Origin of the sequence: Actinotalea soli, assembly GCF_017565425.1 — a bacterium.
GTDB classification, from domain to species: Bacteria; Actinomycetota; Actinomycetes; order Actinomycetales; family Cellulomonadaceae; genus Actinotalea; species Actinotalea soli.
Genome location: NZ_JAGEMK010000002.1, coordinates 1 through 54,869, shown reverse-complemented (window position 1 = coordinate 54,869; position 54,869 = coordinate 1). Strand labels below are relative to the sequence as shown.

The 54,869-nt window shown below is 73.6% G+C and carries 58 protein-coding genes and 1 pseudogene (1 of these 59 running past the window's edge); 37 read left to right on the top strand and 22 right to left on the bottom strand.

The features are described 5' to 3' along the window. From J4G33_RS04515 to J4G33_RS04465, 11 genes are all read left to right on the top strand, one after another. Positions 1–270, top strand: partial view of a DUF4129 domain-containing protein gene (locus J4G33_RS04515; protein WP_208054753.1) — the 3' end only. Its footprint begins 522 nt before the window's first position; the window shows 270 of its 792 coding nt (coding positions 523–792); the start codon falls outside the window, past its left edge; its stop codon occupies positions 268–270. After that, positions 267–830 (top strand): hypothetical protein, encoded by a 564-nt coding sequence (locus tag J4G33_RS04510; protein WP_208054752.1) that lies wholly within the window; start codon positions 267–269, stop codon positions 828–830. Before J4G33_RS04515 ends, J4G33_RS04510 begins: the two co-directional genes overlap by 4 nt. Then, on the top strand, positions 827–1,831 hold the full coding sequence (locus tag J4G33_RS04505; protein ID WP_208054751.1) for an AAA family ATPase: 1,005 nt from the start codon (positions 827–829) through the stop codon (positions 1,829–1,831). The genes J4G33_RS04510 and J4G33_RS04505 overlap by 4 nt, the downstream gene beginning before the upstream one ends. Position 1,832: 1 nt before the next feature. Beyond that, positions 1,833–3,224: a DUF58 domain-containing protein gene (locus J4G33_RS17720; RefSeq protein WP_208054750.1), complete on the top strand. Its 1,392-nt coding sequence runs from the start codon at positions 1,833–1,835 to the stop codon at positions 3,222–3,224. Further along, positions 3,221–3,868 (top strand): hypothetical protein, encoded by a 648-nt coding sequence (locus J4G33_RS04495; protein ID WP_208054749.1) that lies wholly within the window; start codon positions 3,221–3,223, stop codon positions 3,866–3,868. Before J4G33_RS17720 ends, J4G33_RS04495 begins: the two co-directional genes overlap by 4 nt. Positions 3,869–4,135: 267 nt before the next feature. Further along, positions 4,136–5,062 carry a transporter substrate-binding domain-containing protein gene (locus J4G33_RS04490; RefSeq protein WP_208054748.1) on the top strand — a complete coding sequence of 309 codons (927 nt, stop codon included), beginning with the start codon at positions 4,136–4,138 and terminating at the stop codon, positions 5,060–5,062. Positions 5,063–5,074: 12 nt separating this feature from the next. After that, positions 5,075–5,779, top strand: a complete 705-nt coding sequence (locus J4G33_RS04485) for an amino acid ABC transporter permease (protein ID WP_208054747.1) — start codon at positions 5,075–5,077, stop codon at positions 5,777–5,779. Continuing rightward, positions 5,779–6,429 (top strand): amino acid ABC transporter permease, encoded by a 651-nt coding sequence (locus tag J4G33_RS04480; protein ID WP_208054746.1) that lies wholly within the window; start codon positions 5,779–5,781, stop codon positions 6,427–6,429. The genes J4G33_RS04485 and J4G33_RS04480 overlap by 1 nt, the downstream gene beginning before the upstream one ends. After that, positions 6,419–7,234 carry an ectoine/hydroxyectoine ABC transporter ATP-binding protein EhuA gene (ehuA, locus tag J4G33_RS04475; RefSeq protein ID WP_243758622.1) on the top strand — a complete coding sequence of 272 codons (816 nt, stop codon included), beginning with the start codon at positions 6,419–6,421 and terminating at the stop codon, positions 7,232–7,234. The genes J4G33_RS04480 and ehuA overlap by 11 nt, the downstream gene beginning before the upstream one ends. 173 nt (positions 7,235–7,407) lie before the next feature. Further along, complete coding sequence (locus J4G33_RS04470) at positions 7,408–7,758, top strand: hypothetical protein (protein WP_208054745.1); 351 nt, start codon at positions 7,408–7,410, stop codon at positions 7,756–7,758. Beyond that, complete coding sequence (locus tag J4G33_RS04465) at positions 7,755–9,320, top strand: hypothetical protein (protein WP_208054744.1); 1,566 nt, start codon at positions 7,755–7,757, stop codon at positions 9,318–9,320. The genes J4G33_RS04470 and J4G33_RS04465 overlap by 4 nt, the downstream gene beginning before the upstream one ends. On the opposite strand, the gene J4G33_RS04460 is transcribed toward J4G33_RS04465, so the two are convergent. After that, a complete protein-coding gene (locus J4G33_RS04460; RefSeq protein WP_208054743.1) occupies positions 9,298–9,678 on the bottom strand; it encodes a phage holin family protein in 381 nt (126 codons plus the stop codon). The two genes, J4G33_RS04465 and J4G33_RS04460, sit on opposite strands and share 23 nt — an antisense overlap. A 67-nt stretch (positions 9,679–9,745) precedes the next feature. Here J4G33_RS04460 and hisC point away from each other — a divergent pair, with 67 nt between their 5' ends. The 4 genes from hisC to J4G33_RS04440 all read left to right on the top strand — a co-directional run bounded on the left by hisC (position 9,746) and on the right by J4G33_RS04440 (position 14,741). Next, positions 9,746–10,816, top strand: coding sequence for a histidinol-phosphate transaminase (hisC, locus tag J4G33_RS04455; protein WP_307793747.1), 1,071 nt, complete (start codon positions 9,746–9,748; stop codon positions 10,814–10,816). A 215-nt stretch (positions 10,817–11,031) separates the two neighbouring features. After that, a complete protein-coding gene (pdhA, locus tag J4G33_RS04450; RefSeq protein WP_208054741.1) occupies positions 11,032–12,162 on the top strand; it encodes a pyruvate dehydrogenase (acetyl-transferring) E1 component subunit alpha in 1,131 nt (376 codons plus the stop codon). Then, on the top strand, positions 12,159–13,145 hold the full coding sequence (locus tag J4G33_RS04445; protein WP_208054740.1) for an alpha-ketoacid dehydrogenase subunit beta: 987 nt from the start codon (positions 12,159–12,161) through the stop codon (positions 13,143–13,145). Before pdhA ends, J4G33_RS04445 begins: the two co-directional genes overlap by 4 nt. 87 nt (positions 13,146–13,232) lie before the next feature. After that, entirely contained in the window at positions 13,233–14,741 is a 1,509-nt protein-coding gene (locus J4G33_RS04440) for a dihydrolipoamide acetyltransferase family protein (RefSeq protein WP_208054739.1), read from the top strand. Positions 14,742–14,750: 9 nt separating this feature from the next. Here the strand turns inward: J4G33_RS04440 and J4G33_RS04435 are convergent, their stop codons facing one another. From J4G33_RS04435 to J4G33_RS04425, 3 genes are read right to left on the bottom strand one after another with little or no spacing between them, the layout of a single operon-like run. After that, positions 14,751–15,368, bottom strand: coding sequence for a copper resistance CopC family protein (locus tag J4G33_RS04435; protein WP_208054738.1), 618 nt, complete (start codon positions 15,366–15,368; stop codon positions 14,751–14,753). A 40-nt stretch (positions 15,369–15,408) separates the two neighbouring features. Then, a complete protein-coding gene (locus tag J4G33_RS04430) occupies positions 15,409–16,077 on the bottom strand; it encodes a hypothetical protein (RefSeq protein ID WP_208054737.1) in 669 nt (222 codons plus the stop codon). Then, the gene (locus J4G33_RS04425) at positions 16,074–17,837 is read right to left on the bottom strand and encodes an MDR family MFS transporter (protein ID WP_372435026.1); all 1,764 of its coding nucleotides are present in this window, start codon (positions 17,835–17,837) and stop codon (positions 16,074–16,076) included. Before J4G33_RS04425 ends, J4G33_RS04430 begins: the two co-directional genes overlap by 4 nt. 86 nt (positions 17,838–17,923) lie before the next feature. Here J4G33_RS04425 and J4G33_RS04420 point away from each other — a divergent pair, with 86 nt between their 5' ends. Together J4G33_RS04420 and J4G33_RS04415 are read left to right on the top strand one after the other, a co-directional pair. Continuing rightward, positions 17,924–20,017 carry a bifunctional copper resistance protein CopD/cytochrome c oxidase assembly protein gene (locus J4G33_RS04420; protein WP_307793745.1) on the top strand — a complete coding sequence of 698 codons (2,094 nt, stop codon included), beginning with the start codon at positions 17,924–17,926 and terminating at the stop codon, positions 20,015–20,017. A 184-nt stretch (positions 20,018–20,201) separates the two neighbouring features. Next, entirely contained in the window at positions 20,202–20,429 is a 228-nt protein-coding gene (locus tag J4G33_RS04415) for a DUF6458 family protein (RefSeq protein ID WP_208054736.1), read from the top strand. A gap of 31 nt (positions 20,430–20,460) precedes the next feature. On the opposite strand, the gene J4G33_RS04410 is transcribed toward J4G33_RS04415, so the two are convergent. After that, a complete protein-coding gene (locus J4G33_RS04410; RefSeq protein WP_208054735.1) occupies positions 20,461–22,977 on the bottom strand; it encodes a tetratricopeptide repeat protein in 2,517 nt (838 codons plus the stop codon). 205 nt (positions 22,978–23,182) lie between these two features. Between J4G33_RS04410 and J4G33_RS04405 the strand changes: the two genes are divergently transcribed. The 7 genes from J4G33_RS04405 to J4G33_RS04375 all read left to right on the top strand — a co-directional run bounded on the left by J4G33_RS04405 (position 23,183) and on the right by J4G33_RS04375 (position 31,875). Then, positions 23,183–23,356: a hypothetical protein gene (locus J4G33_RS04405; protein WP_208054734.1), complete on the top strand. Its 174-nt coding sequence runs from the start codon at positions 23,183–23,185 to the stop codon at positions 23,354–23,356. A 297-nt stretch (positions 23,357–23,653) separates the two neighbouring features. Continuing rightward, complete coding sequence (locus tag J4G33_RS04400; RefSeq protein ID WP_208054733.1) at positions 23,654–26,881, top strand: TIGR03773 family transporter-associated surface protein; 3,228 nt, start codon at positions 23,654–23,656, stop codon at positions 26,879–26,881. Further along, positions 26,878–28,506, top strand: coding sequence for an anchored repeat ABC transporter, substrate-binding protein (locus J4G33_RS04395; RefSeq protein WP_208054732.1), 1,629 nt, complete (start codon positions 26,878–26,880; stop codon positions 28,504–28,506). Before J4G33_RS04400 ends, J4G33_RS04395 begins: the two co-directional genes overlap by 4 nt. Before the next feature lie 106 nt (positions 28,507–28,612). After that, a complete protein-coding gene (locus tag J4G33_RS04390; protein ID WP_208054731.1) occupies positions 28,613–29,632 on the top strand; it encodes a choice-of-anchor M domain-containing protein in 1,020 nt (339 codons plus the stop codon). Continuing rightward, complete coding sequence (locus J4G33_RS04385; protein WP_307793744.1) at positions 29,629–30,465, top strand: anchored repeat-type ABC transporter ATP-binding subunit; 837 nt, start codon at positions 29,629–29,631, stop codon at positions 30,463–30,465. Before J4G33_RS04390 ends, J4G33_RS04385 begins: the two co-directional genes overlap by 4 nt. Further along, positions 30,462–31,373: an anchored repeat-type ABC transporter permease subunit gene (locus J4G33_RS04380; RefSeq protein WP_208054730.1), complete on the top strand. Its 912-nt coding sequence runs from the start codon at positions 30,462–30,464 to the stop codon at positions 31,371–31,373. The genes J4G33_RS04385 and J4G33_RS04380 overlap by 4 nt, the downstream gene beginning before the upstream one ends. 61 nt (positions 31,374–31,434) lie before the next feature. Continuing rightward, the gene (locus tag J4G33_RS04375) at positions 31,435–31,875 is read left to right on the top strand and encodes a hypothetical protein (RefSeq protein WP_208054729.1); all 441 of its coding nucleotides are present in this window, start codon (positions 31,435–31,437) and stop codon (positions 31,873–31,875) included. A 9-nt stretch (positions 31,876–31,884) separates the two neighbouring features. Here the strand turns inward: J4G33_RS04375 and J4G33_RS04370 are convergent, their stop codons facing one another. After that, positions 31,885–32,646 carry a DeoR/GlpR family DNA-binding transcription regulator gene (locus tag J4G33_RS04370; RefSeq protein WP_208054728.1) on the bottom strand — a complete coding sequence of 254 codons (762 nt, stop codon included), beginning with the start codon at positions 32,644–32,646 and terminating at the stop codon, positions 31,885–31,887. Between the two features lie 57 nt (positions 32,647–32,703). On the opposite strand from J4G33_RS04370, the gene J4G33_RS04365 reads away from it, so the two are divergent. Then, on the top strand, positions 32,704–33,105 hold the full coding sequence (locus J4G33_RS04365; protein WP_243758620.1) for a DUF4406 domain-containing protein: 402 nt from the start codon (positions 32,704–32,706) through the stop codon (positions 33,103–33,105). Here the strand turns inward: J4G33_RS04365 and J4G33_RS04360 are convergent. Genes J4G33_RS04360 through J4G33_RS04350 form a run of 3 tightly spaced genes read right to left on the bottom strand, consistent with a single transcriptional unit; the run spans position 33,080 to position 35,197 of the window. Then, positions 33,080–34,180, bottom strand: coding sequence for a hypothetical protein (locus J4G33_RS04360; RefSeq protein ID WP_208054727.1), 1,101 nt, complete (start codon positions 34,178–34,180; stop codon positions 33,080–33,082). The genes J4G33_RS04365 and J4G33_RS04360 overlap by 26 nt on opposite strands. Then, positions 34,177–34,686, bottom strand: a complete 510-nt coding sequence (locus tag J4G33_RS04355) for an RNA polymerase sigma factor (RefSeq protein WP_208054726.1) — start codon at positions 34,684–34,686, stop codon at positions 34,177–34,179. The genes J4G33_RS04360 and J4G33_RS04355 overlap by 4 nt, the downstream gene beginning before the upstream one ends. A gap of 31 nt (positions 34,687–34,717) precedes the next feature. Continuing rightward, the gene (locus J4G33_RS04350) at positions 34,718–35,197 is read right to left on the bottom strand and encodes a DoxX family protein (RefSeq protein ID WP_208054725.1); all 480 of its coding nucleotides are present in this window, start codon (positions 35,195–35,197) and stop codon (positions 34,718–34,720) included. A gap of 57 nt (positions 35,198–35,254) precedes the next feature. On the opposite strand from J4G33_RS04350, the gene J4G33_RS04345 reads away from it, so the two are divergent. Next, on the top strand, positions 35,255–35,791 hold the full coding sequence (locus J4G33_RS04345) for a TetR/AcrR family transcriptional regulator (RefSeq protein WP_208054724.1): 537 nt from the start codon (positions 35,255–35,257) through the stop codon (positions 35,789–35,791). Between the two features lie 7 nt (positions 35,792–35,798). Here J4G33_RS04345 and J4G33_RS04340 read toward each other — a convergent pair whose 3' ends face one another. From J4G33_RS04340 to J4G33_RS04315, 6 genes are all read right to left on the bottom strand, one after another. Then, a complete protein-coding gene (locus J4G33_RS04340; protein ID WP_208054723.1) occupies positions 35,799–36,314 on the bottom strand; it encodes a DUF1990 domain-containing protein in 516 nt (171 codons plus the stop codon). Then, positions 36,311–37,129, bottom strand: a complete 819-nt coding sequence (locus J4G33_RS04335; protein ID WP_208054722.1) for an anti-sigma factor — start codon at positions 37,127–37,129, stop codon at positions 36,311–36,313. Before J4G33_RS04335 ends, J4G33_RS04340 begins: the two co-directional genes overlap by 4 nt. Continuing rightward, positions 37,110–37,784 carry an RNA polymerase sigma factor gene (locus tag J4G33_RS04330; protein WP_208054721.1) on the bottom strand — a complete coding sequence of 225 codons (675 nt, stop codon included), beginning with the start codon at positions 37,782–37,784 and terminating at the stop codon, positions 37,110–37,112. Before J4G33_RS04330 ends, J4G33_RS04335 begins: the two co-directional genes overlap by 20 nt. After that, on the bottom strand, positions 37,784–38,458 hold the full coding sequence (locus J4G33_RS04325) for a class F sortase (RefSeq protein ID WP_208054720.1): 675 nt from the start codon (positions 38,456–38,458) through the stop codon (positions 37,784–37,786). Before J4G33_RS04325 ends, J4G33_RS04330 begins: the two co-directional genes overlap by 1 nt. 134 nt (positions 38,459–38,592) lie before the next feature. Beyond that, positions 38,593–39,423, bottom strand: coding sequence for a DUF4397 domain-containing protein (locus J4G33_RS04320; RefSeq protein WP_208054719.1), 831 nt, complete (start codon positions 39,421–39,423; stop codon positions 38,593–38,595). A gap of 148 nt (positions 39,424–39,571) precedes the next feature. Then, entirely contained in the window at positions 39,572–39,844 is a 273-nt protein-coding gene (locus tag J4G33_RS04315; RefSeq protein WP_208054718.1) for a hypothetical protein, read from the bottom strand. Positions 39,845–40,145: 301 nt separating this feature from the next. Between J4G33_RS04315 and J4G33_RS04310 the strand changes: the two genes are divergently transcribed. The 3 genes from J4G33_RS04310 (at position 40,146) to J4G33_RS04300 (ending at position 41,834) form a co-directional block, all read left to right on the top strand. Next, a complete protein-coding gene (locus J4G33_RS04310; RefSeq protein ID WP_208054717.1) occupies positions 40,146–41,162 on the top strand; it encodes a chymotrypsin family serine protease in 1,017 nt (338 codons plus the stop codon). Positions 41,163–41,173: 11 nt separating this feature from the next. Next, entirely contained in the window at positions 41,174–41,401 is a 228-nt protein-coding gene (locus J4G33_RS04305; RefSeq protein WP_208054716.1) for a hypothetical protein, read from the top strand. 100 nt (positions 41,402–41,501) lie between these two features. After that, complete coding sequence (locus J4G33_RS04300; RefSeq protein ID WP_208054715.1) at positions 41,502–41,834, top strand: hypothetical protein; 333 nt, start codon at positions 41,502–41,504, stop codon at positions 41,832–41,834. A 441-nt stretch (positions 41,835–42,275) separates the two neighbouring features. Here the strand turns inward: J4G33_RS04300 and J4G33_RS04295 are convergent, their stop codons facing one another. Then, positions 42,276–42,761 (bottom strand): hypothetical protein, encoded by a 486-nt coding sequence (locus tag J4G33_RS04295; RefSeq protein ID WP_208054714.1) that lies wholly within the window; start codon positions 42,759–42,761, stop codon positions 42,276–42,278. 270 nt (positions 42,762–43,031) lie between these two features. Here J4G33_RS04295 and J4G33_RS04290 point away from each other — a divergent pair, with 270 nt between their 5' ends. Then, positions 43,032–43,373 carry a cupin domain-containing protein gene (locus J4G33_RS04290; RefSeq protein WP_208054713.1) on the top strand — a complete coding sequence of 114 codons (342 nt, stop codon included), beginning with the start codon at positions 43,032–43,034 and terminating at the stop codon, positions 43,371–43,373. 9 nt (positions 43,374–43,382) lie between these two features. Here J4G33_RS04290 and J4G33_RS04285 read toward each other — a convergent pair whose 3' ends face one another. Beyond that, positions 43,383–43,577, bottom strand: a complete 195-nt coding sequence (locus J4G33_RS04285; RefSeq protein ID WP_208054712.1) for a hypothetical protein — start codon at positions 43,575–43,577, stop codon at positions 43,383–43,385. A gap of 395 nt (positions 43,578–43,972) precedes the next feature. Here J4G33_RS04285 and doeB2 point away from each other — a divergent pair, with 395 nt between their 5' ends. The 5 genes from doeB2 (at position 43,973) to J4G33_RS04260 (ending at position 49,559) form a co-directional block, all read left to right on the top strand. Beyond that, positions 43,973–45,352, top strand: a complete 1,380-nt coding sequence (gene doeB2, locus J4G33_RS04280) for a N(2)-acetyl-L-2,4-diaminobutanoate deacetylase DoeB2 (protein WP_307793742.1) — start codon at positions 43,973–43,975, stop codon at positions 45,350–45,352. An 11-nt stretch (positions 45,353–45,363) separates the two neighbouring features. Beyond that, on the top strand, positions 45,364–46,623 hold the full coding sequence (locus J4G33_RS04275) for an aspartate aminotransferase family protein (protein ID WP_208054710.1): 1,260 nt from the start codon (positions 45,364–45,366) through the stop codon (positions 46,621–46,623). After that, positions 46,620–47,831, top strand: a complete 1,212-nt coding sequence (gene doeA, locus J4G33_RS04270) for an ectoine hydrolase (protein ID WP_208054709.1) — start codon at positions 46,620–46,622, stop codon at positions 47,829–47,831. The genes J4G33_RS04275 and doeA overlap by 4 nt, the downstream gene beginning before the upstream one ends. Then, entirely contained in the window at positions 47,828–49,204 is a 1,377-nt protein-coding gene (locus J4G33_RS04265) for an NAD-dependent succinate-semialdehyde dehydrogenase (protein WP_208054708.1), read from the top strand. Before doeA ends, J4G33_RS04265 begins: the two co-directional genes overlap by 4 nt. 85 nt (positions 49,205–49,289) lie before the next feature. Next, positions 49,290–49,559 carry a hypothetical protein gene (locus J4G33_RS04260; protein WP_208054707.1) on the top strand — a complete coding sequence of 90 codons (270 nt, stop codon included), beginning with the start codon at positions 49,290–49,292 and terminating at the stop codon, positions 49,557–49,559. A gap of 75 nt (positions 49,560–49,634) precedes the next feature. On the opposite strand, the gene J4G33_RS04255 is transcribed toward J4G33_RS04260, so the two are convergent. Beyond that, a complete protein-coding gene (locus tag J4G33_RS04255) occupies positions 49,635–50,129 on the bottom strand; it encodes a hypothetical protein (protein WP_208054706.1) in 495 nt (164 codons plus the stop codon). 232 nt (positions 50,130–50,361) lie between these two features. After that, entirely contained in the window at positions 50,362–50,616 is a 255-nt protein-coding gene (locus tag J4G33_RS04250; RefSeq protein WP_208054705.1) for a GlsB/YeaQ/YmgE family stress response membrane protein, read from the bottom strand. Between the two features lie 148 nt (positions 50,617–50,764). On the opposite strand from J4G33_RS04250, the gene J4G33_RS04245 reads away from it, so the two are divergent. Next, positions 50,765–52,741 (top strand): NHL domain-containing thioredoxin family protein, encoded by a 1,977-nt coding sequence (locus tag J4G33_RS04245; RefSeq protein WP_208054704.1) that lies wholly within the window; start codon positions 50,765–50,767, stop codon positions 52,739–52,741. Positions 52,742–52,762: 21 nt separating this feature from the next. Here J4G33_RS04245 and J4G33_RS04240 read toward each other — a convergent pair whose 3' ends face one another. Beyond that, entirely contained in the window at positions 52,763–53,260 is a 498-nt protein-coding gene (locus J4G33_RS04240; RefSeq protein ID WP_208054703.1) for a CinA family protein, read from the bottom strand. 98 nt (positions 53,261–53,358) lie between these two features. After that, on the bottom strand, positions 53,359–53,949 hold the full coding sequence (locus J4G33_RS04235; RefSeq protein ID WP_208054702.1) for a TetR/AcrR family transcriptional regulator: 591 nt from the start codon (positions 53,947–53,949) through the stop codon (positions 53,359–53,361). A 145-nt stretch (positions 53,950–54,094) separates the two neighbouring features. Here J4G33_RS04235 and J4G33_RS04230 point away from each other — a divergent pair, with 145 nt between their 5' ends. Next, on the top strand, positions 54,095–54,619 hold the full coding sequence (locus J4G33_RS04230; RefSeq protein WP_208054701.1) for a DinB family protein: 525 nt from the start codon (positions 54,095–54,097) through the stop codon (positions 54,617–54,619). A 99-nt stretch (positions 54,620–54,718) separates the two neighbouring features. Here the strand turns inward: J4G33_RS04230 and J4G33_RS04225 are convergent. Continuing rightward, a pseudogene (locus J4G33_RS04225) lies at positions 54,719–54,869 on the bottom strand (porphobilinogen synthase); the annotation flags it as partial.

Below are 54,869 nucleotides of genomic sequence, written 5' to 3'. Positions count from 1 at the left end.
CAGAACCCGGGGGACGCCGTGATCGCGGCCTGGGTCGCCCTCGAGGAGGCCGCGGCCCGCTCAGGGGTGCCCCGGGCGCCGTCGTCGACCCCGACCGAGTTCACGGTCACCGTCCTGGACCGGACCGCGGTCGATCCCGGGGCGACCCGCGCCCTGCTGGCCCTGTACCTGCGCGCCAGGTTCGGGGGTCAGCGTCTGGGGCCCGAGGACGTCGCGGCGGCCACCGCCGCGATCACCACCCTGGGCGCCGGGCTCGAGGGTGACGCGTGACGGGGGCAGCCGCCGTGCGTGCCGCGGCGCTGCGCGGGTGGTGGGCCGTGGCGGGCCGGCCCGCAGCCCGCCCGGTGCTCGTGGGCCTCGCGGTGACCCTCGTCGGCGCGATGGTCGGCCTGTACCCGGCGGACGCCCTGCTCGTCGGGGCGGTGACCGCGGTGGTGGTCGCCCTGTCCCTGACCGCCACGGTCGGTGAGGAGTACGTGTGGCCCGAGGACCGCTACGAGGCCGTCGACGGCACGCGGCGCGAGATAGCCACCCTGACCTGGGCCTTCGTCGGGCGTGAGGGCAAGGTCTCCGAGGCCGCGGTCCGCCAGCTGCGCGCCGTGGCCCGGCGCCGGCTCGCACGGCACGGCCTGGCTCTCGACGAGACCCTCCAGGGGGACCCCTCTCACACGGCCCGCGCCCAGGAGCTCGTCGGCCAGCGCGCCTGGCGGGTGCTCAGCGCCCCCGGCGGGTGGATGCCGACCCAGCACGAGGTCACCCACTGCGTGCGCGCCCTCGAGCAGATCCACCCCGACCTCACCCGTACCGCCGACGGAAGGCAGCCGCAGTGACCCAGGACTCCACCGACCAGCCCCGCCGCCAGACCGAGCCCCTCCCGGTGGGGAAGGTCGCGGCGGCCTGCACCGAGGTGCTGGACGAGGTGGGCACCGCGGTCGTCGGCATGCACGGCGCCCTGCGCACGGCCCTGGCCGCGGTGCTCGCGGGGGGCCACGTGCTCTTCGAGGACGTGCCCGGCCTGGGCAAGACCCTCGCGGCCCGCAGCCTCGCCACGGCCCTGGGGCTGGAGTTCCGGCGCATCCAGTGCACCCCGGACCTGCTCCCCTCGGACATCACCGGCTCGGCCGTGTGGGACCCCGAGGCCACGGCCTTCCGCTTCCGCCCCGGTCCCGTCTTCGCCGGGCTGCTGCTCGCCGACGAGATCAACCGCACCGCCCCCAAGACGCAGTCGGCCCTGCTCGAGGCCATGGCCGAGCGCCAGGTCACCGTCGACGGCACCACCTACCCGATGGCCGAGCCCTTCCACGTCATGGCGACCTCCAACCCGGTCGAGTACGAGGGCACCTACCCGCTGCCCGAGGCCCAGCTCGACCGCTTCATGGTGCGGCTCGCGGTCGGCTACCCCTCGCACGCGGCCGAGACCGACGTGCTCGCCCGCCGTCTGGCCCGACGTCGCGAGGAGGCCCCGGTCCGGCGCGTGGTGGACGCCCCGACCCTCCTGGCGATGCAGGCCGGCGTCGAGGACGTGCACGTGGACACCGACGTGCTGGGCTACTGCGTGGACCTCGCGGCGGCGACCCGTGAGCACGACGCCGTCGAGGTGGGGGCCTCCCCCCGCGGCTCGCAGGCCCTGGTCCTGGTGTCCCGGGCGCTCGCGGTGCTCTCGGGCCGGTCCTTCGTCACCCCCGAGGACGTCAAGGAGGTCGCCGTGCCGGCCCTCGCCCACCGGATCACCCTGACCCCGTCGACCTGGGCGGCCGGTGTCGCGGCCGAGGACGTGGTGCGTGAGGTCCTGGGCCGGGTGCCGACCCCCGCGGCGACCCCGGGGGCCTGAGGTGTCCGCCGGGGCGTGGGAGGGGCGCGACGAGCCGTGGGGTCTGCGGCCGCCCTCGGACGGCGCCGCCGAGCGAGCCCGGCTCGAGGAGCGCGCCCGCGCGCCGTGGGCCGTCGGCGGCCTGCTGGCCTGGTCCCTCGCCGCGGGGCTCCTGCTGCTCACCCTGGGCGGTCTGGGCGGTCGCCCGGACCTCGCCCTGCTGGGCGTGCCCGCGGTGCTCGGCTCGCTGTGGGGGCTGTGGACCCGGCCGCGCGGCGAGGTGTGGGTCGACGTCGAGAGGGCTGACGGCGGGACCGGCGGCTCGGGTGGCCTCGAGGCCCGGGTACGGCTGACGGCACCCCCTGGCACGGAGGCCGTGCGGCTGCGGGTCGGACGGCTGAGCCACGGCACCACCGAGGCCCTGGTCGACGTGCCGCTCACCCGGGTGCTCGGGGTGTCCGCCACCTCGGTCCGCACCGGGGCCCAGGAGCTCTTCGCGGTCGAGCACCAGGGCCTGGGGCCCGGCACCTACCTCACCGGACCGGTCGGCCAGATGCCCGCGGGCCGCGTCGTGGTGCTGCCGCGCGGGCGCCGGATGCCCGGGCTGCCCCTGCCGCTGCGCCTGAGGGGACTCACCGGCCAGCACGAGTCCCGGCGCCCGGGGGACGGCGGAGGCCTGCGCGACGTGCACCCCTTCGCCCCGGGGGACAGCCCGCGGCGGGTCGACTGGCGGGTCACCGCTCGCCGCTCGCCGCAGCTCGAGGAGCTCTACGTGCGCCGCACCGTCGCCCTCGCCGAGGCCCCGGTCACCCTCGTGGTCGACTCCCGGGACGACGTCGGGCCCGACGTCTCGACCTGGTCCGGGCTGCGCCCCATCCGGCCCGACGACGCGACCTCCCTCGACCTCGCGCGGCAGGCGGCCGCGACGATCGCCGAGGGCTACCTCGGCGCGGGGGACCGGGTGGGGGTCGAGGACCTCGGCGTCCGGCGACGCGCCCTGCGCCCCGGGGCCGGGCGGCGCCAGCTCGACCGCATCGTCCACCAGCTCGCTCTGCTCCGCCCCGAGGGGCAGCCCGCGCGCCGGCTGCGAGCCCCGCACCTGCCCGCGGGCTCGCTGGTCTACCTGGTCTCGACCTTCCTCGATCCCGAGCCTGCGCAGCTCGCCCAGGTGTGGCGCCGGGCCGGGCACCGCGTGATCGCGGTCGACGTGCTGCCGCGGCTGCGCGAGCAGGGCCTCGAGCGCCGCGAGCTGCTGGCCCTGCGGATCCTGCGGATGGACCGCGAGGACCGGCTCGCCGAGCTGGTCGCCGGGGGCAGCGAGCTGGTGCGCTGGGCCGAGCCCGAGGAGGCGACCCGCGGGCTGCTGCAGCTCGCCCGCGCGCACCGGCGGCCCGGGGCGGGGGTCGGGAGGTGAGCCCGGGCGTCGTCGACCGGCTCCGGGCGCTGCTCCGGATGACGCCCCGCCCGGGCGTCGAACCGGCCGTTCCCCCGGCCCCCGAGGTGCGGCTCGACCTCGCCGTCGCCGTGCCCGGCGCCCTGGTCCGGCTCGTGCCGGCCGCGGCGATGCTGGGCGCGATGCTGCTCGCCGGACCGGGACCGGTCGGCGTGACCTTCGGCCTCGGGGCGGCTGCGGCGGTCACGTGGTGGCCGGGCTCACCCGCGGCCCCGGTCTTCCTGCTGCTCGTGGCCCTGTGGGTGTTCTCAGGCCCCGACCTGCTCGCGGAGCCCGCGGCGGGAGGTGCGGAGACGGTGCGCGCTGCCCTGCTGGTGCTCGCGGTGCACCTGGTGCTGCGCGGGGCGGCCCTGGCGCAGCACGTGGGCTGGCGCAGCCTGGTCGAGGGACGGCTGCTGGCTCGGATCGGCCGGTCGGTGCTCGCCGTGCAGGTCGTGGCCCAGGTGATGCTCCTGGCCGTGGTCTGGGTCCGCAGCGGACTGGGCGGCCCGGGCCCCGGGCAGGGCTGGGTCCGCCTCGTGGCGGTGGCTGCGGCGGTGGCCGTCGTGGTGCTCCTGGTTCCCGGGGGATGGCTGCGCCGGCGCCCCAATGTCTCGGCTGAGTAACGATCCACCGGGTACCTGGGGGGGTGTCACGACGAGATCATGACATGGTCAAGGGTCGGTATCGCCACTGGTCAGTCCGGCTTTCCCGGGGGTGTCGCAGGGGACATTCCGGGTGGTCACAGGACGCATCACGCGCCTTGAACCCTGCGCGAGTGCGTGCCTAGGTTGGTCGTTGCGCCATGACCATTCGGGGCGATTCATCCTGCGTTGCGGGCCTTGGGGCCTTCGGCAGTGGGGCCTTGCCTCGTTCAAACCGAAGGGAATTTCATGACGAGCAACTCTCGTAGGAACCGTGCGTTGACCGCCGGGGTCAGCATCCTGGCCCTGGGCCTGCTGGGTGCCTGCAGCGGCGACGCGGACACCGACGCGAACGGCGAGGAGGCCGCCGGGTCCGGCGGCGGGGCGCTGGCCGCCGCGCAGGAGGCCGGCACGATCACCGTCGGGATCGCCGGCGAGGAGCCCTACAGCTTCCTCGACGAGAACGGCGAGCTCAGCGGAGCGGTCATCGCCCTGCACGAGGAGGTGTTCGCCGAGCTCGGCATCGACAACGTCGAGGGCCAGCTGGTCGAGTGGGACTCCCTCATCCCCGGGCTCAACGCGGGCCGGTTCGACGCGATCAGCGCCGGCATGTCGATCCTGCCGGACCGGTGCGACCAGGCCGCGTTCAGCATCCCCGAGATCATGTACACCACCGCGCTCCTCGTCCCCGAGGGCAACCCGATGGACCTGCACGACATGCAGGACGTCGCCGAGGCCGAGGGCATCACGTTCTCCGCGATGAGCGGTGCGATCGAGGACGGCTACGCGAGCGACCTGGGCGTCGACGTCATGGCGGTCGGCTCCCCGAGCGACGGTCTGGACGCCGTCGTCAGCGGCCGTGCCGACGTGTTCGCCCTCACCGGCATCTCGCTGCGTGCCCTGGCCGAGAACAACCCCGACGCCCCGGTCGAGGTGACCGACGCCTTCGTCGCCGTGGTCGACGGCAAGGAGCAGGTCGGCGCGGGCGCCACCGTCTTCCGCGAGGGCGACGACGACCTGCGCGAGGCCTACAACGAGGCCTCGGCGCAGATCATCGGCGACACGGCCGAGTTCGAGCGGGTGCTCGGGCCCTACGGCTTCAGCGACGCCGAGCGTCCCACCGAGGACATCACGACCGAGATGCTGTGCGCCGGCGAGCTCCCCGACGCCGAGTGATCGAGCGGTTCCTTGGAACTCCTTGAGTCGTTGCTGGATGCCTGGCCACAGCTGTGGTCAGGCATCCAGATCACTCTCGGGCTCTCGCTCGGGGGCGCCGCGCTGGCCTTCGCCGTCGCGGTCGTCCTCGGGCTGGGGGCCATCTCCGAGGTGGCGGTGCTGCGGGGGATCTCCCGCGTCGTCGTGGAGTTCTTCCGCGGCACCTCCCTCGTGGTGCAGCTGTTCTGGCTGTTCTTCGTCCTGCCGCAGTTCGGGCTCCGCATGGACTCGATGCTCACCGGCATCATCGCCCTCGGCCTCAACTACGGCGCCTACGGCGCTGAGGTGGTCCGTGGCTCGCTGAACGCCGTACCCAAGGCGCAGTGGGAGGGGACCACCGCCCTGTCGATGTCCTGGGTGACCAAGATGCGCCGGATCATCTGGCCCCAGGCCTGGGCGCTCATGCTGCCCGGGCTCAACAACCTCATGGTGATGCTGGTCAAGGGCACGGCCCTGGCGCTGCTGATCTTCCTGCACGACCTCACGTTCGTGGTCGACAACCTGCGCCGGACCGAGGGCACGTACTTCGCCTTCGGCGTCGGGTTCGCGCTCTACTACCTCATCTCCCTCGGGTTCTCCTCGATCCTGCGGGCCCTCGAGCTCAGGGCCCAGCGCAAGCTCGGGCTCAAGCCCACCAGGGCGCAGACCACGAAGGCGACAGCAGGGGCGGTGGCGTGATGAACAGCTTCAGCTGGGACTGGGAGGCCGCCGGCGAGGCGTTCCCCGTGCTGCTCCGCTCCTTCGTCGAGATCACCCTGCTGCTGACCGTGGTGGGCACGATCATCGCCGCGGTGCTCGGGCTGATCTGGGCCCTCGCGCTGCGTGAGCTGCCCACGCCGATCGCCAAGGTGCTCGCCTGGGTGCTCGACGTCATCCGGATGACGCCGCTGCCGCTGCAGGCCTTCTTCTTGTACTACGTCTTCGTGCAGCTCGACGTCATGACGATCGCGTACATCGTGCTCGGCGTGCACTACTCGACCTACATGGCCGAGTCCTACCGCGCCGGGATCGAGTCGATCCGCAAGGGGCAGTGGGAGGCGGCCACCGCCCTCTCCCTGCCCAAGGGCCGCACCTGGCGGGCGGTCATCATCCCGCAGGCCCTGCGCGCGACCCTGCCCTCGCTGGGCAACTGGTCGATCGCGATGTTCAAGGACACCCCGTTCCTCATCGTCATCGGCGTCGCGGAGATGGTCACCCAGGCCCGCAGGTTCGGGGCCAACGAGTTCACCTACGTCGAGGCGTTCACCATCGCCGGGCTGATCTTCCTCGCCGCCAGCTACCCCACGGCCGTGCTCATGCGCCGAATGGAGAAGAAACTTGCCTACTGACAGCGGCTCCCAGCCGCAGACGAGCGCTCCGGGCAGCGGGGACACCCCCCGGATCGTGTTCGACGACGTGGTCAAGAAGTTCGGTGACACCGTCGTCCTCAACGGGCTCAACTTCACGGTCGACAAGGGCGAGCGAGTCACCCTGATCGGCCCCAGCGGCTCGGGCAAGACGACGATCCTGCGCCTGCTCATGACCCTCGAGCACCTCACCGACGGGTACATCTACGTCGACGGCGACCCGCTCACCCACGAGCTGCGCAACGGCAAGCGCGTCGAGCGCAAGGCCAAGGACGTGGCGAACGTCCGCCGTCGGATCGGCATGGTGTTCCAGCAGTTCAACCTGTTCCCCAACATGAACGTGCTGGAGAACATCACCGAGGCCCCGGTGCACGTCCTCGGCCGCTCCAAGGCGGAGGCCGAGCGTCGCGGTCGGGAGCTGCTCGAGCAGGTCGGTCTGGGCGACCGGGCCGACGCCCACCCCATGCAGCTCTCAGGGGGGCAGCAGCAGCGCGTGGCCATCGCCCGTGCCCTGGCGATGGACCCCGAGATCCTGCTGCTGGACGAGGTCACCTCGGCGCTGGACCCTGAGCTGGTGGGGGAGGTCCTCGGCGTCCTGCGGGAGGTCGCGAGGAACACCGACATCACCATGCTGATCGTGACCCACGAGATGCAGTTCGCGCGGGACGTCTCCAACCGCGTGCTCATGTTCGACCAGGGCCGCATCATCGAGGAGGCCGCCCCCGACGTGATGTTCAGCGACCCCAAGGAGGAGCGCACCCAGGCCTTCCTCCAGGCGGTGCTCTAGGCACCACGGCCCGTCCACAGGCCGTGGTCCGGTCGGCGGGTCCCCAGCCCGGTCGGGCCTCCGCCGGGTTGCGGCACCGTCGCGCCTAGCGTCCTCCCCGCTGCCGGTCACGGCGGCCCGGGTCGCCCGCCCTCCGCGGCGTGCGGCCCGGCGGCGCGGCGGAGGGGTGTGCGGTGGCGTGGTTCGTGGGGGAGGACGGCGCCTGGGCGCACGAGTGGCGCGCGGTCCTCGCCGAGGTCCGGTCCCAGACCGACCAGGCCACCGGTCTGGCGCGCGCGGCACGGACCGACTCCTGGCAGGCGACGGCCGCGACCCGGTACCGCGATGAGCTCGACCTGCTCGAGCAGGAGCTGCGGCGGCTGACCGAGGCCGTCCTCGGGGCCGACCAGACCCTCGCGCGGCACGCGGAGTCCGCGGTCGCGCAGCGTGCAGCGATGGTCCCCGAGGGCCTCGACCCGACCTCGGCGGGGGCGGGGTGGCTCGTCCTCGGCGTGGGTCTGGCCGACCAGCTGGGCTCGCGATGAGCGCGGCCGCCCCACCGAGCGAGATCGTCCGGCCCCCGTCGGCCGACCTGGTCGGGCTCCCGCCCGGGGTCCGGGTCCGCGGCGGGTACGGCAGCACCCGGGTCCACCTCGACGAGCTCGAGCACGCGGCGGTCCTGCTCTGCCGTCTCGCGGAGCTCCTCGAGCACGCGGGCGCCCGGGCGCTGCGCCTGGGCGCGACCGTCGAGGACGCTGCCCGCTGGTCACCGACCACCGCGCAGGCTGCCCGTGAGGCCCTCGCCGAGGTCGCGACCCGACCCGGTGGCTGCCTCGCGGTGGCGGCCAGCGCCCGCGCCCTGGCCGCGGCCCTGCGCCTGGCGGCCGAGAGCTACCGGCAGGCCGATGCCCTCGTGTCCCGGCTCGGCGCGGCGATCCCGGCGACGGCGGCCGTCGGCGGGCTGGTGCTCGGTGAGGCAGGGCCGGTCGGCTGGGCCGCGGGCGCGGCGCTGACCGGCGTCGGCGCGCTCGCGGTGCTGACCCACGGGCTGGCTCGGTCCGGGGCTGCCACCCTGTCGGGTCAGGGCGCCTCCGCGCAGTGGCTGCCCACCTCCCCGCCGGACGCGAGGGTGGTCGAGCCTGCTGTCGCGGGCATCGCCGGCTTCCTCCTGGGTGCGCTGCCCGGACGCCGTCCTCTCGACCCGACCCCCGTCCCCGAGGCGGCCCGGGTGCTCGACACGGGGGTGCGCATCGCCTCGCCGCTGGCCGGGGTGCCCACCTCCTCGCTGGTGGTCGCGCCCAAGGTCGAGACCCCCAGCCCGTGGGGGCCGGACCGGACCCAGCCCCCGGCCCCGGACGGCGCCGGGGAGGTGCTGCGGCAGGTGGCCGACCACTACGCGCCGGGCGGCGGTGGGGACGGCACGGTGGGTGTCCAGGAGCTCACCCATCCCGACGGCACCCGCAGCTGGGTCGTCACGGTCCCCGGCACGCAGGACTGGTCCCCCCTGCCGGGCAGCAACCCGGCCGACCTCAGCAGCAACCTGCGGCTCATGGCCGAGCGGCCCGACGACGCCACCGAGGTGGTGCTCCGGGCCATGGCCGCCGCGCGGATCGAGCCCGGGGAGCCGGTGCTCCTGGCCGGGCACAGCCAGGGCGGGATCGCGGCGATGGAGGTCGCGGGCGACCCGCGTGCCGAGAGGTACTCGATCGCGGCGGTCGTCACGGCCGGGTCCCCGGTCGGCCACCTGCCCCTGAAGGACGGGGTCCAGGCCCTGCACCTCGAGCACGGGACGGACTACGTGCCGACCCTGGACGGCCGGGCCAACCCGACGGCGGGCAACCGCACCACCGTCGCGGTAGACCTGGCCGAGGCGGCCGACCCTGCGGACCGTGCAGCAGCTCTGTCCCCGGTGGCCGCGCACGACGCGCGTCGCTACGCGGCCACCGCGGACCGGCTCGCGGGCTCCGACCACGCCTCGCTGCGCGCGGTCGACCAGGCGATCCAGGGCGTGCTCGGGGGAGGGCAGGCCGAGGCGAGGATGATGCGGTTCACCGGGGTGCGGGTGCCCGAGGACCCCGCGGCGCTCAGTCCCGGCGGCCGGGGATGATCACGCTCAGCAGGAAGCTCACGATCGAGATGATCAGGCCACCCAGCACGGCCGTGCCGAAGCTCTCGATCCGCAGGCCGTACTCGGTCATCTCCGAGAGCCACCCGGTGAGCATGAGCATCAGGGCGTTCACCACGAGGGTGAACAGGCCGAGGGTGAGGATGTACAGCGGTAGCGAGATCAGCTTGACGATCGGCTTGACGACGGCGTTCACCACACCGAAGAGCAGGGCCACCAGGAGGAAGACGAGCACGGTCGTGCCGGTGTCGTCCCCTCCGACGACCTCGAGGCCGCTGAGGAGCTGGGTCGCGAGCCAGATCGCGACCGCGTTGACGAGGACTCGCAGGACGAAGCTCATGCGGTCATCGTTCCACGGAGGCCGGGAGCGCGCAGGGCGTCGGTGCGGGCGGTGGCATGCTGGTCGCGTGACGAGCCCCCAGGTGCCCCAGCGCCCCGCCGTGCAGAGCCTCCCCGCCTACGTCCCCGGGGCGCGTGCCGACCTCGGGCGGGCCCACAAGCTCTCCTCGAACGAGAACCCCTTCCCGCCGCTGCCCTCGGTGCGCGACGCGGTCGCCCGGGCGGCCGGCGCCCTCAACCGGTACCCCGACATGTTCGCGACCGAGCTGGTCGAGGCCCTCGCGGCCAAGCACCACGTCGAGGCCGGGTCGATCGTCGCGGGCTGCGGCTCGGTCGCCGTCCTCGGGCACGTGCTCCAGGGGTTCTGCGACGCGGGGGACGAGGTGGTCCACGCGTGGCGGTCCTTCGAGGCCTACCCGATCCTCGTCCAGCTGCAGGGCGCCGTCTCCGTCCCGGTGCCGCTCACGGTCGACGGCCGTCACGACCTCCCGGCGATGGCCGCGGCGGTCACCGAGCGCACCCGGGTGATGCTCGTGTGCTCCCCCAACAACCCCACCGGACCGGCGATCGGCCATGCCGAGCTGCTCGAGCTGCTGGCTGCCGTGCCCGAGCGGGTCCTCGTCGTGCTCGACGAGGCCTACGTCGAGTTCGTGCGGTCCGAGGACCCGATCGACAGCGAGCAGGTCCTCGCGGCGCACCCGAACGTCGTCGTCCTGCGGACCTTCTCCAAGGCGTACGGGCTCGCGGCCCTGCGGGTCGGCTACGCCGTGACCCACCCCGACCTCGCCCGCGCGGTGCGCACCGCGTCGACCCCCTTCGGCGTGAACCACCTCGCCCAGGTGGCCGCCATGGCCTCCCTCGAGGCCGAGGGGGAGCTCGCCGAACGCGTCGAGGCCGTGGTCGCCGAGCGCGAGCGGGTCGCCGAGCGGCTGCGGGCGCAGGGGTGGGGGCTGCCCGAGAGCCAGGCGAACTTCGTGTGGCTCCCCACGGCTGACCGGACGGTCGACCTCGCCTCGGCCGCCGCACGGCAGGGGGTCCTGGTGCGTCCCTTCGCGGGCGAGGGCATGCGGATCAGCATCGGCGAGGCCGCAGCGAACGACCGCGTGCTCGAGCTCACCCGGGCCTGGGGCGGGGCCTGAGCCTGCCGCGCCCCCAGCCCGACCGCGCCTCTCGCAGGGGGGCCGGTTGTGAGGGACGTCGGGAGTTGGCCTGGTCATGGGGGCCGTGGCAGGTTGGAGGGTGCTCACAACGGGTCCCTCCGGACCTTGTGGGCCCGAACAACCCCTAACCTACGGTGCCGTAGCCTACGCTGACGTAAGTTACTCGTTCGTCCACTCCGGAAGGACCCCACCGCGTGAACGAGCCCGACCTCGTCCAGCTGCTGAGCCCCACCGGGCACCGGGTGGACCACCCTGACTACACCCCCCGCATCGCCCACCTCGACGCCGAGGCCCTGCGCGGGATGCACCGTGACATGGTGCTCGCCCGCCGGGTCGACTCCGAGGCCACCTCGCTCCAGCGTCAGGGTGAGCTCGCCCTCTACGCCCAGGCCCTCGGCCAGGAGGCCGCGCAGGTCGGCTCGGCCCGGGCCCTGGCCACCCAGGACTACGTCTTCCCCTCCTACCGCGAGCACGCCGTCGCGCAGGTGCGAGGGGTGGACCCGGTCGACATCCTCAAGCTCTTCCGCGGGGTGGACCACGGCGGCTGGGACCCGGCCGAGCACAACGTGCACCTGTACACCCTGGTCATCGGCTCGCACACGCTGCACGCGACCGGCTACGCGATGGGCATCCAGCGCGACGGTCTGGTCGGTACCGGGGACCCGTCGCGCGACACCGCCGTCGTCGCCTACTTCGGGGACGGGGCCACCGCGCAGGGCGACACCAACGAGGCCTTCGTCTTCGCGGCCGTCAACAACGCACCGATCGTGCTGTTCTGCCAGAACAACCAGTGGGCGATCTCCGAGCCCACCGAGAAGCAGTCCCGGGTGCCGATCGTCGAGCGCGGGCGCGGGTTCGGCGTGCCGAGCGTGCGGGTCGACGGCAACGACGTCCTGGCCTGCTACGCGGTGACCGCCGAGGCCCTCGAGCGGGCCCGCAGCGGTGGCGGCCCGACCTTCATCGAGGCGTACACCTACCGGATGGGCGCGCACACCACCTCTGACGACCCGACCCGCTACCGGTCCGCCGCCGAGGAGGAGCACTGGCGTCAGCGCGACCCGATCGACCGGCTCACCGCCCTGCTCGAGGCCGAGGGTGAGCTGACCGCCGAGTACCAGGAGGCCCTGGCTGCCGAGGCCGAGGTCCTGGGAGAGCGGCTGCGCGCCGAGGTCCGGGCCCTCGAGGCCCCCGCGACCTCGTCCATGTTCGACAACGTGTACGCGACCCCGCACGCGGTGGTCGACGGTGAGCGCGCCTGGTTCGCCGAGTACGAGGCCTCCTTCCTCGCCGACGGGGAGAGCGCCACGGAAGGAGCCGGCCGATGAGCCCCACCACCGAGCGGATCACCCTCGCCAAGGCCATCAACCTCGGGATGCGCCGTGCCCTCGAGCAGGACCCCAAGGTCATGCTCATGGGGGAGGACATCGGCAAGCTCGGTGGCGTGTTCCGCGTGACCGACGGGCTGCAGAAGGACTTCGGCCCTGACCGCGTCGTGGACACCCCGCTGGCCGAGTCGGGCATCGTCGGGACCGCGATCGGGCTGGCTCTGCGCGGCTACCGGCCGGTCTGCGAGATCCAGTTCGACGGCTTCATCTTCCCCGCCTTCGACCAGATCACGACCCAGCTGGCCAAGATGCACTACCGGTCCCGGGGGCGGTTGCAGCTGCCCGTGGTGATCCGGGTGCCCTTCGGCGGAGGGATCGGCGCGGTCGAGCACCACAGCGAGTCCCCTGAGGTGCTGTTCGCCCACACCGCGGGTCTGCGCGTCGTCTCCCCGGCGACCCCGGGTGACGCGTTCACGATGATCCAGGAGGCCATCGCCTCGCCCGACCCGGTGCTCTTCTTCGAGCCCAAGGGCCGGTACTGGGACAAGGCCGAGGTCGACCTCGACGCCGTCGGCGGAGGGCTGGACAAGGCTCGCGTCGCGCGGCGTGGCAACGACCTCACCCTCGTCGCCCACGGCCCGACCGTCACCACGGCCCTCAAGGCCGCCGAGGCAGCCGCGGCCGACGGGACCAGCATCGAGGTCATCGACCTGCGCTCGATCTCCCCGCTCGACACCGCGACGGTGGCCGAGTCGGTGCGCCGGACCGGCCGCTGCGTGGTCGTGCACGAGGCTCCCGTGCTCTACGGGACCGGGGGCGAGGTCGCGGCGCGGATCACCGAGGAGTGCTTCTTCCACCTCGAGGCCCCTGTGCTGCGGGTCGGCGGCTTCCACGCCCCGTACCCGGTGGCCCGCCTCGAGCACGAGTACCTGCCGAGCCTGGACCGGGTGCTCGACGCGGTCGACCGCACCCTCGCGGTCTAGCGTCGACCCACGGGCCGCACACGCGAGCCGCACCACCGACCGCACGACGACGAGTCCACCAGGACGACGAGACCGAGGAGCGCGCCAGTGCCCAGGTACGAGCAGTTCCGCCTTCCCGACGCCGGTGAGGGCCTGACCGAGGCCGAGATCGTCGAGTGGAAGGTCGCTGTCGGCGACCGGGTCGTGGTCAACCAGCCGATCCTCGAGGTCGAGACCGCCAAGTCCCTCGTCGAGCTGCCCTGCCCCTACGCCGGCGTGGTCACCGAGCTGCTCTTCGAGCCCGGCACCACCGTCGACGTCGGCACCCCCATCATCACCATCGACACCACCCCCGACCTCGTGTCAGAACCTCAGGGTGCTGGGGGTATCCCAGCGTCTGACACGAGCTCTGGCCAGCCCACCCCCGATCTCGTGTCAGAGCCTGGGGATGCTCTGGGTATCCCTGCTTCTGACACGAGTGGGGGGGAGGGGGAGTCGGCGAGCGGCGCGGTGCTGGTCGGGTACGGCGTCGTCGGGCACAGCGCCTCCCGCCGCGCGCGTCGCAGCGCCCCCGCCAACCCCACGTCCCCCCCCAACGTCCCCCCCGCCCCCGCCGCCACCCCCGATCTCGCGTCAGACGCTCAGGGGCCTGTGGGTATCCCTGCTTCTGACACGAGCGCGGGGGCGTCGCGCGCCACGACGGGCGGGATGGGTCCGGTGCTGGCGAAGCCGCCGGTCCGCAAGCTCGCCAAGGACCTGGGGATCGACCTGGCCACGGTGAACGCGACGGGGCCGGGTGGGATCGTGACCCGCGAGGACGTGCTGGCCCGCAGCAACGAGAACGAGCCGCGCACCCTGGCCACCTACGCGGGGGACGACCAGCCCTGGCTCGCCTCGGGCACCGTGACCGACGACGGCCGGGCGACCCGCGTCCCGGTCAAGTCCGTCCGCAAGCGCACCGCCGAGGCCATGGTCGCCAGCGCCTTCACCGCCCCGCACGTGTCGGTGTTCCACACGGTCGACGTGACCAAGACGATGCGCCTGGTCGCCCGGCTGCGCCAGGACCGTGAGTTCGCCGACGTGCGCGTCACGCCGCTGCTCATCGCCGCGAAGGCCCTCATGCTCGCGGTACGCCGCCACCCCGAGGTCAACGCGAGCTGGCACGACGAGACCCAGGAGATCGAGTACAAGCACTACGTGAACCTGGGCATCGCGGCCCAGACCCCGCGGGGGCTGATCGTCCCGAACATCAAGGACGCCCACCGCATGACCCTGCACGACCTCGCCGTCGCCCTCGCGGACCTCACCGCGACCGCGCGCTCGGGCCGCACCACGCCCCAGGCGATGTCCGACGGGACCATCACCATCACCAACGTCGGGGTCTTCGGCATCGACACCGGCACCCCGATCCTCAACCCCGGGGAGTCCGCGATCCTCGCCTTCGGGGCGATCCGGGACCAGCCCTGGGTGCACAAGGGCAAGATCAAGGTCCGTCAGGTCACCCAGCTCGCGCTGTCCTTCGACCACCGGCTGATCGACGGCGGCCTGGGCTCGCGGTTCCTGGCCGACGTCGCGGCGATCCTCGAGGAGCCGGGCCAGGGCCTGGTCTGGGGCTGAGGCGGGCCGTCAGGGCGTCCGTCGGCGCCGGACCACGAGCCAGGCGACCACGCCACCGACCACGACGACGGCGCCGATGCCCAGCACCCACGGCCAGACGGCGCCGCTCTCCTCCTCGTCCTCGGTGGTCGCGGTCTCCTCGGTCGAGGGGGCAGGCTCCTCCGTCGGTGTGCCCTCGGGGGTGGGCTCGGCGGTCGCGGCCGGAGGCTCGGTCCCCTCGGCGGGCTCCTCCTCGGCGGGCTCGGCGGCGCCCTGCTCGACCGAGAACGGGATCACGCCCTCGATGGGGTGCCCGTCCGAGGACACCACGCGCCAGGTGATCGTGTACTCCCCGGCCGGCATGCCCTCGGTCAGGGGGACGGTCACCTCCTGGCCCTCGACCACGGGGTCGCCCGCGGCCCAGTCCTGCCCCTCGGCCTCGACGGTGACCTCGTTGCCGAGGTCGAGGATCCCCGCCGAGTAGGTGAGGACGATCTCCTCGGGCGGGGTCGCGAGGCTCTCCTCGGCGGCGGGGGTGCTGCCGGTGAGCTCGTCGTGGGCGTAGGCGGTGGTCGGGGCGAGGAGCAGGGCGCTCAGCAGCCCCGCCGTGGCGGCGGTGCGCAGGGTCAGTCGTCGTGCGGTGGTCATGGCAGTCCTTCGTCTGGGGTGCGTCGTGGTCGGTGGCGTCTCAGGCGAGACGCGGGGGACCGCGACGGGCCACCGCGGCGGCGAGGTGGAGCAGGTGCAGGTGCTCCCGACCCTGCCCGACGACGGGGAGGACGGCGCGTCGAGGGTCGGCGGCCGGCCGGTGCGCGAGCAGCTCGCGGGCCGGGGTGACGGCACGGACGACGCGCCGACCCAGCGCGACCAGCCCGACCAGGGCCCGCTCACCGCGGTGCAGGGCTGCGACCGTGACGACCGCCGCGAGGAGGTGTGCGAGCCACATCGTCAGCGGGCCGTGGACGAGCACGGCGCCGCTGGTGAGCGTGCTGCCGTCGGCGACAGCACCCCCGCCCAGCAGCGCGCTCCCGCTCAGGGACGTGCTCCCGTCCGTGAGGAGCCCGTGGTGGCCGTGGCCCGTCGCGCTGCCCGCCGTCGTGCTGCCGGCCGTCGTGCTGCCCAGGACGAAGAGGGTGTGGAACAGCAGCTGGCTCGCGGCGACCGAGAGGGCGAGGCGGGGGAGCGAGAGGCGCCGCCCGGCGAGGACCACGCACACGGCGCTCGCGAAGACCACGGGGACCAGCACCCCCGCGAGCCCAGGGGGCGCCCCGCCCGCGAGGAGGTGCGAGGCCCAGGCGACGAAGGTCGAGAAGCCCGCCGCGGCGAGCCCCCGCGCGGCCCGGGTGCGCCCCCTCATGTGCGCGCCTCGGGCCCGTCTTCGGCCTCGGCCCGGGCGGCGTCGGGCCCCACACCCTGCTCGGCCGCAGCCATGGCCTCGGCCGACCGGGCGAGGGCCGCGGCGTCCTCGTCCTCGTCCTCCATGCGGCTCTGGATCCCCGAGACCTGGCGCAGCGGGACCTCGGGCAGCGCGAAGGACAGCAGGAACGCGACGGCCAGCACGGCCCCCGCCACGAGCAGCACGGTCGAGGTGCTCTGCGCGAACCCCTCGGTGAAGGGGGCGGCGAGCCGCGGGTCGAGGGCGCCGATGAAGGAGGAGTCGTCCAGGGAGGGGAGCGGGCCGCCGTCGAGCATCTGCAGCACGGGGGCGTTGGCCGGGTCCTCGACCACGGCAGGGTCCTCGAGGGCCGCCTGGAACGGTGCGGTGCCGAGGGCCTCGGTCACCCCCTCGCGGATCCGCTGCCCCACGGTCGAGAAGAGGATCGAGAGGAACACCGCGGTGCCGAGGGTCCCGCCCATCTGCCGGAAGAACAGCGAGGAGGCCGTCGCCACGCCCATGTCCCGCGCGGGGACGGCGTTCTGGACGGCGAGGACCAGGGGCTGGAAGCAGAACCCGAGGCCGAGCCCGAAGATCACCGTGCGCCAGCTCACGTCCCCCATGGTCGAGGTCGCGTGCAGCTGGGAGAGCAGCAGGGCCCCGACGGTGAGCAGGAAGGTGCCGGTCACGGGGAAGAGCTTGTAGCGGCCGGTGCGGGAGGTCGTCTGCCCCGCGACGACCGAGGCGAGCATGATCCCGCCGGTCAACGGGATGAGGGCCAGTCCTGCGGCCGTGGGCGTCATGCCCTTCGCGATCTGGAAGTACAGGGGCAGCGTCGCGAAGCCGCCGAACATGCCCATGCCGATGATCGTGTTGATCACGGCGCTCGAGGAGAAGGTCCGGTTGCGGAAGAGGCGGAGCGGCAGCAGGGCGTCGTCCCCCGCACGGCGCTCGGCCGCCAGGAACAGCCCCAGCCCGACGACGGACAGCCCGTAGCAGGTGAGCGCCACGGGGGAGGCCCAGCCCCACCCACGGCCCTGCTCGGCCACGAGCAGCAGGGGCACCAGGGTCAGCACCAGGGCCAGGGCGCCGGGCCAGTCGATGCGGTGCGTGCGGCGGGGGATCGGCGGCAGACGCAGCACCCGGGTGATGACCACGGCGCCGAGGATGCCGAAGGGGACGTTGACCAGGAAGATCCAGCGCCACCCGGTGATCCCGAGCAGCGTCTCCGTCCCCGCGAGGGCCCCGCCGATCACAGGGCCGAGCACCGAGGAGGTGCCGAAGACCGCGAGGAAGTACGCCTGGTAGCGGGCGCGGTCCCGCGGGCTGAGCAGGTCCCCGAGGATCGTGATGGCCAGGGACATCAGCCCGCCCCCGCCGAGGCCCTGCACCGCGCGGTAGATCGCGAGCTCGTACATCGACCCCGCGGTCCCGCACAGCAGCGAGCCGAGCAGGAACAGGCCGATCGCGACGAGGTACAGGGGCTTGCGCCCGAAGATGTCCGAGAGCTTGCCGTAGAGCGGGGTCGAGATGGTCGAGGTCATGAGGTAGGCCGTGGTGACCCAGGCCTGGAGGGACAACCCGTCGAGATCGTCCCCGATGGTGCGGATGGCCGTCGCGACGATGGTCTGGTCGAGGGCCGCGAGGAACATGCCCATCATCAGCCCGCCGAGGATGGTGAGGATCTGCCGGTGGGTGGGCGGGACGAACCCGCTGGTCACGGCGGGGGTGGTCCCGGTCACAGCGGCGCCTGGGGCGGTCGGCTGGCTCACCAGCGCACCTTACTCCCGGCACCTGACGGGGGATCGACGCGGCTTAGGCTGGCGGGGTGCCCCCACCTGCGACCTCCACGACCCCCGCCGCCCCGGCCCCGGGGCGCGCGGAGCAGGTGACCGTGCCCGCGCGGCTGCCCCTCCTCGGCCTCGTCGGCGGGGTGGTCGCCGCCCTGCTCGCTGTCGTGGCGGCCGCTGCCTTCTCGGGCGCCGCCCTGCCGAGCGCCCTCCTGGACCCCGGGGCCGTGGTGCGGTGGGGCCTGCCGGTCGCGACCGTCCTGGTCGAGCTGACGGCCTCGGTGGCCCTCGGCGCCCTGGTGCTCGCGGCCTTCGTGCTGCCCCGCGGTGGCGGCCGGTCGGGCTCGGACGGGCGCGCGTGGCCCTCGACGATGCTCGTCGCCTCGGTCGCGGCCGGGGCGTGGGCCGTGCTGAGCCTCGTGCACCTGGTGCTGACCTACGGCAGCATCTCCGGCACGCCGCTGAGCAGCCCGAGCTTCGGCTCCGAGCTCGGCCTCTTCGTCACCCAGGTGTCCCTGGGGCGCACCCTGCTCGGCATCACGATGATCGCCGCGGTCAGCTGCGCCCTGGCCCTGCTGGTCACGACGCCGGTCGGGGCGCTCGGCTCGGCCCTCGTCGTCTCCGCGGCCCTCGCGATGCAGGCCGCGACCGGGCACACCGTGGGGAGCACCAACCACGAGCTCGCGATCTCCTCGCTCTTCCTGCACCTCGCGGGGGCCGCCGTCTGGATCGGCGGGCTCGGGGCCCTGGCTCTGGTCGCCCGCAGGCTCGGTCGGGACCTCGCGCCCACGGTCGCCCGCTACTCCTCGATCGCCGCCTGGTGCTTCGTCGCGGTCGCGGTCTCGGGGGCGGTCAACGGGGCCATCCGGCTCGGCGGGCTCGACGGCGTGACCTCGCGGTACGGCCTGCTGCTGGTCGCCAAGGTGGTGCTCTTCGCGGTGCTCGGTGGCCTCGGGTGGGCCCACCGCCGGCTCGTCGTCCGCCGGCTCCACGAGGTCGCCGCCGGCCCCGCGGGAGCCCGCCAGGCCTCGGCGGGGGTGCCCGGGGTGTTCTGGCGGCTCGTCGCCGTCGAGCTGGCCGTGATGGGTGCCGTCTCCGGGGTGGCCGCGGCCCTGGGGTCCTCGGCCCCGCCCATCCCGCAGGAGCCGCCCACCGACCCGACCCCTGCCGAGCTCGTCACCGGCCACGCCCTGCCCCCGGCCCCGACCGCCGAGCTCTGGCTCACCAGCTTCCGCTGGGACCTCGTCCCGGCCCTCGGCTGCCTCGCCGCCCTCGTGGTCTACCTGCGGTGGGTGCGCCGGCTGCGCGCCCGTGGTGACCAGTGGCCCGTGCTGCGGACCGCGAGCCTGGTGGTCGGCGTCGTGATCTTCGCCTGGACGACCTCGGGGGGTGCGGCCGTCTACGGGCACGTGCTCTTCAGCGCGCACATGATCCAGCACATGACGCTGGTGATGATCGTCCCGGTCTTCATCGCGCTCTCGGCCCCGGTGACCCTGGCGGCCCGGGCGCTGCCGTCCCGGACCGACGGTTCCCGCGGCCCGCGCGAGTGGCTGCTCGGCCTGGTGCACTCGCGGTGGGCGGGGTTCTTCGCCAACCCGGTGGTCGCTGCGGTGAACTTCGCCGGGTCGATGATCGTCTTCTACTACACCGACCTGTTCTCCCTGGCCCTGACCACCTACCTGGGCCACCTGCTGATGATCGCCCACTTCACCCTCGCGGGGTACCTGTTCGTCAACGCCCTGGTCGGGGTGGACCCGGGGCCCACCCGCCCGAGCCACGCCCTGCGCCTGCTGCTGCTCTTCGCGACGATGGCCTTCCACGCCTTCTTCGGGGTGGCGCTGGTGAGCAGCGAGACCCTCCTGGTCCCCGACTGGTTCGGGCTGCTCGGGCGGCCCTGGGGCCCGCCGGCCCTCGAGGACCAGCAGATCGGCGGCGCGATCACCTGGGGCATCGGCGAGCTGCCCATGCTCTTCCTCGCGATCGCCGTCGCCATCTCCTGGACCCGGGACGACGAGCGCACCGCCCGACGACGCGACCGTGCTGCGGACCGCGACGGCGACGCCGAGCTCGAGGCCTACAACGAGATGCTCGCCGCGCGGGCCGGCACGACCGAGCAGCCCCGCCGGGGCTGAGGCGAGCGGCCGCCCTCCGCGCGCCACGGCCGGTGCGCGTGGGACCACGGTCCCCGGGCAGCAGGCCAGGTCCGCGCGTCAGGCCGGGTGAGATCCGCCGTTCAACAGGCGGCACCTGCCCAGGTCCGGAATGCTCCGTGGTTGACCGGGTGACTCAGTCACCCGCTGACACGGAGGTTCGACCATGGGTATCGGCAGCGGCATCTTCCTCATCGTGGTGGGCGCGGTCCTCGCCTTCGCGGTGCGCGACTCCTGGGACGTCGTCGACCTGACCGTCGTCGGCTACATCTGCCTCGGCGCGGGGGTGCTCGCCGTCATCCTGTCCCTGGTGCTCAACGCGCAGCGCGCCAACACCAGCCACCGCGAGGTCGTCGAGCGCCACGACGACCGCACCCCGCCGCCGGCCGTCTGAGGTTCGGCAGGCCGGTCCGAGGGGCCCTGGCTCATCCGGGGGCGTCGGCCCCGGGGTCCTCGGTGAGCGACGACAGCGCGTCGCGGATGCTGCGGGCCTCCGGGCCGTCCGCCTCCGCACCGAGGACGGCCAGGGCGTCACGGAGCAGGGAGCGGGCGCGGTCCGGGTCGCCCGCGCCGGCGGCCAGGCGCGCCAGTCCGTGCAGGCCCCGGGACCGCTCGAAGCTCAGGTCGAGCCGGGTCGCGATCTCGAGCCCTTCGTCGAACGCGCGACCCGCCGCGTCGGTGTCGAGCCCTTCGAGGTGCTCGCCGAGGTTGACGAGCGCAGCGGGTTCCAGCGCCGTGATCTCGTGGGCGCGCGCGTACTCCAGGGCCTCGCGCTGGAGCTCGACGGCATCGTCGAGCTGCCCCCGTCGGGCGAGGGCGTTGGCGAGGTTCGCGAGGCCGTAGCCGTGCATGGTCGAGTCCCCGAGGGCGCGCGAGACGTCGATGCCCTCCCGGGCGGCCGCCTCGGCCCCGTCCGCGTCACCGGTCAGGAGCAGGACCTCGCTCATGTTCGTCAGGGAGGTGGCGACGGCTCCGAGGTCGTCGCGCGAGCGGGCATCGGCCAGGGCCTCACGGTGGTGGTCGAGGGCGCCGTCGAGATCACCGAGGCGCCGCAGGATCACGGCGATGTTGTCCGTGAGGAGCGGGATGGCCTCGGTCATGCCGTCCTCGCGGGCGAGGACGAGCGCCTCGTGGAACCGAGCCTGGGCTTCCCTCAGGTCGCCGTTGTTCGCGGCGAGGATGGCGAGGGCGTTGCTGGCCGCGTACACGGGCCGAGCGGCGCCACCGAGCCGCCCGAGCTCCTGCGCCCGCAGGAGGTGCCCCGCGGTCTCGGGGAGACCCAGCCGCAGCGCCGACTGCCCGACCGCGAGCTCGGCGAAGGCCTGCACGACGGGGTCCTCGGTGAGGTTAGCGGCCCGCACTGCCGCCTGGTGCAGGCCCAGGGCGAGCGTGGAGCGTCCCTTGCCGTCGAAGTGACGGCTGAGCGCCAGGGAGAGATCCGTCGTGACCCGCGGTCGGGAGCGCTCACTGGCGAAGGCGAGCTGCACGAGGGCGTCGAGCTCGCTGTCGAGCCACCGGGCCGCGGCGGGAGGGTCCTCGTGCGCCCCAGGGCCCTCCGCGGCGGGCAGTGATCCGGGGTAGAGCATCCGTGCGGCGTCCTGGGTCCGGCGCACCATCTCGTCGGCGAAGCGTGAGATGGCCTCGTCCCGTGCTGACGGGGGGTCCTCCTCCCAGGTGCGGGCGAGCGCGAAGGTCCGCACGAGGGCATGCAGCAGGACGCGACCTGGGGTCGGGCCCCCGAGCAGGCAGCCGGCGCGGTCGAGGGCCGCGAGGTCGGCGCGCGCGGTCCTCGGGGTGACCCCGAGCAGCACGGCGACGGAGTCGAAGGAGATCTCCAGGCACGGCTGGGCCGCGAGGAACCGAAGGGTGCGGCGCGGGCCCGGGGGGAGGGCGTTGTACGAGAGCGCGATCGAGGCCTCGACCGGGATGTCGAGGTGGCGCGCGGAGATCCGGGCCTCGAGGGCGTCCACGTGGTCGGCCAGCGACCAGTCGGGGCGGTCGCGGACCCGTGAGGCGGCGAGGGACACCGCCAGGGGCAGCCCGCCCACGAGCTCCTCGATGCGGTCCGCGGACCCCGGGTCTGCGTCGACGCGCGCGTCGTCGGCGACCTCCCGCAGCAGCGTCGCCGTCTCCCCGGACGTCCACGGCGAGAGCAGGACGCCGACGACTCCCGGCAGGCCCAGCGACTGCCGTGTCGTGAGGAGCACGGGCGTGCGAGGGCCGGCCCCGAGGAGCGGGAGCACCTGGTCCGGGTCCGTGACGTCGTCGAGCACCAGGCCGGTGCGTCGCGAGGTGAGGAGGTCGGCGAGACGCCTCGCCCGCTCGTGCGGTCCTGAGGGGACCGGCGCGTCGGGAAGGAGGGTGCGCAGCAACGACTCAGAGATCGCCGACCACGAGGGCGAGTCGCCCGACCGGGCGGACAGGGCGACCACGACGACGTCCTCGAGGTGGCCCGCCGCGTGAAGGTCCGCCATCGCCTGGCGCGCGAGGCAGGACTTCCCGATCCCCGCCATGCCCTCGATCACGACCGGCCGCGCGGCGCTGACGCACGCCTCGAGCTCTGCGGCGCGTCCGACGAAGGGCATCTGCCGGTCGGGTACCCCGCGCCGGACCACGAAGACGTCGTTCCTCGACCGCCCGTCCTGCGCCCGGGCGCACCGGACGCGCCACCGCGCCAGCTCGTCGCCGTCGATGTCGAGGACCTGCGCGATGTCGGTCACCAGGTCGACGTCGAGCCGTTTGCGGCCCGTGGCGAAGCTGTCGTACACGGTGACCCGGCCCGGCGCGTGCGAGGCAGGACCTCGCGCGGCGCGCAGGACGCCGACCCGACGGGCGATCTCGGTGTACGACGGCGACCCGGCGGCGGCTCGCCAGGCGTGCAGCTGCGCCGCGACGTCGTCGAGCGTGTCGACGGCGGACAGCCTCGCGTCCCTCGTGGTCACAGCGCCCCCTCGAGCCGGTCGTCAGGTCCGGCTCACCCTAGGCCGCCGTTCGGGATCGTTCGGGAACGCTCCGGTACGCGGACGTCCCCGCCACGCCGGTGCCAGCCTGTCGACAACCACGGACGGCGGTACCGGCGGTGCCGCGGACGGGGTGGACCACCATCATCGGCGAGCACCGCTCGCGCCCGGACGCAGGAGGACGACGATGAAGCGCAGGGCACTCAAGCGGGCAGCGGCCACCGTACTGGTCTCGGCGGGGCTCATCACCGCGACGGCCGGTGCCAGCTCGGCCGCGTGGTATGGCGCGTGCGACGGGGCCGACTGGGTCATCTGGGACGGGAACGGCAACTCCATGATCTGGCACGGCAAGTGCTCCTGACCTCGCTGGAGCGAGGCCCCGCCGCCTGATCGGGCCGGCACACCGCACGGGGGAGCCTCCGCGAGGGGCAGGCTCCCCCGTGCCGTGCACCCGGCCCGCGATCGCGGGCCCGGCCACGACCCCCGACCACCGCCCTCTCGTGCCTCTCTCGGGCGACTTTCCCGCATCAGCTTGGTGAGAATGAAAACCATTCTGTACGGTGCGGCTCGCGTGCCTTCGGCGCACGCGTGACGCACGTGCCACCAGGGGGTGGCCTGGAGAGGGATCACCGTGACGACTGCCGCGCGCAGCAGACCCATGACCGCCGTCCTGGGGGTTCTCGCCCTCCTGGCAGCCCTGGTCGTACCGATCGCCGCAGGAGCCCCGACGGCCTCGGCCGCCGTCGTCCCCGACCGGGCGCACGTGCTGACCCACGGCCACGTCGACGGCTTCGAGGTCTCGTACGACGCCGGCACGGGGAACCTCGTGCTGAGCGTGAAGGACGACACCCGCATCTACGACTCGGGGGCCGTCTACCGCTCGCCGGAGAGCACCACCTTCGCCTACGCCGACGAGCGTCTGGTGGCTACCCTGCCGCCCGCGAGCGGCGTGTGGGCCTTCCTCGGCGCGTACGGCGGAACCCCGGCGTGGCTCGGCACCCAGACGGGCAGCGAGCAGGGTTACGCGCCGTGGGTCGGCTGGAGCACCGAGCGCCTGATCCCGACGCTGGCCGGGACCGGCATCACCCCGGCCGCCGGGATGCCGGTCTCCCTCGCCGTCCAGATCTCGGGTCCCGGCGACGTGTTCGCGTTCCAGAACGACTCGTTCGGCTCGCCCATCAACCGCTACGTCGACACCACGACCTCCGGCGGCGGCACCATCCCCGTCTCGGCGAACGCCCACGTCCACACCAACTGGGTCTACACGGCCACCGGCGACTACACCTTCGTCGTCACCCCGTCCCTCGCGACCACCGAGCACGGCACGATCACCGGCCCTCCGGCGACGTACCACGTCCGTGTCGGGGACCGTGCCCCGGAGCCCGAGCCCGTCACCACGGCCCTGGCGATCGCGGTGGACTCCGCCGAGCTGGTCGAGGGCGAGACCGCGACCTTCACCGCCGCGCAGGAGCCGGTCACGGAGCTGACCACCTACCGCTGGGAGGTCGCTCCCGCGGGCAGCGACCAGTTCGTCGCCGTCGAGGGGCAGTCCGGTCCCTCGTACGCGCGGGCCGTCACCACGGCCGACGAGGGCGCCCGGGTGCGGGCCGTCCTGCTCGACGGCGAGCGGGTGGCCGGCACCTCGGAGGCCCTCACCCTGAGGGTGAGCGCTGCCGACCCGGACCCTGAGCCCGACCCGGACCCGGACCCGGACCCGGAGCCGGACCCGGATCCCGAGCCCGAGCCCGTGACCACGACCCTGACGGTGTCGACCGCCACCACCAGCTACACGGTCGGCGACACGGCCCGCTTCTCCGTCGTGCAGTCCCCCGCGACCCCGCTGACCACCTACCGGTGGGAGGTGCGCGCCGCGGGTGAGCAGGAGTACGTGGCCGTCCAGGGCGCCACGCGCAGCACCTACCAGCGTGCGATGACCCTGGCCGACGACGGGGCTCGGGTCCGGGCCGTCCTGCTCGACGGCACCCGGGTGGCGGGCACGTCGCCTGCCGTCACGGTGACCGTGGGCACGGCGCCCGAGGTAGAGCCTCCGCCGAGCCCGGGCCGACGCTACGTCCTCACCCACGGGCACATCGACGGCTTCGAGACGCGGTACGACCGCGTGAGCGAGAAGCTCGTGCTCTCGATCAAGGACGACACCGGGATCTACCAGTCCGGGTCGGTGCACCGGAAGCCCTCCGAGGTGACCATCGCCTACGAGGACCCGCGCGCCGAGCAGCGCCTGCCCGCGGCCCAGGGGGTGTGGTCCTTCCTCGGCAAGCACGGGGGGAAGACCGCGTGGATGGGCACCCAGACCGGCACCGACCAGGAGTACCTGCCGTGGGTCGGCTGGAGCACCGAGCGGCTGCTCTCCTCCCTCGAGGGCACGGGGATCACCCCGGGCCTCGGCTCACCGGTCACCCTCGACGTCGTCGTGGACGGTCCCGGGGACGTGCTCACCTTCCAGAACGACTCCTTCGGCAACCCGATCAACCGGTACATCGACACCACGACCTCGTCGGGCGGCACCATCCCGGTCACCGCCAACGCGCACGTGCACACCAACTGGGTCTTCACCGAGCAGGGCGACTACAGCCTCACCGTGACCCCGCGCCTGCGGACCGCGGCCGGGCGCACCATCGCCGGGGACCCCGCCGAGTACCACGTGCGGGTCGGGGCCTACACGCCCGACTGGGAGCCGCTGACCGACGCCCAGCTGACCTCCGCCAACCGCGGGGACCTCTCGCTGGACGCCCGGAGGATCCCGCTCGGCTCGCCCGTCGTCGTCTCCTCGCCGGACTTCGCCGAGGGGCAGGACGTCGTCTCGTACGTGTACTCCGAGCCCACCAACGCCGGGGCCAGCCGTGCCCTCGGCGGCGAGGTCAGGGTGCGGATCCCGGTGTCCGTCGGCACGGGGGCGCACAAGCTCGCGGTGTACGACGCGGCCACCGGGGACCTCCTCGGCTGGACCCCGTTCACGGCCGTCGCCGCGGCAGCCGCCCCCGTCCCGGCGCCGGGCGGGGCGGAGGCCGGCGGCGGGACCGACGCCCCGGCGGCGCCCGCCCCCGTGGTCACCGAGGAGAAGTGCATCCCCACCCCGGTGACCACTGAGGAGGAGGTCCCGGTCCTGGACGGCGTGACCGGGGGGCACTTCGACTTCGGCTCCCGCATCGAGGGCGGCCAGATGGTCGCCTCCGTCAAGGACGACAGGCAGCAGCCGGCCAGCTGGGTCGCGCCGGGCTCCTTCGTGTTCCGTCTGGCCGACGCCGCGCAGGACGAGGTCCCGGCAGGCGGCGACTTCGCCTTCCTCGGGGAGCCCGGGTCGACCATCTGGTCGGTCGGGCAGGTGCAGAAGCCCGGTGTGCCGTGGCTCGGGTGGAACACCCAGCACCCGTCCCTGGTCGAGGCGGCCTCGGGCCCGGTGACCTACACCCTCGACGGCGTGTCCGGCCCAGGGCGGCTCGGGATCTACGCCACCGGGAACTTCGGCGGGGTGGGTCAGCGGTACCTCGGCACCATGGCCGGCTTCCCGCGCAGCATGTCCGTGCCGCTCAACCAGCACGTGCACGGCAACTGGGCCTTCGACGCCCCCGGGGTCTACCGGGTGACCCTGACCCAGTCGGTGCCGCTGGCCTCCGGGGGCACCGCCTCGGACACCGCGACCCTGACCTTCTCGGTGGGGGACAGCTCGGGCACCACGACCACCACGACCTACGTCGGCAAGACGGCGGCCGGTGAGGACTGCGAGCTGAGCGCCGAGCAGAAGGCTCAGCTCGCGGCGACCGGGCTCGACCCCACCGCGCCCCTCGCTCTCGTCGCCATGCTGCTCGTGGTCGGCTCGGCCATGCACCTCGCGGCACGTCGACGTCGGTCGGTCGCCCGTCCGTGAGATCCGACCGGACCATCCCTGCGGCTGCTCGCGCGACCCGAGCAGCCGCAGCCGGTGCCCTCGTCGCCACCCTGGTGGGGTGCGGGACGACGGGCACCGGCCCGGCGGGGGGGCCGGACGCCCCGCTGAGCGTCGTGACCACCACGGAGGTCCTGGCCGACCTCGCCCGGAACGTCGCCGGGGACCGTGCCCAGGTGACCTCCCTGGTGCCCCGGGGCGGTGACCCGGCCTCGCACGAGCCCTCTCTTCGGGACGTGCGGGACGTCGTCTACGCCGATGTCGCGTTCTCCGGCTACGCGCTGCTCGAGGGGCCCGCGCTCACCTCGACCCTCGAGGCCAACCTGCGCGCGGAGGCAGATCACGTCGTGCTCGCGGAGGCCGCGGTCAAGTACGCCGCGACGATCATCCCGCTGGTCGAGAACGTCAACCTCGACACCCTCTGGCTCGGCCTGGCGGTCACCGGCACCGGCGAGCGGCACGGCGCCACCCGGGCCTCCGACGTCGAGCTGCGGGCGGTCGGTCTCGACGGGCCGGGGCAGCTGACCGGCTACGTCACCGAGACCTTCGGTCAGCCCCGGGTCTTCCTCGACTCGGCTGACGGGTTCGACGACCACGACGCCGTGACCCTCCCCACCGACGCGCACACCCACATGAGCTGGACCTTCTCCGAGCCGGGTGTGTACGCCCTGGACGTCGAGGCCGAGCTGCACCCCGCGCCCGAGGCCGACCCCGTGTGGTTGGGGCGGACGACCGTGACCTTCGCGGTCGGCGTCGAGCCGCACGAGGTCGCAGCCGCCACGGGTGCCACGGTGCTCGACGACGGCCACGCGGACCTCGCGGTCGAGCTCGACCAGGGGGCGATCGTGCTGGCGGCAGACGCCACGGACGACCACGGCTCCCACGACGGCGAGGACGCCTCGGGTGATCACGGGGGTGACCACGACGGCCATCACCACCACTACTCCGACCCGGAGCAGACGCTGATCGCGGTGCCGACCAAGGCCCTCGCCCCTGTGCCCGCCGGCCCCGACTTCGCCTTCCTCGGCCGGGCGGGGGACCAGATCTACCAGCTGCCCCAGGCGGTGCTCGGCAAGCACGTGCACGGGGAGATCGACCCCCACCTGTGGCAGGACGTGCGCAACGCCCAGGCCTACGTCGAGATCATCCGCGACACCCTCGTCGAGGCCGACCCCGAGGGTGCCGAGGAGTACCGCGCCAACGCGGCCGCGTACCTGCGGGTCCTCGAGGAGACCGACGCCGACGTGCAGCGGACCATCGCCGCCGTGCCCGTCGAGCGGCGCTACCTCGTCACCACCCACGACGCCTTCGCCTACCTCGGTGCCGCCTACGACGTCGAGATCGCGGGGTTCGTGACCCCGAGCGCCGCGACCGAGCCGAGCGTGGCCGAGCGCGCCCGTCTCACCCGGACCGTCCGCACCCTGGGCGTCCCCGCCGTCTTCCTCGAGCAGCACCTGGCGGCACGGTCCGCGGTGCTGACCGAGGTGGCCCGCGAGAACGGGATCGAGGTCTGCCCGATCTACTCCCAGTCCTTCGACCGGGAGGTCACCACCTACGTCCAGATGGTGCGGGCCAACGCCGACTCGATCCATCGCTGCCTCAGCTGATCTGCCCGCTCGAACCGCCTGCCCCGACCAAGGACCTGACATGACACCCCGCTCGGCCCCACGCGTGCCATCCGCCTCCCGACGCCCGCGAGACCGCCGTCCGACCGTGGCGGTCGCCGTCCTGCTCACCGCAGCCCTCGGGTTCGCGGGAGGAACCCCAGCGGTCGCCCTCGGCACGGAGGTCGACCCCGGGCTCGACCAGCGTGTCGGAGCGGGCGAGGAGACCGTCGAGGGCCGCGAGGTGATCAGCCAGGGCCACCTCGACGTCGGGCCGCGCTTCCTCGACGGGGAGTGGACCTTCCAGGCGCGCGACGACCGCTCGGTGCCGCCGGTGTGGCGTGCGCCCGAGGAGACCGTGCTGCACGTGCTGGACGAGTCCGTCCTGCCCGCCCCCGACGGACCCGACTTCGCCTTCCTCGACGTCGAGCCCGGGCAGCCCCTCTACGTGGTGCCGCAGGTCCAGAACCAGGACGTCGTCTGGATCGGCTGGAACACCCAGGACCCGGAGGTCACCCAGCGCATCGACCGCGGCGCGACCCTGCGGCTGAACGGGATGGAGGGCCCCGGGGAGGTCTTCCTCTTCCTCCAGGAGGGGGTCACCGGTCCGCCCAACCTGCTGTGGGACTCGGGGGTCGACGGGCCCCAGGACCTGTGGATGGAGGTCAACACCCACGTCCACGCGAACTGGGTGTTCACCGAGCCCGGGGTCTACACCCTCGACGTGAGCGTCCTGGCCGACCTCACCGACGGGACCTCGGTCGAGGACGCCGGGGTGCTGCGCTTCGCGATCGGGACGGCGACCGACCCGCAGGACGCGTTCGCGGTGGCGGACGATCCCCAGGAGTCGCCGAGCCCCACGGAGACCGAGGCCGCAGAGGCCGAGCAGGACGACGGCGCCGGCGAGGAGGAGCCCACCGACGAGCCCGCCGAGCCCCAGGCGCAGCCCGAGACGGAGTCCGCGGTCGGCGCCGTCGGGCTCTGGGTGGGGCTCGCCGTCCTCGTCCTCGCGGGCGTCGTGACGTTCGTCGTGCTCCAGGGGCGGCGCGCACGGGCGGTCGCCGACGCCGAGGCCGACGCGCGGTCCGGCGGTGCCGGCGGTCCGGACGAACCGCGGGCAGACCGGTGACGCTCGCGACCCGGGCCCGGGTCGGGGCGGGCGACGTCGTCGAACCCCCGCGGCCCGCGCTCGCGGTGCGGGACGTCGCGGTCGAGCTGGGCGGGCGGCTGGTCCTGCACGGGGCGGACCTCGACGTCGGGGCCGGGGAGCTGGTGGGCCTGATCGGTCCGAACGGTGCGGGCAAGACGACCCTGCTGCGCTCGATCCTCGGGCTCGTGCGGCTGCGCAGCGGTGAGGTGACGGTCGACGGCGCGCGGGGGCGGGCCGCGGCCCGGGCGATCGGCTACGTGCCCCAGCGGCACGAGTTCGCCTGGGAGTTCCCGATCTCGGTCGAGGACGCGGTGCTCTCCGGTCGGGTCCGGTCGATCGGCTGGCTGCGCCGACCCGGGGTGGTCGACTACCGGGCCGCCCGCGCGGCCCTGGACCGGGTCCGCATGTCCCACCTGCGCAAGCGACCCGTCGGGGAGCTCTCGGGCGGCCAGCGGCAGCGTGTGCTCGTGGCCCGCGCCCTGGCCCTCGACCCGCGGGTGCTGCTCCTCGACGAGCCCTTCACCGGGCTCGACGTCCCCACCCAGGAGCTGCTCACCGCCCTGTTCGCCGAGCTCGCCCAGCAGGACGGCACCGCGGTGCTCATGACGACCCACGACCTCGTCGGCGCCGTGCACGGCTGCACGCGGCTGTGCCTGCTGAACCGCACCGTCATCGCCACCGGCACCCCGGCCGAGCTCGACGACCCGGCGCTGTGGATGCGGGCCTTCGGCATCGCGGAGCACTCGCCCCTGCTCACGGCCCTCGGCATCTCGTCGTCCCCCCGAGCGGCCCGGGCGGGGGAACGGTCATGATCTCGATCGGCGAGTTCGTCCAGGACCTGCTCAACCCCGACCTGGGCTTCCTGCCCAAGGCGCTGCTCGTCGCCGTCATGTCGAGCGTGGTGTGCGGGGTGATCGGGTGCCACGTGGTGCTGCGCGGCATGGCCTTCATCGGTGACGCGGTGGCCCACGCCGTCTTCCCCGGTCTCGCGGTGGCCTTCGTCCTGCAGGGCTCCCTGGTGATCGGCGGGGCGGTCGCCGGGGTGATCACGGCCGTGCTGGTGGCGGTGTTCTCCCAGAACCGGCGCCTCAAGGAGGACTCGATCATCGGGGTCTTCTTCGTGGCGGCCTTCGCCCTCGGCATCGTGGTGATCTCCACGGCCCCTGGGTACGCGGGCTCGCTGCAGCAGTTCCTCTTCGGCTCGATCACGGGCATCCCCGACGAGGACGTCCTCGTCGTCGCGGTCGCCGGGACGCTCCTGCTCCTGGTCGCGCTGGTGCTGCACAAGGAGCTCGTCGCAGTCAGCCTCGACCGGGAGATGGCCCGCGCGGCCGGGCTGCCGGTCTTCTGGCTCGACCTGGTGCTCTACGTCCTGGTGACCATCGCGATCGTCATCTCGGTGCAGACCATCGGCAACATCCTGGTGCTGGCCCTGCTCATCACGCCCGCCGCGGCGGCCCGCCTGCTCACCGACCGGCTCGGCGTGATGATGCTGCTCGGGCCGGTCATCGGCGGGTCCTCGGCGCTGGTGGGTCTCTACCTGTCCTGGAGCCTCGACCTGCCCGCGGGAGGCACCATCGTCCTCGTCGCGACCGCCGTCTTCCTCGTGGCGTGGTTCCTGGCCCCCCGGCACGGGCTCATCGCCCGACGACGGGGGCGCACGGCGGCACCGACGCCGGAGGAGGCCGAGGGGGCGGGGGTGCTCGTGCCAGGCTCGTGACGTCGCCTCGAGTTCACCGACACGTCGCTCGAGGGACGGTCATGACAGCTACGTTCCGACCGTGCGCAGGTGGTTGCGGTGCCGGGGGTGGGAGATCGCCCTCGTCCTGCTCGGAGCGGCAGCCTTCACCCTCCTCGGGGTCACCACCGTCACCGGGGTGACGTTCGGCGGTGGGGACGACCGAGCCCCCGGGCTGAGCGGGTGGTGGGAGGACGTCACCACCGTCTCCGAGGCCGAACGGGCGACCCAGTTCTGGGACGCCCCGGTGACCACCGACGACCCGATCGACGGCGACCGCTCCTTGAGCGCCTGGCGCGCGTTCCGCGGGACCAGCGAGCTGGAGGCTGCGCTGCTGGTCCTCGCGGGGACGGCGGGTCTGGCTGGATGCGTGCTGCTGGCGATCCGGTCCGACCGGGACGTCCTCCCCCCGTCGAGGGCGCGTCGGCGTCGCGCGGACGAGGACGACGTCGACCCGGCACGCGACCTGCGACGGGCGGGGTGAGGGGCGGGGTCACTCCGCGACCACGACGCCGACCTCTCCGCGCGTGAGTGCGGCCGCGAGCTCGGTCGAGACGGGGGCGTCGGTGATGAGGCCGGTGACGCTCGCGAAGGGCAGCACCTGGTGCGCTGAGGCCGCGCCGATCTTCTCCTCGCTGGCCAGCACGTAGGTGTCGGCGGCGCGGGAGGCGAGCACGCGTTTCATCGCAGCCTCCTCCGGGTCCCCGGTGGTCAGCTGCTCCTCGGGGTGCACCCCGGTGACGCCGAGGAAGAACAGGTCCGCGGAGATGCGGGCGGCGGCTTCGGTGGTCACGGCGCCGCAGGCCACCGCAGAGTGCTTGAACAGCTGGCCCCCGAGGATGAAGACCCGGACCGTGGGGTGCTCGACGAGGGCCGCCGCGACGGTGGGGCTGTGGGTGACGACGGTGGCGTCCAGGCCCGGCGGGAGGGCTCGGGCGAGCTCGAGGGCTGTCGTGCCGCCGTCGATGATGACCGTGGCCCCGGGCTGCACCAGGCTTGCCGCCGTCACGGCGACCCGGTGCTTGCTGGTCGTGGCCACCGCGCGACGCTCGGCGTAGGCGGCGACCGCGGGCGAGACGGGCAGGGCCCCGCCGTAGACCCGTTGGCACAGCCCGGCGGCAGCGAGCTCGCGCAGGTCCCGGCGCACGCTGTCCTCGGTGACTCCGAGCTCCGCAGCGATCTCCTTGGCGACGATCCGCCCCTCGGTCTGCAGGCGCTCGAGGAGCAGCGCGCGTCGGTGCGCCGGAAGGCTCAATCCACGATCATCCACAATGCTCCCCAGTGTTGCGTGTTTGCGGCTACTGTAGCGCCTATGACGACTGACACGTCCCTGATGATCCTCATTGCCGGCCCCTACCGCTCAGGCACGGATGACGACCCCGAGCGCATGGCGGCCAACCTCGCACACCTGGAGGAGGCCGCCTGGCCCCTGTTCAGCGCCGGCCACCTCCCGATGATCGGGGAGTGGGTGGCCCTGCCCGTGCTGAGCTCCGCCGGGGCCTCCGGCCCGCTGGACCCGTTGGCCTCCCAGGTGATGTACCCGACGGCTGAGCGACTCCTGGCGCACTGCGACGCCGTGCTGAGGTTGCCCGGGGAGTCCCGAGGCGCCGACCAGGACGTCGCCATCGCCACCGAGCGGGGGCTGCCGGTGTACTACCGGCTCGAGGACGTGCCCGGGGTGGAGCCGGTCAGAAGAGGTCCGGCGCCTCGATGACCTCGGGCTCGGTCACGTCGACCGGCTCGACCGACCGCGCCAGGTCGAGCAGCTCCTCCATCGGCAGGGTGCCGACCACGGTGTAGGTCAGCCCGTCCCGCTGCCAGCGCAACCACCCGCCGACGTCGGTGGCGGGGTCGCCCATGGGAGCGAAGGTCGCCCGGGCGCCGTCGACCTCGGCGAACCGCACCCCCTCCGCGAAGTGGGAGGCGGCCACCTCGGGGGGCTCCCGGTACGACGCAGTGACCTCCAGGTCGACGCCCTCGCCGACGGGCTGGTCCTCGCCCTCGACCGCCTCGGTGTCGCCGTAGCGCACCCACCAGGTGGTGGTCGTGAGCTCGGTCGGGCGGGCCCCGGGCTGCACGACGTCGAAGCCGGGCGGCACCGAGCCCTCCGCCAGCTGCCCCTGGTCGAGCTCGAGCCCGTCGAGGATCTCGAGCAGCTCGCCGGCGGGGAGCCCGCTCCCGCTCGCCATCCACAGCACCCCGTCCTCGGTCCACGTCGCGTACGAGGACGCGTCGAGGGTGCGGAGCTGACCCTCGACGCCTCGGACCTCGGACGGGGCGACGCCCTCGGTGTCCTCGGTCCAGGGCTCGGCGACGTCGGCCCACACGGTGATCCCACGGACGGGGGCGGTGTCGACGAGCACCGCCACGGGGGCGGCGGGCAGGCACGCGCCCGTCTCCTCGTGCACCCCGACGCCCGTCAGCGGCCACGGCGCGTCGGCCACCAGGCTCGCCGCGCCGAGGACGTCCTGGTCCTGGGCCCACGTCGAGCGTTCAGCCCAGGCGGCCGTCCCGGTGTCGCAGTCCTTGCCCGCGTCGGCGGCCCGAGCGGGGGCGGCGCCGAGGGCGAGAGCCACGACGGGCTCGTCGCTCGAGCCGCCAGGCTGCAGCGAGCCCGGGATGCTCACGCCCCCGACGACGAGGGCAGTGGCCAGGGCCGCGGTCCCGGCCCCGACCGTGGCCCGGTGCCGCCGGCGCAGAGCCCTGGCGCGCTGCTCGACCTGACCGATCTGGACCGTGGGCCGGGGGGTCTGGACGTGGGCGAGGCGGTGGAGCTGGTCGTCGTTCATCGCAGGGACTCCTCGAGAGTGGGGCCGAGCGCCGCGGCGAGCCGACGGCGGGCGGTGGAGAGGGTCGCGGCGACGGTGCCGCGGGAGATGTTCATGACGTCGGCGATCTCGCGCTCAGGCAGGTCAGCGACGTACCGCAGGGCGATGGCGGTCCGGGCCCGGGGCGGCAGGGCGGCGACCGCGCGCCACAGCTCGTCCTCGGGCTCGGTGGGGGCGGGCAGGTGCTCGTCGCGGAGCCGTTGGACGTAACGACGCTCGAGGACCCCGCGTCGCCACGACCTCCGGACCTCGTTGAGGGCGACGGTGTAGACCCACGCGGTCGGTGAGTCCATCTGGCTGACCCGCGGCCAGTGGAGCAGGGCGCGGGCGAAGGCCTCGGCGGCGGCCTCCTCGCCGAGGCCCACGTCCCCGGTCGCCAGCGCCAGCGCGCGGCAGATGCCGGGGAGCTCGGTGGCGTACCAGGCCGCGAACTCCCGTGGTGGTCCCGTGGACCGTGTTCTCGTCATACCCGTCCAAGTCGCAGGGGGTACGACATGTTTATCGTGGTGGCAGGTCGGCGCGTGACGCGGCGGCGGCCCCGACTCCGACGAGCAGGACCTGCAGCAGCGTGCGCGGGAGCAAGGGGGTGTCGGGCGCCGCCGGGTGGTCGACTCCCTGGGCGGCGACGACGTTGGCTGGGAACAACGCGACGAGCAGGAGGATGGCGGCGACGGCCGCGAACCTGCGCGTCCTGGGGACGACCAGGCCCACCGCGAGGCAGAGCTCGAGCACGCCGGTGGCTGTGACGACGTCCCCGGGGTGGGGGACCCAGGCGGGGACGATCGCGATCAGCCCGGACCGATGCGGCTCGATGAAGTGGGTGACGGCGGCAGAGCCCAGCACCGCGGCAAGACCTGCGCCGCACGCCCCGGGCCACGAGTCCCACGCCTGGGCGCGCCGGGCACCGCGCCGCACCGCCAGGTGGGCGCCCGCGCGGGTGCCGAGCGTGGCGATGACGAGAGGGATGAGGAGTGTCACGGTGACCTCGTGAGAGACGCTGGGCATATCTTGTCGGTGACAAGTTACACTGACAAGATGGAGACGTACCACCACGGCTCGCTGCGCGCCGAGCTCCTCGAACTGGCAGCGCAGACCCTCGAGAGCTCAGGCGTCCACGCACTCAGCCTGCGCGACCTCGCCCGCAGGGCGGGTGTCTCCCACGCAGCCCCGATCCACCACTTCGGCAGCCGGACGGGTCTGCTGACCGAGCTGGCCTGCCAGGGCTTCGAAGGCCTGGCTGCGGCGTTGTCTGACGCAGGGGAGGACCTCGACGACGCGGGCGTGGCCTACGTGCGCTGGGGCGTCGGCCACCCCGGCCTGTACGGGGTCATGTGGCAGACGGAGCTCCTCGACCGCACGCACGAACCCCTCGAGCGCGCCCGCCGCGACGCCTGGCACCACCTCGAGCGTCGTCTCGGTCCGTCCACCGAGGCGCGGCGGACCGACGCGCTGGCCGCCTTCGCCCTCGTGCACGGCGTCGTCCAGCTGATCCTCGTCGGGGCCGAGCCCCGGATCCAGGACGACGAGGCGTCCTTGCGCGACCTCCTCCGCAGGCTCAGGCCGGTGAGCTGACCTCGGGTCAGTCCAGCCGCACCGCCAGGTAGCGCCGGGTGACGACGTCCTGCACGGCCCTGGTCACCGGCGCGGCCAGGCGCGCGTACCAGCGGGCGGGGCGCGAGAAGCCGTCGATGTGCAACCAGACGCCCCCGTCGAGGCCGAGGCGGACGACAAAGGCCTCCTCGCCGGACTCCGGGTGACCGGCGCGCGAGCCGTACGCGAAGCCTTGTCGGTTGTCCTCGTCGACGACCGCGACCACCCGGTTCGGCGCCCGGACCAGCACCGGGCCGAGAGGCAGGCCGACCTCGACGTCCGCACCCGCGACGGCGGTCGGTGCGGAGGGCGTCACCGTGAGCCCCGCACGGCGGTGCAGCTCCCAGGTCAGGACTGCTTCCGCGTACCGCGCGAAGGTCTCGTGCCCGGACCCGACCCGCACCCGGTACCTCAAATGCCGGTAGCCACCCGGCAGGTGCTCCCTCAAGGAGCCGCCCACCTCCGGGTAGGTCAGGCCAGCAGCGGACCCGCCGGCGCTCGTCACGCGTCCAGAATCCCCCGGATGATGCTGTCCCCGGAGTGGTTCGGGTCGCCGTCGTAGGGCTCGGCGGAGACGTCGACGACCGCGAAGTCGTCCAGGTCCAGCCCGGAGGGCACCGTGAACGTCCCCTCGGAGCCCTCGAGGACGCCGAGGCTGACCAGCCGGGTGACCTCGCGGTCGATGAGCCAGACCTCGCGGTAGCCGTCGTCGTCGGCGGCGGTGTCGAGGGTCACGACGATCTGGCGGGTGCCGTCCTCGGCCTCGTGGACCTGGGCCGCGCCGGTGGCGTCCCAACCGGGCAGCGGGTCGAGGGCGGCCTCGGCGACCACGGGGGCCGGGGCCTCCGAGTCGAGCAGGCCGCCGCCCCAGACCGCGCCACCGACGCCACCGACCACGACGCCGGCCGCGGCCGCAGCCATGACCCACGGCGCACGACGACGTCGCAGGGGCACGACGTTGCTCGGGGCTCCGCTCTCGGGGGTGGCCGAGGGCGACGCCGGCGCCGAGCCGGAGGCCGTCGTCGTGCGGTCGTCCGGAGCGACCGGGACGGAAGCGACCGGCGCGACGGGCGCCGTCTCGCCGTCGGGGGCGAGCCCCGGGCTCAGGTCCAGCTCCGCGTGGATGCGGCCCCACACCCCGGCGGGGGCCGGGACGGGCGCGTCCTCGGGGGTGGCGGTGCGTGCGGTCGCGACGACCGAGGCGAGCTCGGCGACCTCGGCGGCGCAGGTGGTGCACGCCTCGAGGTGGGCGCGGGTCGCGTCGTCGACGGGCTCGCCGAGGGCGGCCAGTGCCAGGACCTCAGGGTCGACGTGCTCCATGCTCCACCTCCAATCGGTCGCGCAGTCGCGTGAGACTACGTCTGATGTGGCTCTTCACGGTGCCCAGGGGCAGGTCGAGCCGGGATGAGATCTGGTCGTGCGTCAGGTCGTCGTAGAAGGCCAGGGACAGGATGGTCCGTTGCGGCTCACCCAGGCGAGCCAGCTCGTCCGCGACCGTCACGCGGTCGGCGACCGAGGCCATCTCCGACTCGGGCTCGGGCCCCGCGGTCGTCGCGACCGCGAGCTCGTTGCGCCGGTCCCGGGCCCTGCGCTGGTGCACGTCGGCGATCGCGTTGCGGGTGATCCCGGTGAGCCACGCCGGGAGGGGAGAGCGCTCGGGGTCGAACCCGGTACGCCCGCGCCACGCGGCGACGAAGACCTGCTGGGTCACGTCCTCGGCATCGGTGGAGTCCCGCAGCGCCCGGAAGGCCAACGTGTGCACGAAGGCCGACCAGCGGCGGAACGCCTCGGCGAGCGCCGACTCCTCGCCCTGCGCGAAGGCCGTGCCGAGGTCCGCGTCGCTCCAGGCCTCACGGACGTCGAGCGGCACGGTCGGGGGAGAGGCGCTCAGGACGTTCCTCCTCGGCTCGGTCGTCGTCGACGGTCGTGGTCTGGCTCGGGGCTCCGCGGCCGGGGCCACGGTGAGCACGCTCATCATGCACCGACAGGCACCGCGGTGACGATCACGTTGTCGGTGTAGCTGCGGGCCTCGCGCTCAAACGTACCGCCACAGGTGACCAGCACGAGTCGGTGCTCGCCGTCCCGGACGAAGACCTCGGGCCAGGTGACCTGGGGCTTGGCGAGCACCGTCACGTCGGTGACCGAGTACTCGACCGTGGCGCCGTCCGCCAGGGTCACCTCGACCGTGTCGCCCTCCTCGACGTCCATCAGCTTGGCGAAGGGGCCCATGCCCGCCGAGGCGACCGAGTCGACGTGGGCGGCGACCACCGCGGTGCCGTCCTCCTCCCCGGGGGAGGCGCCGTAGCGGTACCACCCGGCCCGCTCGGCCAGCGGGGGGATCTCCATCTGTCCGTCCTCCTCGACCCCCACCGGGTCGATCGGCAGGGAGATGTCCAGGGCCGGGATGGTCAGGCTCGTCGGTTCGACGGCGGCCGAGGCGGCCAGGGCTTCGAGGTCGGTCGACTGCACGGGGACGTCGGGGAGCGGGGGGCGCGTCTCCTCGGGCTCGGGCTCCGCGGTCGGGGAGGTCACGGGAGCCGGGGCGTCGGCGGTGTCGTCCTGCGTGGAGCTGCATCCTGCGAGGACCAGCACCGTCGCGGAGATGACGGCAGCTGCCGCTCGTCCGCGGCGGGTGGTGCTCCTCGACATGGTCGACTCCAAGGCTGTGGTGGGGGATGGGTGCTGCTGGGTGATGCTCTCGGGGCGTGCGGCCGGGTCGGCCGGCATCCATGGCTCGTCGTGTCGGATGCCGGCCGACCCGCGGTCAGCGGGTCGTGCGGGTGTCAGCGGTTGGCGGTGGCCAGCTGCTGGCGACGCACGACGAGGGTGGCGCCACCGGCGGCGAGCAGGAGCGCGCCCCCGATCAGCCACGGAGCGGTCGAGGAACCGGCCGCGAGGCCCAGCTCACCGGACGGGACGCCCGAGGGCGAGGAGTGCAGGCCCTCGATGGTCTGGACGGCGAGGTCCAGGTTGTCGTCCTCGAGGCTGCCCCACGCGTAGACGATCGTGTTGACGCCCTCGGCGACGTTGACGTCGGCCGGGCCGATCACGGGCTCGGTGGTGCCGGTCGCGGCCACGGCGGCCGGGACGGTGCCAGCGGGGAGGTTGAGGATCTCCTCGTCCGGGTTCGACAGGTTGGTGATCACGGCGTCCTCACCGGCGAGGATGTCGACGGCGGGGGCGGCGGCCGCGTGACGGACGGTCAGGCGCCCCTCGCCGGCCTCGGTGGCCGAGATGTCGTTCGTGAAGAGCGACGCGGTGGGCTCGCCCTCAGCCGTGAGGTGCGCGGCGGCCGTGTAGTTCATGCCGGCCTCGAGGGGCAGGTCGATGGGGCCGATGGCCGGCTCGGAGTCGTCCGCGGCGTCAGCGGCCGTGATGGCGACGCTGTAGGTGCCGGCGGGCAGCTCGAGGGGGCCAGCCAGGTCGCCGGGCTCGAAGTCGTCGAGGGTGAGCTCGCCGTCCACGTACACGTCGACCGTGAGGTCGGGCACGCCGTGGAGCACGGACAGCATGGCCATGTCGTCGGTCGCGGCGGTGGCGGGCGCTGCTGCGACCATCGCCAGGGCGAGGCCGGCGGCGCCGGCGGTGCCGGCAGAGAAGAGACGGGTGCGCATGGTGGTCCTCCTGTTTCCTGCCCCGAGGGGCACGGGAACTGCTTGACACACCTACTACGGCCCAGGGGGCGCGCCTGGATGCACCCGGATCAAGATTTCTTTCCGGGTTTCTCGCGAGCGGCGTCGCGGGGTCTTGCCGGGGTGGCCCTCAGACGTCGCGGTCGACCAGCTGGCCCTGCTCGGTGCCACGGCTCATCTCGGCCCCGCCGACCTCGATGCTGCCGCGGTGCTCGGCGAAGAGCTCGGTGAGGGTGGTGCCCTGGCCGAGGGCCGTGAGGACCTGGTCCACGCCCAGGCCCAGCAGCCCCGCCGTCGCGGTGACGTAGCCGGGCAGGGCGTCCCCGGGCCCGATGCTCGAGGCGGGGGTGCCCTCGGCGGGGGGCGGTGGGTGAGCTGACCGGCGGGGCGGCCGGGACGTCACCGGTGCGCGCGCCCTCGAGGCTGGGGGACGCCGGGGCGGTCTGGGCCGAGTAGAGGGCTGCGGGGCCGACGGGGGGAATGCTCATGCCGGATACATCGGCGTATCGAAGCGTCGGGATGACCCGTCTCACCCGATTGCCAGGTAACTCACAGGTTCTGTCACCCGGGCGGGTGATCTCGTGGCATCACGGTGGGCGACGAGGCCTGGGGGCGTCGCACGGCGACGAGGCGAACGGGATCCAGCCCCTGCCGCGATGTCGGTGGGGGAGTGCAGACTCGACCCACACGACAGGGGGGCACCGATGGACATTCAGGAAGCACGGCAGCGCAAGGGCGAGCTCGCGTCGTTCATCGGGGAGGTGCTCGACCGCCGCGCGACCGCCAGCAGGGTCGAGCCCGCGGGGGTGGACTCCCCGGCTGCCCTCCGGGCTGGGGTCTCCCTGGGTCTCGCCCCGCAGCCCGACGGCGGCTTCGGGGTCGCCGTGCGGTACCGGCTGGGGGTCCCGACGGCGCGCATGGTCGTGCGGCGGGTCGCCGAGCACGCCGGGCCGGCGCTCGATGTGCGGCGTACCGGGCGGATCAGTCCGGCCGCAGCACGCCCCGGTCCGCGGCCACCGGTCATCACCGCGCAGGCCGTCGGCGAGACGGGACGTGCCCGGCCGCTGCGACCGGGGGTCTCGATCGCTCACGTCGACGTCAGCGCGGGCACCCTCGGTGGGTTCGTCCGGGTGGACGGGGTGCTGCACGCCCTGTCGAACTACCACGTCCTCGTCGGTTCCCCCCGGGGCGTCGCCGGGGACGCCGTGCTGCAGCCCGGACCGGCCGACGGCGGCCGCGACCCGCAGGACAGGGTCGGCGCGCTCGCGGGGTTCGTTGCCCTCGAGCCCGGCAGCACCGCCCTGGTCGATGCCGCCCTGGCCAGCCTCGAGGACCCCGAGGTCGACCTGCGCTTCCCCGTCGGTGCTGTCAGCACCACGGCCGTGGCCCTTGGTGGGGAGGAGGTCGAGAAGATCGGGCGCACCACCGGCCTCACCCAGGGCCGCGTCACCGCGATCGAGCTCGACGACGTCGTCGTGGGCTACGGGCCGGGACTCGGGGACATCAGCCTCGACAACCAGATCGAGGTCGAGGGCACCGGCACCGGGCCCTTCTCACGCGGGGGCGACAGCGGCTCGCTCGTCTACCGCCCCTCTGACGGCGCGGCCCTCGGCCTGCTCTTTGCCGGCAGCGAGACCGGGGGCGAGAATGGCACCGGGTTGACCTACCTCAACCCCATCGATGCGGTGCTCGAGGCCCTGGGGGCCGAGCTCGCGAGCTGACGAGGTGCGCGATGGCTGACCTGGACCACGCCAGGGCCGCGAAGGCGCGCCTCCGCGAGGCCCTCGCCGACCACGACGGCATCGAAGGCGTCGGGCTCGCCCCCGACGGCGACGGCTACTGCGTCCAGGTCAACGTCACGCGGACCGTCATCGCGACCGACATCCCGGCCGACGTCGACGGTGTCTCCGTACACGTCCACGTCGTCGGGCCGGTCCGGGCGCTCGGCGGAGACGGCTGAGCGTCAACCTCTCAAGGGCCTTCGCGTCGCGCGGACCGAGCCCCGGCCTTCCGTCGGCGAAAGCCCTCGTGGTGGCCCGACGTCTCGCTATCGTCCTGTCATGTCAGCCCCCGCCCGAGAGGCCACGAGCAGGACGTTGTCGCCACGCTTGCTGACCGGCGCCCTGATCGGCCTCGCGGTCGGTGGTGGGGCCTTGATCTGGTCGATCGCGTCCTACTCGCCCGACACCTGCTTCGCCATCCTTCCGCCGTTCAGAGCATGCAACCCCGACCTCCGGCAGTACTGGGCCAGCTTCTGGATCCTGACGCTCGCGCTCGTCGGCGTCCTCGGCGTGATCGGGGCCAACCTCGAGCGGCACCGACACCGTGCATGGGTCGTGCTGGTGGCCGAGGGCATCCTGATCGCCTCCGCGTGCCTGGCGGTGCGCCCCTAGGCCCTCGCATCAGTCTGGTGTCCGTGCACGCACCTCGTCGGGTTGGTCCGGCCACTCAGCGGGGGGCTCCGGCGTCGTGACCACCGGGCCGATGGTCGTCGCCTCGACTGACACCTCACCCCCCGAGAGTGATCGACGGAGGCAGGCCAGGACGCGGTCGACGTCGGCCGGCTCGGCATCTCGGCCGAAGGTGGCGGTGGAGCCCGACGACGGCATGTCCGCCCTCATCAACCACTGAGCCACCGCCTCGTCCTCGAAGCACTCTCCCCACTCCCCCCGCGGGTGCCCGATCCCGATGACCCAGTACTCCCCAGGCCCGAGGTCAGGCACCTCCGGGATCGACACGCCGCAGCCCCCGAGCACAGCGCCGGTGACCACCGCCGCGACCGCGGTTCGGAGGCTGCGCCCAGTTCGCACCTCTGATGCCCGCTCGTCCATCGACTAGGCCTCCTCGTCCTCGGGCCACGCGAGGGGCAGCTCGCCGTCGGGCCCCGCGGGCACCGCCCCCTGCCTCGGGGTGATGGTGCGCCAGTCGCCGTCGGCCTCGTCGCTGGTGAGCAGGAGGATCAGTGGTCCGGCCGTGTCCAGCGGGTCGCCGCCGGGGTAGATCTCCTCACCCGTGCAGGTCACAGGGGTGGAGATCACACGGATCTCATCGCCCGGCGGCGGTTCCCCGGCCAGCGGCTCGCCTGTCACCCGCACCGACCACACCGTCGCCTGGGCGCCGTACAGGTCGGTGGCGCCGGCCGCCTCGAGCACCTCGCCCGTCACCGCGAGCTCCGCATCCGCGAGGGCGTGCTCCGGTGATGCGAAGTCGACCCAGTCCACACAGGTCTGGGCCTCCGAGGGGGCGCACCCGACGAGCCCCACCACGGCGAGGACGCTCGCCGCGGCAGGGGCGATCCGAGAGCGGTAGGACGATGCCATCGCAGTGCCTCCGAGGCTCGGGGGAGCACGTCGTCATCTGGCCTGTGTGCGACGAGCGATCGTTCTTGCGCGCCGCCGGGCACGTCCAGGTCCTCACCCGTGGTGCGGCGGCGTGCTGGGACAGGCGGGGTGGGCCAGGGCGTTGCGAACCGGTTGGCTCTCTGCGTCGTCGCGTGAGTGCGCAAGGACGTAGGGAAGTGCGGAGACCCGAACCTCTGCGGCGCGTGGCCCTGGATGGTCTGATGGGGGCACGACGGCGAAGGAGACGTGATGTCCGACCTGACGGCCCTGGCAACCACCCACCTCGAGGCGGCTCACGCCTCACCCCACGGCCGCAGCGCCGAGCTCGTGCTGCACGACGGCGTCCTGCGCCAGTCGGTGATCGCCCTGACGGCGGGCTCCGAGCTGGCCGAGCACAACTCACCGCCCGCCGCGAGCATCCAGGTGCTGACCGGGCGCGTGCGGGTCACCGGCGTCGACGGGCCCGAGGTCGCCGCGGGAGAGCTCACGGTCCTCACCCACGAGCGACACGCCGTGAGCGCCCTCGAGGACTCCGTCTTCCTCCTCACGACCGTCACGAGCCTCAACGAGGACCAGCTCGGCCACGCCTGACCAGGCTGCCTACTCGGTGGCCCCCTCGGCCCCCTCCTCGGGAGCGGGCTCCTCCTCAGGCGCGGGCTCCTCCGGGTCCTCCGCACCTCCTTCGCCGGGCTCCTCGACGACGACGGCGACCTCCTCCTCGCCGAAGAGGTCCTGCGCGAGGCCCGCGGTGATCGTCATCAGCACGATCACCGCACCCACCCCTGCCAGCGACACCAGCAAGCTCGCCGTCCCGAGCAGCACGCCAGCGGTCCGGCGGGCGATCACACCGGCCCGGGCGGCCCCGGAGGCGCGCCCCTCGGCGCTCGGCGCTGCGTCCGGTCTCGGTCCCGGTGACGTTCCGTCCTGCGGTGATGGCGTCGTCGCCGTCCCCATGCCTGTCCCCCTGTCCGCGGCCCCTGGGGCCACCCGGCCCAGTCAAGATGATCCAAGCCCCGCGTGGGGGTCCCCCGGGTCACGACTTCAGCACGATCCGCCGGGGCTCCCCCCGCCCCGCTCCCCGCCTCCCCGGGCCCACCCCCGTCGAGATGTCACGTCTTGGCGGATCGCGGCGGCGGGAATACGGCAGAGAGTGACATCTCGACGGGGGCGGGGGGAGGCGGTGGAGGGGGGTGGGCGCGCCGTGGCTGCTGGTGGTGTCGACCCGGGGCGGTCGGGCGGGTTACGGTCGGCGGACTGTCCAGACCACCGGATGGCCGCGCGACCAGACGACTCCTCGACGTCGACCGGTCGCGTGCGGCGTCCTCGGAGGAGGTTGGGTGCGGGTTGGCTGGTCCACTCTGGTGGATGCGGGAGTGGCGCTGCGCCGCGACCTGCACCGGCGCCCGGAAGTCGCCTGGCAGGAGCACGGCACCGCGGAGACCGTGCGCGCCGAGCTGCACCGGCTGAACGTCCCGCACCGCCCCTGCGCCGGCACCGGCACCCTCGCGACCCTCGCGCCGACGGCCCCCGGTCGGCACATCGCCCTCCGCGCGGACCTCGACGGCATGCCCGTCCAGGAGTCCACCGGCGCCCCGTGGTCCTCGCTGCACGAGGGCGTCATGCACGCGTGCGGTCATGACGGCCACATGGCCACCCTGCTCACCGCCGCTGCGTGGCTCCAGGCCCACGAGGACGAGCTGCCCGGCCCGGTGACCCTGCTCTTCCAGCCCGCCGAGGAGGGCGGGCACGGTGCCCGCGGCATGATCGAGGACGGCGCCCTGGACGGGCACCTCGCCCCGCGCCCGGTCGACGTCGTCTTCGGCTGGCACAACTGGCCGGCCATCCCCTACGGCCAGGCGGTGTGCCCCGACGGCCCGGTGATGTCCGCCAACGGGACCTTCGTCATCGAGATCACCGGCCAGGGCGGGCACGCCAGCCAGCCCGAGGCCACCCGTGACCCGGTGCTCGCCGCCGCGGCGATCACCCTCGCCCTGCAGCAGGTCGTCGCGCGGCGCCTGCCGCCGAACCAGGCCGCCGTCGTCGCCGTGACCTCGATCGACGCGCGCGCCGGGGCGCCCACCGTGACCCCTGAGCACGCCGTCGTCTCGGGGAGCATCCGGATCGGCGACACCGCGCAGCGGGCCGAGGTCTTCGCCCTCATCGCCGAGATCGCCACCGCGACCGCCAGCGCCTACGGGGTGCAGGCCGTCACCACCCCGACCCCGCGTTATGGCGCGACCGTCAACGCCCCCGCCCCCGCCGCCGAGCTCCGCGCCGCCCTGTCAGACGAGCTGGGGGAGGGGTGGCTCAGCACCGGCACCCCTGTCCCCGTCATGGCCTCGGAGGACTTCAGCTACTACCTCGACGAGGTGCCCGGGGCCTTCGCCCTGGTGGGCGGCGGCGACGGCGCGGGTCACGACGAGTCCTGCCACAGCCCGCGCTACGACTTCAACGACGACCTGCTCGAGCGGGTCGCCCGTGTGTACGTCCAGCTGGCCGGCGCCCCCGCGCCGCCTCCCCGCACCTCATCCGCCGTCCAGGCCGCCGAGGAGGCCACGACACCGTCCTAGAAGGAGCACGCATGGACATGACCCCCTTCGAGCAGTGGGAGTCCGAGGTCCGCGGGTACTGCCGCGCGTACCCGACGGTCTTCGCCACGGCATCGAACGCCCGCCAGGTCGACGAGGACGGCACGTCCTACATCGACTTCTTCGCCGGGGCCGGCGTGCTGAACTTCGGCCACAACAACGAGCGCATGAAGCGGGCGATGATCGCCTTCCTCGAGGGGGACGGTGTCGCGCACAGCCTCGACACCTACACCACGACCAAGCGGGACTTCATCGAGCGCTTCCGCGACGTGATCCTCACGCCGCGCGGCATGGACCACAAGATGCAGTTCATGGGTCCGACCGGCACCAACGCCGTCGAGGCCGCCCTCAAGCTGGCCCGCCTGGCCACGGGGCGCAGCGACGTCGTGGCCTTCAGCCACGGCTTCCACGGCATGACCCTCGGCTCCCTCGCCGCGACCGCGAACGACGCCTTCCGCAAGTGGGCCGGCGTGCCCCTCGAGAACATCGTGCGGCTGCCGAACGAGACCTCCCCGGGCGGTGGCATCGCAGGGCTCGAGGCCTACCGGACGGCGATCAGCGACCCCTCGAGCGGGCAGAGGCCCCCGGCGGCCTTCCTCGTGGAGCCGCTGCAGGCCGAGGGCGGGGTCAACGTGGCGAGCGCCGAGTGGCTGCACGCCATCCAGGCCCTCGCCAAGGACGTCGGCGCGCTGTTCATCATCGACGACATCCAGGCGGCCTGCGGGCGCACCGGCTCGTACTTCAGCTTCGACGGCATGGGCCTGGACCCGGACATCATCACCCTCGCCAAGGGGCTCGGCGGGTTCGGGACACCCATCGCGATGAACCTCAACAAGCCTGAGGTCGACGCGCACTGGTCCCCGGGGGCCCACACCGGCACCTTCCGTGGGCAGGGCCTGTCCTTCGTGGCCGGCGCCGTGGCCCTGGACTACTTCACCGACGACGTCCTCATGACCGAGGTGCACGCCAAGGGCGCCACCATGCGGGACAAGCTCGAGGCCATCGCCGCCGCCCACGCCGGGCACGGCTGGGAGGTGCGCGGCCGCGGCATGATGCAGGGCCTCGACCTGCACGACGGCGCGCTGGCCAAGGAGGTGCAGCGCCTCGCCTTCCACAGCGGTCTGCTCCTGGGCCCGTGCGGCACCAACGGCCAGGTGATCAAGCTGATCCCGCCGCTGACCATCCCCGAGGACGACCTCACCGAGGGTCTCGACCTGCTCGAGAAGGCCATCGCGACGGCGGTCGCGGCATGAGGCGCCGGGAGGACATGACCTTCGCGCCCGAGGAGTACGAGCGCCGCATCGCCGAGCTGCGCGAGCGCATGGCGGCCCGTCTGCTGGACGCGGTGATCATCACCGACCCCGAGAACCTCATCTACCTGACCGACTACCAGACCACCGGGTACTCGTTCTTCCAGGCACTCGTCGTCCCGCTCGAGGACGAGCCCTTCATGATCACGCGTGCGATGGAGGAGTCCAACGTCATCGAGCGCACCTGGGTCGAGGTCACCCGGCCCTACCCGGACACCGGGGACGCGATCCAGCAGCTCATCGCCGCGCTCACGGAGTTCGGGCTGGCCACCAAGCGCATCGGGTACGAGCGGAACAGCTACTTCTTCCCCGCCTACCAGCAGGACCGCATCCACACGAGCTTCCAGCGCGGCACCCTGCGCGACTGCTTCGGCATCGTCGAGGAGGGCCGCCGTCGCAAGTCCCCGGCCGAGATCGAGATCATGACCCGCGCCGCGATCGCGACGCAGGCCGGGATCGCGGCGGGGCTCGACGCCGCGCAGCCCGGGGTCACCGAGAACGACATCGGTGCCGCGATCAGTGCTGCGATGTTCCGCGCCGGGGGTGAGCCGCCCGCCGTCATGCCCTACGTCGCCTCGGGGCCGCGTTCGATGATCGGGCACGCCACCTGGGAGGGTCGCGAGGTCCAGCCCGGGGAGCACGTCTTCCTCGAGGTGGGCGGGTGCTACCGGCGATACCACACGGCCATGATGCGCACCGTGATCCTGGACGACCTGAGCCCCTCGATGGAGAAGGCCCAGGAGCGCATGAAGATGGCCCTGCGCGAGCTCAAGGCCGAGATGCGCCCGGGGCTGACGGTCTCCGACGCCGACTCGATCGTCCGCAACATCATCACGGACAACGACGTCGACGCCCGCCTGGTCACGCGGTCCGGGTACTCGATCGGCATCGCCTTCCCGCCGAGCTGGGACGAGGGCTACATCCTCAGCCTCAACCCGGGGGACTTCACCGTGCTCGAGGAGGGCATGACCTTCCACGTGATCCCGTGGATGTGGGGGGTCGACGGCGACAAGACCGTCGGCATCTCCGACACCATCAGGATCACCGCCGACGGCTGCGCGTCCTTCTTCGACCTGCCCGAGGACTTCACCGTCAAGCCGGCGGGCGCCGCTCCGTTGCTGAGCGCCGTCGACGCCGTGGAGGAAGCATGAGTGTGCTGACCGTCATCGACCCGCGAACCGGCGAGGTCGCCCACGAGGTACCGGCTGCCGGGCCTGAGGAGATCGGGCAGGTCATCGGTCGTGCCCAGGAGGCCTTCGGGGGGTGGAGCGGGCGCACGTTCGAGGAGCGGGCCGCCGTCCTCCACGCCGTCGCCGGCCGACTCCGGGACGAGCGGGAGCGGCTGGCGCCGATCATGACCGTCGAGATGGGCAAACCGATCACCGAGGCCCGGGCCGAGGTCGAGAAGGCCGCGTGGGCCGCGGACCACTACGCCGAGCACGCGGCGGCGTACCTGGCGACCGAGGAGGTCTCCTCTGACGCGACGCGCAGCTACGTGCAGTACCTCCCGCTGGGACCGGTGCTGGGCATCCTGCCGTGGAACGCGCCGATGTGGTTGGCCTTCCGGTTCCTCGCCCCGACGCTCATGGCAGGCAACACGGGGGTGCTCAAGCACGACCCGCGCGTCCCGCGGTGCGCTCAGGCCGTCGCCGAGCTCTTCGACGAGTCCGTCGGGGCGCCCCCCGGGCTCGTGCAGGCCCTGCTCGCCCAGACCCCTGACGTCGAGGCCGCCATCCGGGACCCGCGGATCCAGGCCGTCTCCTTCACCGGCTCGGACAAGGCCGGGGCCGCGGTCGCGTCGGTCGCAGCCTCGGAGATCAAGCCCCACGTGCTCGAGCTCGGGGGCTCAGACCCGGCGATCGTCCTGGCCGACGCCGACCTCGAGGCCGCCGCCGCGACCATCGCGACCATGCGGATCATCAACGCGGGGCAGTCCTGCATCGCCGCGAAGCGGATCATCGTCGAGGAGCCGGTGCACGACGAGTTCGTCGCCCTGCTGCACGAGCGCCTCGCAGCCCTCGTCGTCGGGGACCCGCGGGAGGACAGCACTCAGATCGGACCGATCGCCCGGGAGGACCTGCGTGCCAACCTGCACCGTCAGGTCACCGAGACGGTCGAGGCAGGGGCCGAGTGCCGGCTCGGCGGCGAGCTGCCCGAGGGGCCCGGGTTCTTCTACCCGGTGACCCTGCTGACCGAGGTGCGCCCGGGGATGACGGCCTGCGTCGAGGAGACCTTCGGGCCCGTGGCCGCCGTGCTGCGGGTCGACTCCGCCGAGGTCGCGGTCGCCGTCGCGAACGACACCGCGTACGGGCTCGGCGCGAGCGTGTGGACCTCGACCGAGCGCGGTGAGGCCATCGCCCGGCAGATCGTCGCCGGGCAGGTCGCCGTCAACGGCATCGTCAAGACCGACCCGCGGCTGCCCAGCGGCGGCGTCAAGCGCTCGGGGTACGGGCGCGAGCTCGGCCGCGAGGGCATCCTCGAGTTCGTCAACGCCCAGCAGGTGTGGGTCGGCCCCAAGGTGTGACCCCCCACCCTCGTGTCAGAACCTGGGATACCTGGGGCAACCTCAGGTTCTGACACGAGATGGGGAGAGCGGGAGGGGGCGGACGGTGGTGTACAAGGTGCTCGCCGCTGTGCCCTACGCGGCCCTGACCTGGGTGGTCTTCGGCCTGGCCGTGCACCGGCTGCTCCCGAGCGACTCGGTCGACCCGTGGCCCGTCATCCACCAGGCCTACGCCATGGCGCTCGTCTTCCTGCCGGCCGCGGCCTTCACCGCGGTCGAACGCGGGGCCCGACGGACTGCGGTGGGTGGACGCTGGCTCATCCACGCGCTGGTTCTCCTCACCCTCGTCGCGCTGTTCCTCGGGGTGCTCCTCTAGCGCGCGCCCTCGCCAGCACGCTCGTGTCAGAACCTGGGATACCTGGGGCGACCTCAGGTTCTGACACGAGGTGGGTCAGGGGAGGGGGCGTACCGGGGGGCGGAGGGCGAGGTCGGCGTGGACCTGGCCGTCGCGCAGGACGAGCCCGGTCAGCGTCACGCCGTCGACCCGGCTCGCGACGGCGTCCTGCACCCGCACCATGATCAGCGGGGCACGGGGGCCGGGGCGGACCTCGAGGAGACCGTCGGGCAGGCCCTGCGCGGCGAGCCGCTCCGAGAGCACACCCGTCAGCTGGTTGAGCAGGCGGTGGGCGGGCAGCCCTCGGGCCTCGGCGTGCACCTCGAGGGTCGCGACCCCGGCCGCGTAGCCGATGAGCTGAGCGGAGACGGTGACGGTGCCGGCCGCCTGCAGGGCGAGGCGAGCGAGGCCGGAGGCGCCAGGCACCTCGGGCAGGTCGACCTCGGCGTGCACGAGGGCGCCCTCGCCCCGGACCCCTGAGACGAAGGGCGGGAGGGGCTGCGCCACCGCCGCGAGCGTCACGGCCTCCTCGACCGACAACGAGACCTGCACAGACCCTCACCTCCATCGGGCGGACCCGGGACGGCCCGCCCCTGCACGGTACGCGGTGCGCAGGCGGGCCCTGGAACGACAGCAGCCGCGACCCGAGGAGACGGATCACGGCTGGAGGGTGGAGCGGGGTATGTCTGGTCTATCGGCCCGACCGCAGCAAGGCTTGAGCGATCAGTACGGGATTCACCCGTATGGAGCAGTGGCGGGCGTCCGGGACGCCCGCCACCTGCGACTACGAGCGCTTGCGACCGGTCAGGGCCTCGGCGGTCCCGATGAGCAGCACGGCCGCGATCACGGCGACGACGAAGCCGATGACGTTGAGCTCGAAGATGTCACCGGTGCCGAGCAGGTTGGCGACCACGCCTCCGATGACCGAGCCGACGAGGCCCAGCAGGAGCGTGGCGATGATGCCGAGGTTCTGCTTGCCCGGCTTGATGAGTCGAGCGAGGGCCCCGATGATCAGGCCTGCGACGATGAAACCGATCATGGTTCCTCCTTCATGAGGGGCACGATCTGCGCCCGGAGGATGTTCACACGGCCCGCAGGGCACCGCCCGTCGAACGGTCGTGGCGCGGATCACGTCGGAGGCGGGCCCGCCCGGCCCGCGTCGTCGCCCGCCGTCCGGACGCCCCGGCATGGATCGGCCCCCGGTCGTGTTCACTACCGGTGTGACCCCTCACGAGCGACTGCCCAAGGTCCGCGCCTCCGAGCTGGTCGGCCGCGGCTGGCTCAACACCGGCGGCAAGGACGTCTCCCTGGCCGACCTGCGCGGCAAGATCGTGCTGCTCGACTTCTGGACGTTCTGCTGCATCAACTGCCTGCACGTCCTGGACGAGCTCCGCGAGATCGAGGCCGAGCACCGCGACGTCCTGGTGATCGTCGGGGTCCACTCGCCCAAGTTCGTGCACGAGGCCGACCCTGTCGCGCTCGCTGCTGCGGTGGACCGTTACGAGGTGCACCACCCGGTGCTCGACGACCCCGAGCTCACCACCTGGTCCGCGTACAGCGCCCGGGCCTGGCCGACCCTCGTCGTCGTCGACCCCGAGGGCTACATCGTGGCCCACATGGCCGGCGAGGGGCACAAGAACAACGTCTCGGTGCTGGTCCGCGAGCTCGTCGCCGAGCACGAGGCCAAGGGCACCCTGCACCGCGGTGACGGCCCCTACGTGGCCCCCGAGCCGACGTCGACCACCCTGCGCTTCCCCGCCAAGGCCATCCGGCTCCCGGAGGCCGACGGTCACGGCTGGGTGGGGGACGGCACGGACCCTCGCGGCGGCACCCTGCTGGTCGCCGACGCCGGGCACCACAGCCTGGTCGAGCTCGCTGCCGACGGCGAGACCCTCGTGCGCCGCATCGGCAGCGGTGAGCGCGGCCTGGTCGACGGCGGGCCCGACGAGGCCAGGTTCAGCGAGCCCAACGGCCTGTGCCTGGTCCCCGAGGAGCTGCGCGCCGAGCTCGGGTTCGACGTGCTCGTCGCGGACACGGTCAACCACGCCCTACGCGGGGTCCGGCTGCGCGACGGTCTCGTCACGACGCTGGCGGGCAACGGTCAGCAGTTCATGGTCGGCGCGGGGGACAACGTGCTGCCCGCGGGCGAGGCCCCCGACCAGGCGCGCCGCCAGAAGCTCTCCTCCCCGTGGGACGTCAGCTGGGTGCCCGCCCTGGGATCCTTCGTGGTCGCGATGGCCGGGAACCACACGCTGTGGTCCTTCGACGGGCGCGGCACGGTCGAGCACCTCGCAGGCACCATGAACGAGGGGCTCGTGGACGGGCCTGCGTCTGAGGCGTGGTTCGCCCAGACCTCGGGGCTGGCCGTCGGGAACGACGGGCGCCTGTGGCTCGCCGACTCGGAGGTCTCGGCCCTGCGCTGGCTCGAGGCCACCCCCGACGGCGCCCGCACCGGCACCGCGGTCGGGGCCGGGCTCTTCGACTTCGGCCACCGCGACGGAGCGGCCGACCAGGCCCTGCTCCAGCACCCCCTCGGCGTGGCTGTGCTGCCCGACGGGTCGGTCGCCATCGCCGACACCTACAACGGCGCCGTCCGCCGCTACGCCCCCGCACCCGACGGCGAGGGCCCCGGCGAGGTCACGACCCTGGCGCAGGGACTCGCCGAGCCCTCGGGCCTGCTGGTCGAGGTGCACGAGGACGGGGCGGTCGACCTGCTGGTCGTCGAGTCCGCCGCGCACCGCATCACCCGGCTGCGCCTGCCGGCCCGCCTCGCGGGGGAGCTCCTCGACGCGGGCGCCCACCGCACGGCGCGCCCCGTCTCCGAGATCGGCGCGGGGGAGGTGCGGCTCGACGTCGTCTTCACCCCGGCGACCGGGCAGAAGTACGACGACCGGTACGGCCCCTCGACCCGCCTGCAGGTCTCGGCCTCACCGCCCGAGCTGCTCCTCGACGGCGCGGGGGACGACGTCCCGCTCGAGCGGGTGCTGCGGCTCAACCCCGAGGTGACCGAGGGGGTGCTGCACGTGACGGCCCAGGCCGCGAGCTGCGACGCCGACCCTGCGATCGAGTTCCCGGCCTGCCACCTCAACCAGCAGGACTGGGGCGTCCCGGTCCGCGTGGTCGACGGCGGCCCCGCCGAGCTCAGCCTCCCGCTGCACGGCTGAGCCGAGGGCTGCCGCCCAGCGTCAGGGCAGCTCGCCCCGCGCGACGCGGTGGAGCAGCGTGATCGCGTGCTCGCTGGTCGCGGCGAGCACGGCGGGCGGGTCGCCCTCGACGACGAGCTTCTCGGTGTGCGTCCCTGCCGGGGAGACGACGGCGAACCACACCGAGCCCGGAGGCTGGCCCTCGTCCGGCTCGGGTCCGCCCACCCCTGTCACGGCGACCGCGACCTCCGCCCCCAGCAGCTCAGCGGTGCGGCTCGCCATCTGCGTGGCGCAGGCCTCGGTGACGACAGGGCCGCGCGGGACCTTCAGGAGCCCGAACTTCACCTCGGGGGAGTAGGCCACGATCGACCCACGGAACCACGTCGAGGCCGCAGGGGCCGCGGAGAGCACGCTGGCGATGGTGCCACCGGTCAGGGACTCCGCCGTCGCCACCGTCCACCCGTGGGCAGCCAGCCCGTCGGCCAGCCCGCTGGCCAGGTGCTCCGCCGCGTGGGCGTTCTCGTCGACAGACCGGCGCATCGTCGTCTTCTCCACCACAGCACCAGGGTGCAACGCCGCTCGGGCGCGCGCACCTGCAGGTCGGGCGGGGGTCGGAGCCCTCCCGGCCGACGCGGGGCTCAGGTGGCGCCGAGGGCCCGGAGGACGAAGGCCTCGGTCGCGGCGATGGCGGCCTCACGGCCCGGGCCGTCGTCGGGCACGCCGCGGCTCGACAGGCAGGCGTTGACCAGCACGACGGTGGTCTCGAGGGGCTGGTCGGTGAAGGCCCCGGTCGCGATCCCGGTCCGCAGGATGCGGCGCAGCAGCTCCTCGACGGGCTCGGCGTGCTCGCGCAGCCGGGCGCGGGTGCTGGGGGAGAGCACCGACCGCAGCTCGGGGCCGGGGGCCAGGTGGAACACGCGCTTGAGCTGGGCCTGCTGACGCACGTAGGCGCGCATCTGCTCGACCGGGTCCTCGACGCCGTTCAGGGCGCGCTCGAGGGAGGCCACCCACTGCTCGGTCTCGTGGGTGATGAAGGCGAGGAGCAGGGACTCCTTGTCGGGGAAGTGGTTGTAGACGGCGGTACGGCCGATGCCCGCGGCACCGGCGATGTCCGCCAGGGTGATCGCGTCGAAGCCGCGGTCGGCCATGAGGCTGGTCAACGCGGCGAAGAGCTTGTTGCGGGTCTGCTCGCGGTGCTCGGTCAGCGAGCCCCCGATGATCTTCGGCACGGGCCCATTCTCTCACCTGGAGCACCGCTGCCCGCCGTCGGGCCGCAGGTCACGCGCAGGCTCACCGGTGCGCTCACCCGTGCGGGTGCCTCCGGGATCCGGGCGGCCCTTCACCGGGGCGGCGCTCGGCCCCTAGGGTCGCGGCATGAGCGACGCGATCGAGCCGGACACCAAGGACTGGACCTGGGTGCTGCGTGAGCGCTGCCCCGAGTGCGGGCTCGACTCCGCCGCCGTCGAGGGGCGCGACCTCCCGGCCCTGGTCCGCGGCTGGGGCCCACGCTGGGTCACGGCTCTCGCCCGCCCCGACGCGACCCGGCGTCCGCGTCCCGAGGTCTGGTCGGTCCTCGAGTACGCCTGCCACGTGCGGGACGTCTACCTGACCTTCGACGAGAGGGTGCGGCTCATGGTCACCGAGCACGCGCCGACCTTCGCCAACTGGGACCAGGACGAGGCCGCGGTCGAGGGCCGCTACGCCGAGCAGGACCCGGCCCTCGTGGCCGACGAGCTCGTCGCGGCGGGGGAGCACCTCGCCGAGCGCTTCGCCGCCGTCGGCCCCGACGAGTGGTCCCGGACGGGGCTGCGCAGCAACGGCTCGGCCTTCACGGTCGAGACCCTCGGGCAGTACTTCGCGCACGACGTCGTCCACCACCTGCACGACGTGAGCGCCTGACCCCAGCCTGGACCCGCGCCCCGCACCGCCCTCCAGCCCGGCTCACCGACGTTGGGGTGGGGGGGGGGGGGGGGGGGGGGGGGGGGGGGGGCGGGGGGGGTCCAGCACCCCGCAGTGCCCGTGGTCGGTGAACTCGTCCAGGCACAGGTCCGCCTGCACGACGACGGCGTCCCCCACCTCGGCGACCACGTCACGCTGGGCGCGGCGTCCCCCCCCGCGGCGACCCCGACCCGCTGGGCGTGGTTCCGCC

What these genes read in the sequence shown, in the direction of transcription:
- J4G33_RS04430 (WP_208054737.1), bottom strand. Translation starts at nt 16,077, where the DNA reads ATGAGGGGGCGCACCCGGGCCGCGCGGGGGCTCGCCGCGGCGGGCTTC.
- J4G33_RS04240 (WP_208054703.1), bottom strand. Translation starts at nt 53,260, where the DNA reads ATGCGCCGGTCTGTCGACGAGAACGCCCACGCGGCGGAGCACCTGGCC.
- J4G33_RS04380 (WP_208054730.1), top strand. Translation starts at nt 30,462, where the DNA reads ATGATCTCGATCGGCGAGTTCGTCCAGGACCTGCTCAACCCCGACCTG.
- J4G33_RS04445 (WP_208054740.1), top strand. Translation starts at nt 12,159, where the DNA reads ATGAGCCCCACCACCGAGCGGATCACCCTCGCCAAGGCCATCAACCTC.
- J4G33_RS04400 (WP_208054733.1), top strand. Translation starts at nt 23,654, where the DNA reads ATGACCGCCGTCCTGGGGGTTCTCGCCCTCCTGGCAGCCCTGGTCGTA.
- J4G33_RS04460 (WP_208054743.1), bottom strand. Translation starts at nt 9,678, where the DNA reads ATGAGCTTCGTCCTGCGAGTCCTCGTCAACGCGGTCGCGATCTGGCTC.
- J4G33_RS04295 (WP_208054714.1), bottom strand. Translation starts at nt 42,761, where the DNA reads ATGGCATCGTCCTACCGCTCTCGGATCGCCCCTGCCGCGGCGAGCGTC.
- J4G33_RS04355 (WP_208054726.1), bottom strand. Translation starts at nt 34,686, where the DNA reads ATGACGAGAACACGGTCCACGGGACCACCACGGGAGTTCGCGGCCTGG.
- J4G33_RS04480 (WP_208054746.1), top strand. Translation starts at nt 5,779, where the DNA reads ATGAACAGCTTCAGCTGGGACTGGGAGGCCGCCGGCGAGGCGTTCCCC.
- J4G33_RS04230 (WP_208054701.1), top strand. Translation starts at nt 54,095, where the DNA reads ATGAGCGACGCGATCGAGCCGGACACCAAGGACTGGACCTGGGTGCTG.
- J4G33_RS04405 (WP_208054734.1), top strand. Translation starts at nt 23,183, where the DNA reads ATGAAGCGCAGGGCACTCAAGCGGGCAGCGGCCACCGTACTGGTCTCG.
- J4G33_RS04345 (WP_208054724.1), top strand. Translation starts at nt 35,255, where the DNA reads ATGGAGACGTACCACCACGGCTCGCTGCGCGCCGAGCTCCTCGAACTG.
- J4G33_RS04435 (WP_208054738.1), bottom strand. Translation starts at nt 15,368, where the DNA reads ATGACCACCGCACGACGACTGACCCTGCGCACCGCCGCCACGGCGGGG.
- J4G33_RS04265 (WP_208054708.1), top strand. Translation starts at nt 47,828, where the DNA reads ATGAGTGTGCTGACCGTCATCGACCCGCGAACCGGCGAGGTCGCCCAC.
- J4G33_RS04290 (WP_208054713.1), top strand. Translation starts at nt 43,032, where the DNA reads ATGTCCGACCTGACGGCCCTGGCAACCACCCACCTCGAGGCGGCTCAC.
- J4G33_RS04490 (WP_208054748.1), top strand. Translation starts at nt 4,136, where the DNA reads ATGACGAGCAACTCTCGTAGGAACCGTGCGTTGACCGCCGGGGTCAGC.
- J4G33_RS04300 (WP_208054715.1), top strand. Translation starts at nt 41,502, where the DNA reads ATGTCAGCCCCCGCCCGAGAGGCCACGAGCAGGACGTTGTCGCCACGC.
- J4G33_RS04360 (WP_208054727.1), bottom strand. Translation starts at nt 34,180, where the DNA reads ATGAACGACGACCAGCTCCACCGCCTCGCCCACGTCCAGACCCCCCGG.
- J4G33_RS04305 (WP_208054716.1), top strand. Translation starts at nt 41,174, where the DNA reads ATGGCTGACCTGGACCACGCCAGGGCCGCGAAGGCGCGCCTCCGCGAG.
- J4G33_RS04320 (WP_208054719.1), bottom strand. Translation starts at nt 39,423, where the DNA reads ATGCGCACCCGTCTCTTCTCTGCCGGCACCGCCGGCGCCGCCGGCCTC.
- J4G33_RS04335 (WP_208054722.1), bottom strand. Translation starts at nt 37,129, where the DNA reads ATGGAGCACGTCGACCCTGAGGTCCTGGCACTGGCCGCCCTCGGCGAG.
- J4G33_RS04365 (WP_243758620.1), top strand. Translation starts at nt 32,704, where the DNA reads ATGACGACTGACACGTCCCTGATGATCCTCATTGCCGGCCCCTACCGC.
- J4G33_RS04325 (WP_208054720.1), bottom strand. Translation starts at nt 38,458, where the DNA reads ATGTCGAGGAGCACCACCCGCCGCGGACGAGCGGCAGCTGCCGTCATC.
- J4G33_RS04310 (WP_208054717.1), top strand. Translation starts at nt 40,146, where the DNA reads ATGGACATTCAGGAAGCACGGCAGCGCAAGGGCGAGCTCGCGTCGTTC.
- J4G33_RS04250 (WP_208054705.1), bottom strand. Translation starts at nt 50,616, where the DNA reads ATGATCGGTTTCATCGTCGCAGGCCTGATCATCGGGGCCCTCGCTCGA.
- J4G33_RS04330 (WP_208054721.1), bottom strand. Translation starts at nt 37,784, where the DNA reads ATGAGCGTGCTCACCGTGGCCCCGGCCGCGGAGCCCCGAGCCAGACCA.
- doeA (WP_208054709.1), top strand. Translation starts at nt 46,620, where the DNA reads ATGAGGCGCCGGGAGGACATGACCTTCGCGCCCGAGGAGTACGAGCGC.
- J4G33_RS04275 (WP_208054710.1), top strand. Translation starts at nt 45,364, where the DNA reads ATGGACATGACCCCCTTCGAGCAGTGGGAGTCCGAGGTCCGCGGGTAC.
- J4G33_RS04465 (WP_208054744.1), top strand. Translation starts at nt 7,755, where the DNA reads ATGAGCGCGGCCGCCCCACCGAGCGAGATCGTCCGGCCCCCGTCGGCC.
- J4G33_RS04245 (WP_208054704.1), top strand. Translation starts at nt 50,765, where the DNA reads ATGGATCGGCCCCCGGTCGTGTTCACTACCGGTGTGACCCCTCACGAG.
- J4G33_RS04415 (WP_208054736.1), top strand. Translation starts at nt 20,202, where the DNA reads ATGGGTATCGGCAGCGGCATCTTCCTCATCGTGGTGGGCGCGGTCCTC.